This is a genomic window from Pseudomonas sp. TAE6080 (assembly GCF_018732265.1).
In the GTDB taxonomy this organism is placed as follows: domain Bacteria; phylum Pseudomonadota; class Gammaproteobacteria; order Pseudomonadales; family Pseudomonadaceae; genus Aquipseudomonas; species Aquipseudomonas brenneri.
In genome coordinates this window covers 155797-211746 of sequence record NZ_JAHIDY010000003.1, presented here as the reverse complement: position 1 = coordinate 211746, position 55950 = coordinate 155797, and the positions used below count along the sequence as shown (strand labels likewise).

Here is a 55950-nt window from a genome sequence, read left to right as displayed (position 1 = left end):
TATTTACGGCAGTCATTACCAGAAGGGATGGTTGAGCAACAAAGACCTTGACGGCTGGCTTGAAAACAACAAGAACCTGTAGTGCCCCGGGTCATCACACTCGCAGTATTTTCCCACTGATCGCTACGCCCAGCAGGAGCACGGCGATCAACACAAAGGCCACGCTCAAGCTGCTGCCGTGGGCGATAAAGCCGATCAGCGCGGGGCCTGCGAGAATACCCGCATAACCCAGTGTGGTAATGGCGGGCACCGCAATATGCTCCGGCATGACCTTTTGCTTGCCGACAGCGGTGTACAGCACCGGCACGATATTCGAGCAGCCGGCACCTACCAGTGCATAGCCCAGCAGTGCGGTTTCCCACGCGGGAAGCAGCGTGGCCAGCAGCATGCCGGCGGTGGCCAGCGCACCACCGATCACGATCACCCGGGTGGCACCCAGGCGACGAACAATGGCATCACCGGTCAGGCGTCCGATGGTCATGGTCAAGGCAAACGCCGCATAACCCAGGCCCGCATAGGCTTCATCGAGGCCGCGTTCGTCACTGAGGAACACGGCGCTCCAGTCGAGCACGGCACCTTCTGCCAGGAACACGATAAAACACAGGCAGCCGATAAACAGCACCACCCCGTGGGGGATGGCGAAGGCTGGGCCGCGGCTTTCACTGCCGTAGGGCAGCAAGTGCGGGGCTGCCTTGAGCAGTGCGGCCAGCGTAATCACGATGACCACCAGGGTGGCTGAAAGCGGTGAGAGCCCCAAACCCAGCAACGCGCTGACACCCGCCGCCCCGACAATCCCTCCCAGGCTGAACAGCCCGTGGAAGCCCGACATCATGGTTTTGCCACTGGCTCGTTCAACGATCACCGCCTGCAGGTTGACGGTGGAGTCCACCGTGCCAAGGCCTGCACCAAACAGAAACAATCCCGCCATCAGCAACGGAATCGAACTGACCGTGGCCAGCATTGGCAAGGCCACGCAAAGCAGGATCGTCCCGGCGCTGAGCACGCGTCGGCAGCCATAGCGTGACGCCAGCGCGCCGGCTACCGGCATGGCGATTATGGACCCCACGCCCAGGCACAACAGCAACAGGCCCAGCGTACCTTCGTTGAGTTGTGCGCGAGCCTTGGCATAGGGGACCAAGGGGGCCCAGGCAGCAATACCGAAGCCTGCAATAAAAAACGCGATCCGGGTCGACATTTGTTCCAGGCGTCCTGGAACCACAGGCGTAGGGGTGGGAATGGCAGTCATGAAAATCCTTGGTTTTGCGTTCAGCGAACGATGTCCGGCGCGACATCCTTGCACATCAGGCCTTATCGAGCGAGCCAGGTTCCCTTGGGCGCCATGAACTTTCTTTTTACAACACGGAACACTTTTGCCAATGACCGCCACATAGAGGCTATCGGACCTGCTTGAGGTGGCCTGGATGGTGCGTAATCCGTGTGAATGGCGTTGAACCCCGGGCTGTTTGCACAGGATTACCACCTTCCAGGCCACTTCTGCATGCGGGTCAGGTGGCTACCGGGACGTACCCTGACTTGCACGACCTCGGCACGAGTGACCCAGGTGTTTTTGCCATGGTCATGCTCAGCACTCCCGTAAGTGGTGTCCTACGCCGACATCCCCCACAATCGCCATGCGCTTTTCCCATTGCCGACAATCGGCGGATGTTGAGGTGGACCACACAATGACCTTGTTCTACGACGCTCGCGGCAATATCTACGGAGTGGTCAGCCCGGCCCTGTTACGTCGCCGGGGCATTGCCGTGCCCACTAGCGCCGCGCTGGCCGCCAGTACCCGCCAGGCGTGGGCGGCGTCGGCGATAGCGTCTGAATGTGGCTGGGGGACGTCGCCGCGGCCAGCCGAGGCCAAGGCCTATCGCTGCGATGGTTTGCTGGTCGGGCCGTTTCAGGCTGCGCCGCCGTATGACCTGCTGATCATCAATACCGATGGTTCCCTGGCCGAGCGCAGCGGCAATGGCTTGACGATCTTTGCCCAGGCCCTGACGGATGCGGGGTTGATGACCCAGGCCTGCGAACTGCTGGTACACCATGACAAACCTGATGCGCTATCGCCGGTGGCGACCTGGGTTGAGCTGGCGGTCCATGAGCAGGTTCCAGGGTTCTGGTTGGCGCTGGGGCAGCCGGCATTCGGGCCGCAGGCGGTGGGTGCGCAGGGGGTGGGGAGTGCCGAACCGGGCCCTGTGAGTGCGCTGGCCGCGATTAACTCGCAATGGGCGCGCAGTCAATTTGTGCGTATTGGCAACCCCCATTGTGTGACCTTGGTCGAGCAAGTATCGGACTTGCCGGACAATCGGCAAATGCACCAGCCTGAGCTGTTCGATGCGTTGAAAGCGATTGCCTTTGCCCCTCCAGCAGGTGATGGCCGGCCCTGTGCGGCCGGGGTCAACCTGCAATGGGTCGCGCGCGAGGCTGGCAACCGGCTGATCGCCCGGGTATTCGAGCGTGGCGAGGGGCCTACGGCGTCCTCCGGGACCAGTGCCAGCGCGGTTGCCTGTGCGGCATGGCGGGCTGGCTGGGTCGAGGCGGGAGAAGTTGCCGTGGTGATGCCGGGTGGCACGGCGCCGGTACGTCTGCAGGTTCAGGCGGATACGCTGCTGAGTGTCAGTCTGTTCGGGGCCGCGACGCACCAAGGCTTAGGGGTATATGGACTTGATTGTTTATAGAAACGTCACCTGCGCCGGTTGGCGCTTCATCAACACCTTGCCGTTGCGGATCGAATACAACGCCAGGCCCTGGCTGCGAATGACTTCGTAGTCGCTGTCTGCCGACAGGATCAACAGGTTGGCCGGCCGCCCGGGCTCCAGGCCGTAGCGATCGCCCAGGGCCATGGCTTTGGCGCTGTTGTCGGTGACCAGGTCCAGGGCCCTCTGCAGGTTGCTGTAGCCGAGCATATGGCAGATATGCAAACCGGCTTCGAGCACTCGCAGGATGTTGCCGTTGCCCAGTGGGTACCAGGGGTCGACGATGGAGTCCTGGCCGAAGCAGACGTTCATGCCGGCCTCCAGCAGTTCGTTGACCCGGGTCACGCCCCGGCGTTTGGGGAAGCTATCGAAACGGCCCTGCAAGTGAATGCTTTCGGTGGGGCAGGACACAAAGCTGATGCCGGAGTGTCCCAGCAGGCGAAACAGCTTGGCGCAGTAGGCATTGTCGTAGGAGCCCATGGCCGTGGTGTGGCTGGCGGTGACGCGGCTACCCATGTCACGGCTGCGTGCCTCTTCGGCCAGCACTTCGAGAAACCGCGAGTGGGGGTCGTCGGTTTCATCGCAATGCACGTCGACCAGGCAGCCCGTGCGTTCGGCCAGGTCCATGAGGAACTTGACCGAGCTGACCCCTTGGTCGCGGGTGTACTCGAAATGGGGAATGCCGCCCACCACATCGGCGCCGAGGCGAATGGCTTCCTCCATCAGCTCGCGGCCATTGCGGTAGGACTCGATGCCCTCCTGGGGAAATGCGACGATCTGCAGGTCGATCAGGTGGCTGCTCTCCTGGCGCACTTCGAGCATGGCCTTGAGCGCCGTCAAGTCGGGATCGGTGACGTCCACGTGGGTGCGCACATGCTGGATGCCATGGGCCGCCAGGGCCTGGATGGTCTGTTTGGCGCGGGTCTTGGTGTCTTCCTGGGTGATGCTGGCCTTGCGTTCGCCCCAGCATTCGATCCCTTCAAACAGCGTCCCGCTCATATTCCAGCGCGGCTCGCCGGCGGTGAGGGTGGCGTCGAGGTGGATATGGGGTTCGACGAAAGGCGGTACCACCAGGTTGCCAGCGGCGTCCAGGTCGTCCGGCCCCAGGGGCGGTACGGCCGTTTGTAGGGTAATGCTGGCGATCCGGCCATGTTCCAGGTGCAGATCATGCAGGCCTTCACGGTTGCGCAGGCGGGCGTTGATGATATGCATGGGCAAGTTCCTCTTGGGCAAAAAGCAATCAGGCAGACAGCCGCCAGATCATCAGCGCGACGCCGATGTCCAGACGGTCATTGGGATTGTCCAGCGATAGCCCGCACAGGGCCTCGATGCGCTGGACGCGGTGGGTCAGGGTATTGCGGTGGACCGCCAACCGCAGGGCCGCAGCCACAAGGTTACCATTGTCGAGGAACCAGGCTTGCAGGGTCGGCATCAGGCTGGGGCCGTGGCGTTGGTCATGGCGCAGCAGCGGCCCCAGGCGCTCATGGAGAAACTGGTCGAGTAGCCCGCGATCGCGCACCGCACTCAGTAGCTTGAGCACCCCGAGTTCATCGTAGACACAGACACCGGCATGTTCGCCAAAGCGCCGGGCGACCACCAGCGCCTGGCGAGCTTCGTCCAGGGCCTGGGCCAGGCCGGAGGCCGGGTGTTGGGCCGCGCTCAAGCCGACACTCAGCTTTAGCGGGGCCAGGCGCAGATTCAATGGTTTGAGCCAGTTCGCCAGGCGTTGCCGGTGGTCCTGATGGGTGGCCGCAAGCAGCAGGGTCCATTGTCCAGCCCTGCCGAGCACGGGCAGGCGCGAGGGATGCTCGGCGGCGAACTGGCGCAATCGACGGGTAATGCCATCGTGCTGGCGGGCCAACTGGGCCTCGGCATCCCCCGCCAGGTTTTGCGCAAATAACGCGTCGCCGCCGTCCAGTTGCAACTGCACGACTTGCCAGTGCCCGGTCAGTGGCATGCCCAGTTGGCTAGCGCGGTGCAGGAGCAGGTCGAGGGATTGATAGTCTCCGGCCAACAGGCGCTCCAGCACCTCATGCCGTGAACGTCCCAACTGCTCGGACTCAATCAGCGCGGAGCCGATGGCCTGGGTCACCAGGACCATTTTCAGTGAATAAGGTTGTTCGATCAGCGGCATCCCGGCGGCGTCGGCGGCTTCCAGCAATCCCGGGGCAATCCCCTGGATGTAATCCGGCCCGGTCAGGATCACCAGGCCAGCGACGCGCCGCGAGCAGGCTTCGTCCAGCAGGCGCAGGAGATTGGTCTCATCCCGTGGATGGTTGATGCCGGTGACGAACACCAGTTCACCCCCCAGCACCCACTCGGCAATGCCGTTGTTCTCGGCCACATAAGGCCAGCGCACGCCATTATCCAGGCCTGCGCTACCCGCGCGCAGGCTCATGGACTCCAGCCCCGGCAGGGCCAGCACATCCGCCACGGTCAGGCTCATGCCTGAACGTCAGCCAATGGCACGCGTATGCGCAGGACGGCCGTGAGCAGAATGTAAGTGGCGGCCGCAGCGACAATCCCGACCAGGGGCGCAACCCACGGCGAGCTGAATGCCAGCACCGTCCCGACGGCATAGGCAATCAGCCCCGGCCAATTGAACGCCGGCAAGCGCACGTCTGCCAACCGAGGATACTGGCCGCGATAGCGATAGAAGAAGTCGGCCATGATCACCCCGCCAATCGGTGGAATCACGGTGCCCAGCAAAATCAGGTAGGGCACCAGCATGTCGTACATGCCCAGCAAGGCCAGCAGGGTACCGATCACGGCGCCGGCCAGGGTCACGGTCTTGCGCCGTTTGGTACGCAGCAGGTTGCAGCCGGCGACGGCGAAGTTGTAGATGGTGTTGTCCTGGGTACTCCAGATATTGAGCAGCAACATGGCCATTGCGGCCATGGCGAAACCTTGCAGCAGCAACACTTCCACCACATCCGGCTGTTGATAGACGATGGCGCCGTAGGCACCGATCAGCACCATCAGGCCGTTGCCGATAAAAAAGCCGATCAGGCTGGCCAGTACCGCGACCTTGGCCGAGCGGGAAAACCGTGTCCAGTTGGTCGCCTGGGTGGCGCCACTGACAAAGGTGCCGAATACCAGGGTAATGGCCGTGGACAGATCCAGCGCGCCACTCGGCACGACCGCGAGCAAGCCTTCAAGCCCGCCGACTTTTACGGTGGCCACCCACATCGACAGCAACAGCAGCAGGCCCATGGCTGGGACGGCAATGTAAGAGAGGATTTCCAGGCCTCGATAACCCACGTAGGCCGTGGCGCAGAACACCAGTCCGAACAGCACCATCAGCGCCAGCACGCTGCCCTGGCTCAATTCGAAATATTTGCCCAGCACCACCGCCGCCGTGGCGGTGCCCCAGGCGTACCAGCCAATCTGGGTGAAGCCCAGGATCAGGTCGCTCAACTTGCTACCCACTTCACCGAAGCAGAAACGCCCCATCAACACTGAGTTCAAGCCGCTCTTGAAGGCGATGTAACCCAGGCCTGCGGCGTAGATACCCAACAGCAGGTTACCCAGGGCCACGACACCGAGCATCTGGGTAAAACTGAAGGCCACCCCCAGCTTGCCGCCGGCGAACATGGTCGCGGTAAAAAAGGTAAAGCCCAGCAACACCATGGCCGTGGAGCCAAGGCCCTTGCGTGCATGCATGGGCACTTCGCTGAGAGGGTAATCGTTGCCCGGTTCGTTCTGCGTCATGTGCCGTTCCCCTGTGAGTGACACAGGGTCTGTTGCAGCGCGCGTGCCAACTGCGTGGCAGTGATGGGTGCACGGTGGACGCTGTGCAGGTTGCACAGTATTCAGGGCTGGGCAGGCCCGGAAGGCGAAATTGCTTGTGGGTGTTGCCCTGCCGGGCACGAATGCGGTGCAGGGGTGATACAAATTGGATCACTGCGCCTGGGTGTCAGTCGAACAGGGTTTGGGTGATGTCCCCGCGGTGAAAGGCGAAGGCCGCTTCAAGATCACTCTCGATGGTGCGCCCGCGTGACAGGGGCGGCAGTTCGTCGAGGCGGAAGAAGCCGACGTCGGTGGTTTCAAAACCCGCCATGGGCGCGGCCTGGTCGGTGCGCTCGCAGAGAAAATACAACTTGTAGAAGTCCCGCACGTCGGGCCGGTACAGGCCCTTGGCTTTGTGGGTCACGCTGTACAGCGCCCGTGCGGTGACACTCAGTCCAGCCTCTTCGTGAAGCTCCTTGACGATGTTTTCGGCGGCCGACAACCCGATATCGGCATAGCCCCCCGGCAATGCCCAGCAGCCATCAGTCGCTTCGCGCACCAGCAGGATCCGATCGCCTTCAATCAGCGCGCCACGGACATCGATCATTGGTGTTGAATAACGTTGGGCGAAGTCCGAGACCAGTCCGGTAATGCGCTCCAGCGGCACGTGCCCCAACTGCGCGAGCATGTTGTGGGCAATCTGGGCGATCTCTTCCAGGCGTTCGCGCTCGAAGTCATCGGTGCAAAAGTGCAGCCCGGTGGAGGCCAATGCCTGCAGGCGCTTGGCCTGGGCCAGCCAGGTGGATTCCATGGTTCGGTCCCTCGGTTGGCTATTCGCCGCGATAAATGCAACCGCTGGTGCAGGTTTCATGAATACGGATGGCGCTCAGCTCTGGCAGCAACGGCTTCAACTCGTTCCAGATCCACTTGGCCAGCACTTCGCTGGTAGGGTTTTCCAGACCGGGGATGTCGTTGAGGTAGTTATGGTCGAGGCGCTCGTAGAGCGGCTTGAAAATCGCCTTGATCTCCGAAAAGTCACGGATCCAGCCGGTATGCGGATCGAGGTCGCCGCTCAGGTGGATGGCCACCTTGAACGAGTGACCGTGCAGGCGCCCGCATTTGTGGCCTTCGGGGACGTGAGGCAAGCGGTGGGCGGACTCGAATGTGAACTCTTTGAAAATTTCCACGGTATGACCTGTAAGGCAGGAGTTTCTAGGACGATGTGCGATTGTCAGTATCGGGTGGGCGCTTGATGGGCCCGGGCGAGCGACGTGGTGCGCATTCTAACCTGTTTTATCAAGTGATCTGGCGGTGTGTATAAAGTCCGGTTATTCCTGGGACCATACCGTTGTACTGACCTTGACCCCATCACCGCACGGCAGTGTGCGCTGCGACCCTCGGCGCCCCAGTTCTGCATACGCGCGTGCGCACTGCTCCTGCCCTTGGGCGGCGGCGTTATCAATGCTGATATTGCCGGTGGTTTCGGATACCAGATCGCCATTTTTCTCCACTCTGATCAATGGCCGTTCGGGCTGAATCGCAAAGCGGCTTTTCGTCGGCTCGGGGTTCAGTACCGGGGCGGCGGGGGCTGCTGGCAATTGATCCTCGGTGACGCCATATCGAGTGAGAAGCGATTGATTGGGCAGGTCTTGCGCGCTTGCATGGCCTAGCGCCAGAAGCAGCAACAAGCCAAGGCTACGGGATGTTTTGCTGTTAAAACCCATGATGAGTGTTTTCCATGGTTGACTCGGGTTGGGCTGGATTAAAGAACAACTTGTTGTTGTCGCAGCCACGTTTACGGCAAGGAGTTTCCAGCCAGGCAGAAGAACCGTAGCGGTTGCCAAACTGTGTGCCAGGTTCATAAACCTTGAACGAGGACGGGTTGAAACTGGTGTTGCTGCATCCGCCAGTCATCAGGACGATAGTGAAGAGGCCCAGGAACTTCATGGGTTTCATAGGAAAAGGTCCGCTTTAAGTTGGTCAGTGTTTTTACAAGGCTGCCCAAGAGCCAGGCAGTACAGTCCAGGGCCTAGGGCTCTTCAGGCTCGAATTCCAGCAAGTCGCCGGGCTGGCAATCCAGGGCGATACAGAGCTTGTTCAGGGTTTCGAGTTTAAAGCCTTTGATTTTTCCGTTTTTCAATAGCGACAGATTGGCTTCCGTAATCCCAATGGCTTCTGCAAGCTGGTTGGAGCGGACCTTTTTCTTCGCCATCATGACGTCCAAACGAATAATGATGGTCATGGTTTAGATGATGCTTTTGTTTTCATCGTTGATAACTTTTGATTCGGCCACTATGAGTGAGAATGCACAAAGGAAGATGCCTTGCAGTATTCCATAGATGGCTTGGGATGAAATACCAATGCCGATGCTGATGCTTCGCTCATTGGGTGGCATGTCGATAGCAAAGGCCAACCCTTGGAGCGTATGAATAATGGGGGCCAGCAGGGGGTTGATAATAAACAGTAACCCCATCCACCACAGCATCTTGATGTTTGACTCGGTCCAGATACGGCCCTTGGAAATACCCATGAAAAATAGTCCGGTGAGCACCAGTGCAACAATCGTCAGGCTGATGGGCAGCATTTCCAATGCCAGGGCCAGGCCCATGGCCAGCGAAGATGGCTGATAGCCGGGCGCCAGCAACAAAGGCATTTGTTCGCCGTAGGTCTTCATGTAGTCCGCCAGGGTGCTGGGATAGTCGAAGACCCAGAACAAAATGGGCACACCGAATTCGATCAATGCGACACACCATGCCAGCAGCGCGGCAAATGCCCCGATGAATCGCAATCGGGTGTTGGTGGAGACGGAATCGAGATGATTGTTCATGGACAGATCCATACGGGGTTGATGGAAGCATAATCCATGAATAATTATCTAATTACAATAATTTTTTCGAAATTATTAACCGTGTCCACGGCAGGCAATTCAGAGCGCAATCAGTCGCTCGCCCAATCGGCCGCTATCGACCAATTCTAGGAATTCATCACCCAAGCGCTGGCTTTCACTCATTGCGGTTTGCCAGTACTGATTGCGGCGGGTGTCGTCCCCCAGAAAGCGCTTGAAGTCGCTACGATCCGGCAATTTGCCGTGGGGCAGGCGGGCCAGATAGTCCCGTGACGGGGCCACTAGCAACACATCCTGCAAACCCTGCGGGTTGCTGCGCCGCCAGGGCAGGCTCTTGTCGAACCAGCCGGGGATGACCCGATCGGTGAAGTGCGGGTACAGCACAATGTCATCGCCGTGGTAGGGCAGGTCGAGGTGGTAGTCCAGCAGGCCGCCATCGCGATAGGTGCCGGCACCGGCGCCCGGCAAGTCGCGCACGCCTTGCATGACCATCGGGATCGAACCGGACGCCAGCAATGCCTGGCGCAGGTTGCCCAGTTCCAGGTCGAGAAAGCGCGAAGGGAAATCCTTGAGCGGATGCAGGGGTGGCGCCTGGCGCGGATCGTGGATGATCAGCCGCTCAAAATGCCGGGACAGCCGCGCACGCCCGCGCAGGTTGTCGGCGATCACCGAGGACAGGCCCAGGCCCAGGCGCCCACGGTGGTCGTCGGCCAGCAGGCCATGGCTTTTGACGACAACGATGTTCAGGCGATAGTGCGGGTTGGCCAGAAGCATCGCATCGCGGCCGGCCAGCAGGTCATCGAGCATGCGCTGGCAGCTCTGGCTGACCTCGGCCATGGTCACGCCCTTGGCAAAGCGTTGCTCGTTGTACAGGCGACCGAGGTCGAGCAGACCCTGCACCGGGTCGGGCAGGCAGGCGCTGGCAAAGCGCCAGGAACCGATGGACGCACCAATCAGCGAGCGCTCGCGGGGCGCGCGTGCCAGCCAGTCACCGAACAGCGCCAAGTCCAGGCCCTGGATCCCCAAGGCCTTGGGGCCACCGGCCGCGCCGGGCAGGATGCCCACGTCTTGAGGTTTGAGGCCTTGCTCGCGAATGCGTGAAAAGGCGCGCTGGCCAGCCTTGATCGTCAGGGCTGGGAACTTGATGTGGATGGCCGTCATACCGATCTCTGTGCAGGCGAGCGGGGCAGTATAGGAAATCTTCCCCAGGGCCTGGCAAGGTGTTGTGGGATAATTGCCATGATGGCAATTCAGTTTCAGTTAAGTTGCGATCCGTACTGTGGGGGCCGTAGGCAAAACATCCTGAAATGGAGAATCATCATGAAAATCCTCACGGCAACTATTGTCGCCAGTATCATCGCCCTCACCACCGGCCTGGCTCAGGCGCGGGACTTGGGGCCGGATGAAGCACTCAAATTGCGTGACGCTGGTACCATCCTGTCGTTCGAGAAGCTCAATGCCGCCGCCCTGGCCAAACATCCTGGCGGCACCGTGCATGAGACCGAGCTGGAACAGGAGTACGGCAAGTACATTTACCAGGTTGACCTGCGCGATGCCCAAGGTGTGGAGTGGGATGTGGAATTGGACGCGGTCACCGGGCAAGTCCTCAAGGATCATCAGGATACGTAATGAAGGTAAATCTACGCACCGGCAGTCGACTGGCGCTGGTGCTCCTGGCCTTTTGCTCGGTGGTGGCTGCCCGGGACCTCAATCAGGACGAAGCCCTGGCACTGCGCCAGCAAGGGGTGATCCTGCCCCTTGAGCAACTGTTGCAGCAGGCCATGGCACGACATACCGGCTCGCGGTTGCTGGAGGCCGAGCTTGAGAGTAAACACGGCAGTTACGTCTATGAAGTGGAGCTGGTGACCACCGACGGCGTGGTTCGGGAAATCAAACTGGACGCGACCACCGGCGTACTGCTTAAAGACGAGGAAGATGACTGATGCGCCTGCTTCTGGTGGAAGACCACGTGCCCCTGGCCGATGAGTTGATGGCCGGGCTCAAAACCCAGGGCTATGCGGTGGATTGGCTGGCGGACGGTCGCGATGCGGTGTATCAGGGGCGCAGCGAGCCTTACGACCTGATCATCCTTGACCTCGGCCTGCCCGGGCTGCCGGGGCTTGAGGTACTGAGCCAATGGCGCGCCGCTGCCCTGGCGACCCCGGTATTGATCCTCACCGCCCGCGACTCCTGGGCCGAGCGCATCGAAGGGCTCAAGGCCGGGGCCGACGATTACCTGAGCAAGCCGTTTCACCCCGAGGAGTTGCACTTGCGCATCCAGGCCCTGTTGCGCCGCTCCCATGGCCAGGCCAACCAGCCGACGCTACAGGCGGCCGGCCTGCATCTGGATGAAGGCCGCCAGTGCGTGATACGCGACGGTGCCGAGGTGCAACTGACCGCTGCCGAGTTTCGCCTGCTGCGCTACTTCATGCTGCATCCCGAGCAGATCCTGTCGAAAAGCCATCTGGCCGAGCATTTGTATGATGGTGAAACCGAACGTGACTCCAACGTCCTCGAAGTCCATGTCAACCACCTGCGGCGCAAGCTCGGCCGTAGTGTGATTGAAACCCGGCGCGGCCAGGGTTATCGCTTTGGCGCCAGCCCCACGTGAGGTCGATCCAGCGGCGGCTGAGCCTGGGGCTGATCAGCGTGATGGTGATCGTCGGCCTGGTGCTGGCGCAAACCAGCCTGTGGTTGTTCGAAATGGGTTTGCAACGCTACTTGGAGTCCGGCCTGCGCAACGACAGCGAAAACCTGCTGGTGGCCCTGGTGCGCGGCCCAGGTGGCGTGCAACTGGATGAGCAACGCTTGTCGCCGGCCTATCAGCGGCCGTTCTCCGGGCATTATTTCCGTATCGACTTCGGCGACAACCACTGGCGCTCCCGCTCACTGTGGGATCAGGAGCTGCCACAACTGCCCCAGGCGGGTTTGAAGGGCAACCTGCAGTTGGGGCCCGAAGGCCAGCAATTGTTGATATTGCGCTCGGACTACAAACGGTTTGGCCAGGCGATTTCGATCAGCGTGGCCCAGGACTACACACCGGTCAGGGAAAGCTTTCGCCTGATGCGCCAGGTTGGCCTGGTCCTCGGGTTGGCGGCGTTGCTGCTGATCCTGGTCCTGCAGCGTGTCACTGTGCGCCGGGCACTGCGCCCACTGGAAACCGCCCGCGAGCAGATTGCGCAGTTGCAGCAAGGCCAGCGTTCACAACTGGATACCCAGGTGCCAGTGGAGCTGGAACCGCTGGTGGCGCAGATCAATCACCTGTTGGCCCATACCGAAGACAGCCTCAAGCGTTCACGCAACGCGCTGGGCAACCTCGGCCATGCCCTGAAAACCCCATTGGCGGTGTTACTGAGCGTGGCGTCCAGCGAGCAGCTCAAGGACCGGCCACAGCTGGCCAAGCTCCTTCGCGAACAATTGACGCAAGTGCAGCAGCGGCTCAACCGTGAACTCAACCGCGCGCGCCTGGCCGGTGAAACCCTGCCTGGTGCATTGTTCGACTGCGACAGTGAACTGCCGGGCCTGCTGGCGACCTTGAACATGATCCACGGCGAGCACCTGGACTTGAGCTACCACGTGCGCCCTGGCCTGCAACTGCCGTGGGACCGCGAAGACTTGCTGGAGCTGCTGGGCAACCTGCTGGACAACGCCTGCAAATGGGCGGATGCCGAAGTGCGCCTGAGCATTGAGCAGACTGCGCACAACTACCAACTGATCGTCGAGGATGACGGCCCGGGCATTCCCGAGAGTCAGCGTGACCAGGTTTTCAGCCGTGGTACCCGCCTGGACGAACAAACCCATGGCCACGGCCTGGGGTTAGGCATCGTGCGCGATATCGTCGAGGTGTGGGGTGGTGCATTGCAGTTGCACGAGAGTGAACTGGGTGGCCTCAAGGTGCTGATCGAGTTGCCTCGACGCCCAACCTGATTGGCCGACAGCTGAAAATGTCGGGCGCCGATTTGCAACAAGACTTTTCTTACAGAGCCTGGCTGACTCAATTTCGCTTATAACTGCCACCTGGTTAGCCGTGCCGGGCAAGTTTCCCAGGCTTGCAGGCACGGCATCTGCCATAGCGCTCGTCAGCCAGCACTTGGCTGCTCGGCACCTAATAAGAAAGATAAAAGGTGAATCCATGCGAATGACCAAACGCTTCAGTCTGTTTGCTGCTGCCGCAGCCCTTGCCGCCAGTTCCTCGGCACTCGCCGCCCCGACCTTTATCAACGTACTGACCGGTGGCACCAGTGGCGTGTATTACCCGATTGGCGTGGCCTTGTCGCAGTTGTACAGCAACGGTATCGAGGGCTCGAAGACCTCGGTACAGGCCACCAAGGCGTCGGTGGAAAACCTCAACCTGCTGCAAGCCGGTCGCGGTGAGCTGGCCTTTGCCCTCGGCGACTCGGTCGCCGATGCCTGGAATGGCGTGGAAGACGCCGGCTTCAAGACACCACTGAAAAAACTGCGGGCGATTGCCGGTACCTATCCGAACTACATCCAGGTTGTCGCCAGCAAGGAGTCGGGCATCACCACCCTGGCCGACCTGAAAAACAAGCGCATCTCCGTCGGCGCGCCGAAGTCCGGTACCGAACTGAATGCCCGCGCCATCTTCAAGGCCGCCGGCCTGAGCTACGAAGACATGGGCAAGGTCGAGTTCCTGCCATACGCCGAGTCGGTCGAGCTGATCAAGAACCGTCAGTTGGACGCGACCTTGCAGTCTTCGGGCCTGGGCATGGCGGCGATCCGCGACCTGGCCGCGACTATGCCGATCACCTTCGTGGCCATTCCAGCGGATGTCACTGCAAAGATCGACAACAAGGCCTACCAGGCGGCCTCGATCCCGGCGGGCACCTATGACGGCCAGGACAGCGATGTACCGACCGTGGCCATCACCAACCTGCTGGTCAGCCATGATGGCGTGTCTGATGACGTCGCCTACCAGATGACCAAACTCATGTTCAACAACCTCGATCGCCTGGGTAACGCCCACTCGGCCGCCAAGGACATCAAGCTCGAAGGCGCGGCCAAGGGCCTGCCGATCCCGCTGCACCCCGGCGCCGAGCGGTTCTACAAGGAAGCGGGCGCGCTGTAAGTGACGGGACAGTAGGGCGCTTTGCCCGCGTCATCCGCTCCGGCCATGTGCTGGCACTGCGAACAAAACCGGCGCCCATCGCGCGCGGGTCTTGTTCGCACATCGACGTTGTAACCAGGGAGTGACCCCATGAGCGAGCAGGACCAAGGCCTCGCCGCCAATCCCGGCAGTTGGCCGAGAGCGCTGTTCTATGTCGCGCTGCTGTTTTCCATCTTTCAGATCATCACCGCAGCCTTTCACCCGGTATCCAGCCAGATTCTGCGTGCCGTGCATGTGGGCTTTCTGCTGTTGGTGGTGTTTCTGTGCTTTCCGGCGCGTGGCAAGGAGCAGCCCTGGCAGCCAATGGCCTGGCTACTGGGCCTTGCGGGGATGGCGACGGCGTTCTACCAGTGGTATTTCGAGGCCGACCTGATTCAACGCTCCGGCGACCTGACCCGTAGCGACATGGTCGCAGGCCTGGTACTGATCGTGCTGGTATTCGAAGCCGCGCGACGGGTGATGGGCATTGCCTTGCCGCTGATCTGTGCGTTGTTTCTGGCCTATGGCCTGTTCGGCCAGTACCTGCCGGGCGAGCTGATGCACCGTGGCTATGCCATTGACCAGATCGTCAACCAACTGGCCTTTGGCACCGAAGGGCTGTACGGCACTCCGACCTACGTATCGGCCACGTATATCTTCCTGTTCATCCTGTTCGGTGCGTTTCTCGAACAGGCAGGGATGATCAGGCTGTTCACCGACTTCGCCATGGGCCTGTTCGGCCACAAGCTCGGCGGCCCGGCCAAGGTTTCGGTGGTGTCCTCGGCGCTGATGGGCACGATCACCGGTTCAGGTGTGGCCAACGTGGTCACCACCGGCCAATTCACCATCCCGTTGATGAAGCGTTTCGGCTATAAATCGGCGTTTGCCGGTGGCGTGGAGGCGACCGCGTCGATGGGCAGCCAGATCATGCCGCCGATCATGGGTGCTGTGGCCTTTATCATGGCCGAGACGATCAACGTGCCGTTTTTCGAGGTGGCCAAGGCCGCGCTGATTCCGGCCCTGTTGTACTTCGGCTCGGTATTCTGGATGGTTCACCTGGAAGCCAAGCGCTCCAACTTGTGTGGCCTGCCCAAGGATGAGTGCCCGAACCCCTGGGCGGCGGTGAAGCAGCGCTGGTACCTGCTGATTCCGCTGTTTGTGCTGATCTACCTGCTGTTTTCCGGGCGCACCCCTTTGTTCTCGGGCATGGTCGGCCTGGCCCTCACGTCCATAGTGATTCTTGGCTCGGCGATCATCCTGCGGGTGTCGTCCACGGCCATGCGCTTTGTCTTCTGGATCGTCCTGGGCGTGCTGTGCGCGGGCTTCTTCCGACTGGGTATCGGCATGGTATTCGGGGTAGTGGCGCTGTTGGTGGCGGTGTGCTGGTTCATCAAGGGCGGCCGCGACACCCTGACAATCTGCCTGCATGCCTTGGTTGAAGGCGCCCGCCATGCAGTACCGGTAGGGATCGCCTGCGCGCTGGTGGGGGTGATCATCGGCGTGGTGTCGCTGACCGGGGTGGCCTCGACCTTTGCCGGCTACATCCTCGCCATCGGCCAGGACAATCTGTTCCTCTCGCTGGTGCTCACCATGCTGACCTGCCTGGTGCTGGGCATGGGCATACCGACGATTCCCAACTACATCATCACCAGCTCGATTGCCGCCCCGGCACTGTTGGACCTGGGCGTGCCGCTGATTGTGTCGCATATGTTCGTGTTCTATTTCGGCATCATGGCCGACCTCACGCCGCCGGTGGCGCTGGCCTGTTTCGCGGCGGCACCGATTGCCAGGGAGAGCGGCCTGAAGATCAGCTTCTGGGCGGTGCGCATCGCCGTTGCCGGGTTTGTCGTGCCGTTTATGGCGGTGTACGAACCGGCACTGATGCTGCAGGGCGATAGCCTGCTGGCCACTTTTTATGTGGTGGCCAAGGCGTTGCTGGCCATTGGTATCTGGGGCGCTGCGTTTACCGGTTACTTGCAGGCCAGGCTGAGCTGGTGGGAGCGCTTGCTGGGCTTTGCCGCCGGCACCAGCCTGATTCTGGCAACGCCGTTAAGCGATGAGATCGGCTTTGTCCTGGCGGCGCTGTTGATTGCGCAGCACTGCTGGCGTGCCCATCGTGCCCAGGTGGCTACGGTGTGATCGGCCTGTGTCTGGGCTTGGCGGGCACGGTGTGGGCACAGGTGCCCACGCCGGCCTTCACCCTGGCCTGGACGCATACGATTGAGCAAGTGCGCTGGGAGGAGGATTACCGCGTGAGACCCGAGGGGCTGGTGTTGGGCGAGGCACGGGTCAAGGGTTCCGGGGCCGGTATGGAGATTCCGCACGGCGCCGAACTGCGCGAGGGCAGTTGGCATTACCAGCGTCAATTGCCCCCGCTGCAACCCCTACGCCTGGGGCGAACCCCCGAGGCCGGGGATTATCAACTGTGTTTCAACCAGCGTTGCCAGTGGATGAGCACCTGGCTCGGCCCGCCACAGGCGAGCCAGCCGGCGGTGGAGCTCTGGAGTTGTGAGCTGGCGCCGTACAGCGCCAGTTAAATCACCATCAAACCCGGAACTGGTCCATCAAGCCTTGCTGTTGATTGGCCAGGCTGTTGAGCGTCTGGCTGACCCGCGCCGATTCATTGGCCTGGCCCGACAGCGACTCGGTCACGTCGCGAATAGTCGCCACGTTGCTGTTGATCTCCTCGGCCACCGCGCTTTGTTGCTCGGCGGCGCTGGCGATCTGCAGGTTCATGTCGCTGATCACCGTCACCGCATCACCGATCTGGCGCAATGCTGTAACGGCCTGGCCCACCTGCTCGACACTGCCCTGGGCCTGGCGATGGCTGTTGTTCATGGAGCCCACCACTTCCCGGGTGCCGCTCTGCAACTGCTCGATCACCTGGCGGGTTTCCTCCACCGACTCCTGGGTGCGTCGGGCGAGGTTGCGCACCTCATCCGCCACCACCGCAAAGCCACGGCCAGCCTCACCGGCGCGGGCCGCCTCAATGGCGGCGTTGAGCGCCAGCAAGTTGGTTTGCTCGGCAATTGCGCGGATCACTTCCAGGACGGAACCGATTTGTTCGCTATTGGCTGCCAGGCCTTCGACCTGGGTCATGGCCGTGCTCATATCTGCCGCCAGGGCGCCGATGCTGGCGGTGGTGCGGTCGATCACGGTCAGGCCTTCGCGGGTGGCCTGATCGGCATCGCGGGCGGCCTGTGCGGCCTGTGCGGCGCTGCGGGCCACATCCTGGGCGGTGGCGCTCATTTCGTGGGAGGCGGTGGCTACCTGGTCGACCTGGCGGTATTGCTGGTCCATGCCGGCGCTGGTCTGGCTGGCAATTGCCGCTGATTGGTCGGCGGTGCTGCGCGCGTCCTGCACCGAGCGTTTGACCTCGGCAATGATCGGTTGCAGCTTGTCGAGGAAGCGGTTGAACCAACTGGCCAGTTCACCGAGTTCGTCGCGCTTGTCGTAGGCCAGGCGTCGGGTCAGGTCGCCTTCGCCGCTGGCGATATCTTCCAGCATATGGGCCACACCGAGGATTGGCCGGGTGACGCTGCGGGCCATCAGCCACACCAGCAACAGGCCGACAATCGCGGCCAGCAAACCCAGGCCCAGTTCCAGCAGGGTGCCTTTGGTGTTGTCGGCATCCAGTTCGGCCTTGAGCGCTTGCGCGGGGCCGATCAGGACTTTTTCCGGGACATCCAGCAACACACCCCACGACTTGCCGTCGGGAATCGGCTGAAACGGTGCCAGCACCTTGAGCTGATGATCGGTGCGCAGGCTAAAGGTTTGGGTGCTGTTGGCCATGGCGCTGATCAATTGCGCACCGCTGGTGGTGTCGACGCTGTCCAGGCGCTGGCTGAGCTTGCTTGCATCCGGGCTATAGCCGGCAAGCAAACCCACCGGGCTGATGATGCTGACATGGGTCTGGCCGTCATAGAGCTTGCGGCTGGCGTTCTGGCTGACGGCCTGCAAGCTGTTGAGGTTGATGTCCACCGACAGCGAGGCGATGACTTTGCCATTGACCGTGAGCGGGAACACGATGCTGGTCAGCAATACGTTTTGCCCGTCGATCACATAGAAGTACGGTTCGATCACACACGGTTTGAGCGTGGTACGCGGGCAGGTGAACCACGTGTTGGCCTTTTCGCCGCTGGGGCCGATGCTGGTGTCGGACATGTCGCTTTCCGGCAGCGCCATCGAAGTCAGTGTGCCGGGTGTCGGTTGTGACCAGTACAGGGCGAAGCGGCCTTTTTCGTTGCTGCCCAGCTCCTGTTGACCGGCGAACAGCTCATCCTTGCCATCCAGGGCATTGGCTTCGAAGACCAGGGACAGGCCCAGCAGGTCCGGGTTGGCTTGCAGGGCGGCCTTGACCTGGCGGGTCAGGTCTTCACGCAGGTCGAAGGCATCGAGGAAACGTTTCTCGGCCTGTTCGCGCAAAAACAGCACCTGGCGCGAAAAGCCATGGCCGTACTGGTAGGCGTCCATGAACTGCTGGCGAATACCCAGGGCCTGGACTTCACCTTGGGCTTCGATGCGCGATTGGGCCGCGACGTTGAGCATCTCGGTGCTGGAGGCCTGGACGCGTTGCGAGCTCTGGTCCATCCGATACAGCGAAAGGCCCACCAGCAGGGTCACGATGCCCAACAGACAAAGGCCGGCGAGGAGGGTGATTTTCCATTGAATGGACAGCTGCCTGAGCGACATGGAGATCCTTAACCTTTCGTTACGACAGAGATGATCCGTTGTATCGGCCGCCCGGTTTTTTTCTTTATTCATACGCTCAATTGAATTCTGTCTGCGACGTCGCGCTTTGACATGGCGCGCCTGCTGCTGCAAAGTGCGCGCCCTCTAATAAAACTCCTTTTCTGCTGGCGTCCACGCTGCCGTTACCTCGGCGGGCTAGGCTCTGGCGTGTGTTTTTTTGTAGGGGCGAGCTTGCTCGCGAAGATCGTGAACGATCATGCTGGTTTGCCGGTTGATCGCGGCGTTCTTGGGTTATTCGCGAGCAAGCTCGCTCCTGCATTACGTTTCTGTCTTGAGGTAACCATGATTAACGCAGTAATCGCCGCGGTCGGTACCATGCTGGTGCTCAGCCTGTCCCGCGTGCATGTGGTCATCGCGATCATCGTCGGCGCCCTGGTCGGTGGCTTGACCGGCGGTCTTGGCATCGACGCAACGCTCAGCGCATTCAACAGCGGCCTGGGCGGCGGTGCCACGGTGGCGCTGTCCTACGCATTGCTCGGGGCTTTCGCCGTGGCGATTGCCAAGTCCGGCCTGGCCCATGCCCTGGCGGACAAGGCCCTGCTGCTGGTGGGGCGCCAGGAGGCGAGCGGCGGCAATCACGTCAAATGGCTGCTGATCTGCCTGCTGGGGGCGGTGGCGATTGCCTCGCAGAACATCCTGCCGATCCATATCGCCTTTATTCCGCTGTTGGTGCCGCCGCTGCTGTATGTGCTGACCAAGTTGCAGATTGACCGGCGCCTGATCGCCTGCGTCATGACCTTTGGCCTGATCACCCCGTACATGTTCCTGCCGGTAGGGTTTGGCAATATTTTCCTCAACCAGATCCTGCTGGCCAATGTCGCCAAGAGCGGCGTGGATATCAGCCAGGTCAACGTCACCCACGCCATGGGCATTCCGGCGCTGGGCATGGTGTTCGGCCTGTTGGTAGCGGTGTTTATCAGCTACCGCAAAAAGCGCATCTACGACCTGGAGAAGATCGAGCGGGTCGAACAAGTAGCGGTGCAATACAACCCGCTGACCCTGTTGGTGGCCGGGGTGGCCATTGCCTCGGCGTTTATCATCCAGTTGTGGCTGGACTCGATGATCGTCGGTGCCCTGGCCGGTTTCCTGATCTTCTCGGTATCGGGCATCGTGCGCTGGCGCGACACTGATGATCTGTTCACCGAAGGCATGAAGATGATGGCGATGATCGGCTTCATCATGATCGCCGCCTCGGGGTTTGCCGAAGTGCTCAAGGCCACCGGCCAGGTGCAGACCCTGGTGGAGTCCTCCGCCGCCTTCATCGGCCACAGCCGTGGCGTGGGTGCGCTGTTGATGTTGCTGGTGGGCTTGCTGGTGACCATGGGCATTGGCTCGTCGTTCTCCACGGTGCCGATCCTCGCAGCGATTTTTGTGCCGTTGTGTGTGCAACTGGGCTTCAGCCCGCTGGCCATTGTGTGCATCGTCGGTACCGCCGGGGCCCTCGGTGACGCCGGTTCGCCAGCTTCGGACTCGACCCTGGGACCGACCTCGGGTTTGAATATCGACGGCCAGCATCACCACATCTGGGACACCGTGGTCCCGACCTTCCTGCACTACAACCTGCCGTTGCTGGTGTTCGGCTGGTTTGCCGCGATGACTCTCTGACCTCTCTTGTAGGAGCGAGCTTGCTCGCGAAGGACTCAAGGGCACCGCGTCCATCCGGGATGCCCGTGTGATTGCCGACGATTTTCGCGAGCAAGCTCGCTCCTACAGTTTTCTCTCACAGGGCCGTTAACCTCTTAACATTGCCCGAGAAGAGAGAAGATCCATGCGTCTGAGTCTGAAGGCCAAAGTCCTGTCCCTCGCCGTCCTGCCGGTGTTGTTGTTTGCCGTGGTCATCAGCCTGACCACGGTGTGGATCCTCAAGGAGCAGGCGCGCACCGAGGTGGCCGAAACCCGCCAGCGCCTGCTCAACAACGCCAAGGCCACCCTGCAAAGTTATGTAGAAGTGGCGATCACCACCATCAAACCGCTGTACGACGCCGCCGCCCCTGGTGATACGCAGGCGCGGGCGCAAGTGGTCAAGCTGTTATCCAACACGACCTACGGCAAGGACGGCTACTTCTTCGGCTACGACTCGCAAACCATCCGCCTGTTCAAGGGCAATAGCCCCGATGGCGTAGGCAAAAGCTTCAAGGACAATCGCGACCCTAACGGCGTCTACGTCAACCGCGACCTGGTGAAGGTCGGCAAGGATGGCACCCATTATCTGCAATACAGCTCCACGCAACCGGGGCAAACCGAACTGGTGCCCAAGCTCGGCTATACCGAATACCTGCCCAAGTGGGACATGGTGATTGGTACGTCGGTCAACCTGGACGGTATCGATGCCTTGGTCAGCGAGGTAGAAGCCAAGGTCAACGAACGTATGGAAGGGGTGCTGTTGAGCATCATCGGGATCGCCGTGGTCCTGCTGTTGCTGATCGCTGCGGTGGGCATGGTGCTGGCCAATACCATCCTGCGGCCGTTGCACCTGATGAAGGCCAACCTCGATGACATCGCTGCCGGCGAAGGTGATTTGACCCGACGCCTGGCGATCACCAGCCAAGATGAGCTGGGCGAACTGGCAGGTTCGTTCAACCGGTTTGTCGACAAGATCCATGGTCTGGTGCGCCAGATCACCGACATGACGTCGCAACTGACCGGCCTGGTCAGCCAGGTGTCCGAGCAAGCCCAGCGTTCGGAACAGGCCATGGAGCGTCAGCGCCAGGAGACCGATCAGGTGGCGACGGCGATCAATGAAATGTCCTCAGCGGCCCATGAAGTGGCCCGCAGCGCCCAGGGCGCCGCGGTGGCGGCGCAACAAACCGACGTCGAAGGCCAGAGCGCCAAGCGCGTGGTGGATGGCAGCATTGCGCAGATTCATGCGTTGGTGAGTGACATCCGCAGCAGTGGCGTATCCCTCGATAGCCTGCAACAGGACGTGTCATCGATTGTCAGCGTGCTTGGGGTGATCCGTTCGATTGCCGAGCAGACCAACCTGCTAGCCCTCAACGCGGCCATTGAAGCGGCGCGTGCCGGTGAAGCCGGGCGTGGGTTTGCGGTAGTGGCCGATGAGGTGCGTGCGCTGGCCAGCCGCACCCAGCAAAGTACCCAGGAAATCCAGGGCATGATCGACCGCCTGCAAAAGGGCACCGAGGCCGCCGTGGAGTCCATGCGCCGTTCCAGCGATGCCGGTGAGGGCACCTCGGCTCAGGCCAACGAAGCCGGGGCGTCCCTTGATACCATGGCGCAACTGATCGGCACCATCAACACGATGAACGCGCAGATTGCCAGTGCCGCCGAAGAACAAACCGCCGTGGCCGAAGAGATCAACCGCAGCGTGCATCAGATTGCCGTAGCGGTGGACAGTGTGGCGGATGAGACCCAGCAGGGCGCACAGACCTCCCGCAGCCTGGCGGACCTGGGGCAGCGGTTGGGGCAGTTGGTGGGGCAGTTCAGGATCTGACCTGGCAATTGCGGTGCTTGTTCTGGCCTCATCGCGGGCAAGCCCGCTCCCACATTTTGAATGTATTTGCAGTTCAGAATGTGGGCTTGCTAACAGTCGCTACACATCCCGCATCAACAACCCAAACCCGATATCCATTTCCAGCGGCACCGGCACATACACCGTATGCCCATCCCCCGGCGCCACCTCGATGGCCTCACCCTTGGCGTTGTGCATCAGCCCCAGGTCAAAATGGAAATTCCCCGCCGGGGTCATCAATTCCAGATGATTGCCCACGGCAAAGCGGTTCTTCACCTTGACCTCGGCCAACTCCCCGCGCCGCTCGCCGGTCAATTCGCCGACAAACTGCTGGCGCTCGGAGACTGAGCTGCCGTTCTGGTAGTTCTGGTATTCGTCATGCACATGGCGGCGCAGGAAGCCTTCGGTGTAGCCGCGCTGGGCCAGGGATTCAAGGTTGGTCATCAAGCCACGGTCGAACGCGCGACCGGCCGCCGCGTCATCGATGGCCTGGCGGTACACCTGGGTGGTGCGCGCCACATAGAAGTGGGATTTGGTGCGGCCCTCGATCTTCAGCGAATGCACGCCCATCTGTGTCAGGCGTTCGACATGCTGCACTGCCCGCAAGTCCTTGGCGTTCATGATGTAGGTGCCGTGCTCGTCCTCGAAGGCCGGCATCTGTTCGTCCGGGCGGTTGGCTTCCTGGAGCAGGAACACCTGGTCGGTGGGCGTGCCGAGGCCCAGGGTCGGCTCGGGCTGATACTGCTGGACGATATCGCCCACGGTGTTTTCAGCGGCGGGCGTGGCCTGGTATTTCCAGCGGCAAGCGTTGGTGCAGGTGCCCTGGTTGGCGTCGCGCTTGTTCATATAGCCGGACAACAGGCAGCGCCCGGAGTAGGCCATGCACAGCGCGCCATGCACAAACACTTCCAGTTCCATGGCCGGTACCTGTTGGCGGATCTCGGCGATTTCTTCCAGGGACAGTTCCCGCGACAGGATGATCCGGCAGATGCCTTGCTGTTGCCAGAACTCGACACTGGCCCAGTTCACCGTGTTGGCCTGCACCGACAGGTGGATCGGCATCTGCGGGAAGTGCCGGCGCACCAGCATGATCAAGCCTGGGTCGGACATGATCAGCGCGTCCGGGCCCATGGCGATCACCGGTTCCAGGTCCTTGAGGAAGGTTTTCAGCTTGGCGTTGTGCGGCGCGATATTGACCACCACATAAAAGCGCTTGCCTCGCGATTGCGCCTCGGCGATGCCCAGGGCCAGGTTGGCGTGGTCGAACTCGTTGTTGCGCACCCGCAAGCTGTAGCGCGGCTGGCCGGCGTAGACCGCATCGGCACCGTAGGCAAAGGCGTAGCGCATGTTTTTCAGGGTGCCGGCAGGGGCGAGCAATTCGGGAGCGAGAACAGGGGGCATGGGGATTCAGGTCGCAAAAGGGCGGCAGGGTAGCCGAGCCGGACCTGGCGGTTATTGATCTGGGTCTACGCTGTAGAAATAAAGATGGCACTCGTGCGATGTGCGGTGGACTAAGCAACAGGGCGCGCTGGGCGCCTGGCGTTTTTCTGGCACGGATCGGACATGAACCAAACGAATCTGCAATTCAAAACCTTGCTGTTGCTGCTGGTCATGGTGACCGTCGCGTTTTTCTGGATCCTGCTGCCGTTCTATGGCGCGGTGTTCTGGGCGGTGATCCTCGGGATCATCTTTGCGCCCATGCAGCGGCGCCTGCAGCTCAAGTTTGGCTGGAACCGCAACCTGACGTCGCTCTGTACCTTGATGGTGTGCCTGGTGATCGCGATTTTGCCGGTGATCATCACCAGCGCCTTGCTGGTGCAGGAGGGCGCGACGCTGTACCGGAACGTCGAAAGTGGCAGGCTGGATATCGCCGGTTACATCGAACAGTTCAAGAACTTCCTGCCACCTTACTTCCAGCATCTGCTGGACCGCTTCGGCATGGGCAACCTGGAGGGGCTGCGCGAGAAGATCGTCAAGGCCGCGATGCAGGGCAGCCAGTTCTTTGCCAGCCAGGCGTTCAGCTTTGGCCAGGGCACCTTTGATTTCCTGGTGAGCTTTTTCATCATGCTGTACTTGCTGTTCTTCCTGCTGCGCGACGGCCCCGAACTGGTGCGCAAAGTGCGTACGGCGGTGCCGCTGGCCGAGCCGCAGAAACGTCGCTTGCAGCTCAAGTTCAACCGCGTGGTGCGCGCGACCGTCAAAGGTAACGTGCTGGTGGCGGTGACCCAGGGAGCGTTGGGCGGTTTGATTTTCTGGTTCCTGGATATTCCCAGTGCATTGCTCTGGGCGGTGCTGATGGCGTTTCTGTCGCTGCTGCCGGCGGTGGGCGCGGGGATTGTCTGGGGGCCGGTAGCCGCGTACTTCCTGCTCAGTGGTTCAATCTGGCAAGGGGTGGTGCTGGCCTTGTTCGGGGTGTTTGTGATCGGCCTGGTGGACAACGTGCTGCGTCCGATCCTGGTGGGCAAGGACACCAAGATGCCGGATTACCTGATCCTGATCTCGACCCTGGGCGGCCTGTCGATCTTCGGCCTCAATGGTTTTGTCATCGGCCCATTGATTGCCGCGCTGTTCATGTCCAGCTGGGCGCTGTTTGTCGAGACCAAACGGCAAGTACGGTTGCCTTAAGCTTCAAGCTTGCGGCTTTGCGCTTGTGCAGCCGACAACGAAGTCAGCGGGCCACTGATGGCTTCACCGTCGCGTACCAAGTACCAGCAGGCCAGCAAACCCAACTCCCGAAGAGGGACGGGGACGGCGCTGCCGACGACGGACATGATCTGGATAGTGGGCATATCTACCTCCATTGCTGATGGAGGTTACCTTACGGCGGCCAGCGCTTGAGGGAAAATCACCCTGCTCGATAGTCAACATCATTGCTATCGAGACTGCGCCCGCAGGCGCTCAGTCCACGACCTGATCCAGCATGTTCAGCACTTCCTGCTCGTTGAGCAGGCCCTTGTGGACCAGGTTTTCGGCCAGCAACGAGAGAAACTTGGCGCTGCGATGGCCTTCCAGGTGCTTGAGTTCGGTCAAGGCGCTATAGACCTTGCTCGACGTGCAGAGACCGGCGGTACGGTGCGGATTTTGTGTGGGCATGCTGGATCGTCCTTGTTGTTATGGCCTGTTAGGGATGGACAGTTTCGATAGTGAGAGTGCCGTGTGACACAAACATGACAGCGCACACCCCGATTGGGCAAGCGCACATTGGCCTTGATAATGTCGGATTTAACAGCCAGCGTTGTCCCCATAGCGACCTTGGCAAGATTTATTCAGACCGGCAACCCATAAAAAGCCCCGCCTGGCGTGCGGGGCTTTTTCCGTTGTGTTTACCAACCGCGCCTGTAATAGCCGCGGGGTGGGCCGTAGTAGCCACGTGGTGGCCCGTAATACACGGGCGCCGGGCGGTAATACACCGGCTGCTGCACATACACCGGCGCTGGCTGGTAATAGACCGGCGGCGGGGCGGCATACACCGGTTGGGGCTGGTAATACACCGGTTGCTGCTGCACATACACCGGCCGATCATGGCTGGCGATCACTGAGCCCACTACGGCTGCGCCGACAACCGCACCCAATACGGCCGGGCCACCCCAACCGCCGCCATGGGCGGAAGCTTGGCCGGCTACAGCGAGCGCACCGATCAGCAAGGCGATCCTGGGGATTTTACGCATCATGGTCTTTCCTCGGTTGGCCCCTGCGCTTGTGGTCTGTAATCAATAGACTCAAGGATTGTCGCGGGGATACTTTTAAGACAACGTATTTCAGGAAAACAGCACCGCCACTAGGTAAAGGTTGTGTAAGGTCTGTACCGGTTTGCTTACTTGATGAAGGAGTCATTGGATGTTGATGAACCCCAACAAAGATACCCAACTGTGCATGTCGCTGTCGGCCCGCCCAGGCAATTTCGGCCTACGGTTTCATAACCATTTGTATGAGCAGTTGGGGCTCAATTTCTATTACAAGGCTTTCAGCAGCCAGGATTTAAACGGCGCCGTGGCCGGTATCCGCGCCCTGGGTATTCGCGGCTGCGGCGTGTCGATGCCGTTCAAGGAGGCCTGCATCGAGCTGGTCGATGAACTGGACGACTCGGCCCGTGCTATCGCCTCGATCAACACCATCGTTAACACCGCCGGCCATCTCAAGGCCTACAACACCGATTACATTGCCATTGAGCAGTTGCTGAAAAAGCATGCCGTGCCCAAGGATTCGACCTTCGCCCTGCACGGCAGTGGCGGCATGGCCAAGGCCGTGGCCAGTGCCTTGCGCGATGGTGGCTACGCCAATGGCCTGATCGTTGCCCGCAACGAAGCCGCCGGCCGGGCCCTGGCGCACAACCTGGGGTATACGTGGCAGGCGTCATTGGGCGAGACGCGCCCGCAGATGCTGGTCAATGTGACGCCGATCGGCATGACCGGCGGCGCTCAGGCCGAGGATCTGGCGTTTGAGGCAGCTGCGATTGACTCGGCGGACACGGTGTTCGATGTGGTGGCGATTCCCGCTGAAACACCGCTGATCGTGCGTGGCCGGGCCCAGGGCAAGCGGGTGATTACTGGCCTGGAAGTGATTGCGATCCAGGCGCTGGAGCAGTTCGTGCTGTACACCGGCATCCGACCGACGGATGAGCAGTTTCAGAAAGCGGTGGCGTTCGCCCGACAGTAATCGCTCTGAAAAAACACAGTTGATCCATGTGGGCTTGCCCTGATGCCAGTCAGTCAAGCGGATTCTGCTTTCTGTAGGAGCTAGGCGTCCCCCTCGCTCCTACAAGGGACAAGGTGTTATTCGAGACGCGACAGGCGCTCTTCCAGCGCCGCAATCCGCGCCTCCAGCTCTTCGATGCGCTCCACGGAAACTGCGCTGGCGCTGCTGCGCTCCACCGGGCTGCCACGGGCGGCAAGGATCGCCTCGATATCCGCCGGGTCGCCCAGGGAATGGGTGTAGCGATCTTCGCGCTGCCCGGCCTGCTTGGGCACCAACACCGCGAGGTCACGGGCGATCAGGCGTTCGAGTTGGTGTACCACCTGTTCGGCATCTTCAAAGTCATGCATGCGCCCGCTGCGGGTCAGCAGTTCATTGACCGTCTGTGGGCCGCGCAGAAACATCAGGCCCGTGAGGATCACCTGTGCCGGCACCAGTTCCAGGGCCTTGTCCACGCGGTGTTCCCAGCGATCGGCGCGGCTGCCCATCACAAGCTTGGTAAAACCACGTCCTTCCAGGGCGCGCAGGCTTTGGCCGACCTGGCCCTGGCTGAGGTTGGTCACAGGCTCCCGGCTGGTTTTCTGGTTGCAGGCCAGCACCAGGGCATTGAGGGTCAGCGGGTAGGTTTCCGGGTTGGTCGCCTGCTTTTCGATCAGGCTGCCCAGGACGCGGATTTCCGTGCTGTTCAGGCGCGGTTCGGAGGAAGTGGTGTCGTGCTCGGTGGTCATCGCGCTTTCCCTATGCTGTGAGCCCACTAGCCTAATCCCGAAAAAATAAAAGACAAGCGACGCGCATGGCTATAATCGCCGCTGTCCAACCCCGCCACTATTGTCGAGACTGTCATGACTATTTCCCTGTACGCCGCTTCCCTCCCAGTCTTCAAGCAAATGCTCAACGCCCTGAGCGACGTGCTGAACAAGGCCGAGGCCCACGCCACTGCCAAGAACATCGACCCCAATGCCTTGCTGCAGGCGCGCCTGTTCCCGGATATGTTCCCGCTGGTACGTCAGGTGCAGATCGCCGTGGACTTTGCCAAGGGCGTTTCCGCGCGCCTGGCCGAGATCGAAGTACCGAAATACGAAGACAGCGAAGTCACTTTCGCTGACCTGCAAGCGCTGATCGCCAAGGTCCTGGCCTTTATCGACACCATCACCCCGGCGCAGATCGACGGCAAGGAAGGTATCGAGATCGTCACCCGCCCAGGCACCCCGAAAGAAAAACGCTTCAGCGGCCAGTCCTACCTGCTGACCTACGGCCTGCCGCAGTTCTTCTTCCACGTCACCACCGCTTACGCTTTGCTGCGTCATAACGGTGTGGAAGTGGGCAAGCGCGACTACATGGGCGCGTTCTAAGTACCGAGTAACACCCCAAAACAAATGTGGGCGCTGGCTCTGTAGGAGCTGGCTTGCCTGCGATGCAGGCACCTCGGTCTATCAGTTGCACCGAGGTGATGCTATCGCAGGCAAGCCAGCTCCTACAGAAGTCAGCGCCCACTGTTGTATCAGGCTGGGTTCTTGTCTTCCTGGCCCAGGCACGCCGCTGCGGTGAACAACACGTCAGTGGACGAGTTCAGCGCAGTCTCCGCCGAATCCTGTAACACCCCGATGATGAAGCCCACGGCTACCACTTGCATGGCGATTTCACTTGGAATGCCGAACAGGCTGCACGCCAGTGGAATCAACAGCAACGAGCCACCGGCCACGCCGGATGCGCCACAGGCACACACCGCAGCCACCACGCTGAGCAGCACGGCAGTCGGCAGGTCAACGGCAATGCCCAAGGTATGCACGGCCGCCAGGGTCAGCACGGTGATGGTGATGGCGGCGCCGGCCATGTTGATGGTTGCGCCCAACGGGATCGATACCGAATAGGTGTCTTCATGCAGGCCCAGGCGCTCACTCAACGCCAGGTTGACCGGGATATTGGCCGCCGAACTGCGGGTGAAGAATGCAGTGATACCGCTCTCGCGCAGGCACAGCAGCACCAGCGGGTAGGGGTTGCGACGCAGTTTCCAGAACACGATGGCCGGGTTGACCACCAGGGCCACGAACAGCATGCAGCCGATCAGTACCAGCAACAGGTGCGCATAGCCCAGCAACGCGTCGAAGCCAGAAGCGGCGAGGGTCGAAGCCACCAGGCCGAAAATGCCCAGCGGCGCAAAACGAATCACTACGCGCACGATCAGCGTGACACCGTTGGACAGGTCGTCCAGCACCGTGCGCGTGGTTTGCCCGGCATGGCGAATCGCAATGCCCATGCCGATGGCCCAGGCCAGGATGCCGATGAAGTTGGCGTTCATCAGGGCGCTGACCGGGTTGTCCACCACGCTGAGCAGCAGGCTCTGCAGCACTTCACCGATACCGCCCGGCGCGCTGACGGCCACGTCATGGGTGGCCAGGACCAGGTTCGACGGGAACAGGGTGCTGGCAATCACCGCCACGACCGCTGCCGAAAAGGTACCCAGCAAGTACAGGAACAGGATCGGGCGGATATGGGTTTCCTGGCCATGCTTGTGGTTGGCAATCGAGGCCATCACCAGCACAAACACCAGGATCGGCGCGACGGCCTTGAGCGCCGAGACAAATACCTTGCCGATAAACGCGGTGGACAGGGCGGTACTGGGCGACAGCAGGGCCAGTAGGATGCCGGCGATCAGGCCGATGACAATTTGAGTCACCAGGCTCAGGCGCATGAGTCGTTGAAGCAGCGAAGGGGCAGCAGTCATAAAGAGTTGTCTCTAGTTTTTTTAATGTGTGCAGCGCGATGCAGGGCGCGAAGTCTAACATGCTGTAGGAAATATCCGGTTTGCTGCGGCATTCAGTCGCCAGCGCCGTGCGGGGCTTGGTCACATTCTGTTAAGATTCCCCATCCTCTTCTTATCTCTCTGTCAGCGGGCCCTTGGGCTAACGCTGGCGTCGCCGTTTCTGGAGTTGTTCATGTTGTTGCCCATCCTGCTGCTGTCGGCGGCCGGTTTTACGGTGTTGACCACCGAATTTGTCATCGTCGGCCTGTTGCCGTCCATCGCCCGCGACCTGGATGTGAGCGTGTCCCAGGCCGGTTTGCTGGTAACCCTGTTTGCCTTCACCGTGGCCGCGTTCGGGCCATTCCTGACCGCGTATTTCGCGCGTTTCGAGCGCAAGCGCCTGTTTATCAGCATTCTGTTGATGTTCGGTGCGGCCAATACCCTGGCGGCCCTGGCGCCGAATATCTGGGTGATGGCCGTGGCACGGCTGATTCCGGCGCTGGGGTTGCCGGTGTTCTGGGCCCTGGCCAGTGAAACGGCGGTGGATATCGTCGGCCCGGACTACGCCGGCCGGGCGATTGCCAAGATCGGCTTTGGCATCGTCTGCGCCACCGTATTCGGGATTCCGGTCGGTACCCTGATCTCCGATATGTTCGGCTGGCGCACCGCGTTTGGCATTCTGGCCGGCGTGGCGGTGCTCAAGGCATTGCTGTTGTTGATTTACCTGCCGGCGACCACAGTGAAGAAAGACGTCGTAACCCTGCGCTCGCAGTTCAAGATCCTGCGCAACCCCTTGATGCAGGGCCACGTTTTACTGTCGATCCTGGTATTTAGCGGCATGTTCACCGCTTATACCTACCTGGCGGACATTCTTGAGCGTCTGGCCGGCTTCGACGGCACGCTGGTCGGATGGTGCCTGATGGGCTTTGGCGCCGTGGGCCTGATCGGCAACTCGTTGGGTGGGCGCATGGTCGACAAGCATCCGCTGATCGCGTCCATGGTGTTCTGCGGTTTTATGATCGCCGGCATGGTGGCACTGGTGCCGGCGATTCACTCCACCCTCGGCCTGGCAGCGGCCATGGGCATTTGGGGCGTGACCCAGGCGGCGCTGTTCCTGGTCAGCCATGTGCGGTTGATGAAGGCCGCGCCCCATGCCCCGGCATTCGCGGCGTCGCTGAACATTGCCGGGGCCAACCTGGGTATCGGCCTGGGGGCGATGGTCGGCGGGCGGGTGATCGACACTCTGGGGCTGGGCAGCCTGGGGTTCGCGGCGTCCGGCTTTATCCTGCTGTCGATCCTGCTGGCCCTGTGGTTGATGACCGCCAAGACTCGGGTTGCCTGCGCCTAGGCCGGCAGTGAGGTGAACAACTCGCGCCGCGCACCTTCGGTAATCGCCACGATGCCGGGGTGCTTGACCTTGCGCTCCACCGAGATCGCGTAGAACGACTCGGTGACGGCGTCCGTCTGCCCGATCAGTGCCACGCCGTATTGGCGCAGCACTTCATCGGCAATCACGCTGGGGGCGATGAAAATCCCGCTGCCGGATTGACCAAAGGCCTGCATCAAGGCGCTGTCGTCGAATTCGCCGATGATCCTGGGTTGGATTTGCTGCTCGGCAAACCAGCGCTGCAAACGGCTGCGCACCACGGTTTCCGCGCCGGGAATCAGCAGCGGTGCGCCGTGCAGGCACTGTGGGAAATCACCTCCGTGCTGGTCAGCTAATACCTGGGTGGCGAAAAAACTGATGCCACATTCCCCCAGTTTCTGGCTGTAGCCCTTGATGTCCAGGTGGCTGGGCATGGGGCTGTCGGAGATCACCAGGTCCAGGCGCTGGATCGCCAGGTCGGCCAACAGGCGTTCCAGTTTGTCTTCACGGCAGGTAATGCGCAGCGGCTCGCTCAACTCCATGGTCGGTGCGATCAGGCGATAGACGATGGACTTGGGCACCACATCCGCCACGCCGACGCGAAACACAATCTGCTGTTCATTGGGCTGGGCGCGCAGCATCGCTTCCAGCTCATTGCCGGTCTGGAACATCTGCTCGGCATAGGGCAGGGCCCGGCGCCCGGCTTCGGTGAGTTCCAGCTGGCGCCCGACCCGTTGAAACAGGGCGATGCCGAATGTCTGTTCGAGCAGGCTGATTTGCCCGCTGATGGTCTGCGGGGTGAGGTTCAACTGCTCACAGGCACGCACGATGCTGCCAGTCTTGGCCACCACCCAGAAGTAATGCAGTTGTCGGTAATTGAGCATGGCGGCCATCACTTCGTAAAAATCGAAGTATACGCGAGAAAAATACGAATTTTACTGAAGTGTTCACCTGCATAGAATGCCTCGCTATCGCGGGGCCACTACTTGGACCCAATGGTTCTAACGAGGAATACATCATGAAACTCAATTCTTTCGGCGCGGCATCGTTGCTTGCGCTTTCATTGGTGATGATCAGCGGCTGCGATCAGGTCGAAAAAAGCACGCAGCAGGTCCTGGACAAAGCCAGTGAATCGGCCAAGCAAGCGATCGACGACACCCAGAAGGCTGCCGAGCAGGCATTGAGTGAAGCGACACAAGGCTTGATCAGTCCAGAAAAAAAGGACGATCAGGAAACTAAAGAGTCTGAATCGAACACCAAAGAAACCTAATCTCCCAGCACAACGTCAGGACTGACCTATGGATTACCTTTTACAACTGGCCGCCAGCCCCACCGCCTGGGTGGCGCTGGCAACCCTGATCGTCATGGAAATCGTGCTGGGCATCGATAACCTGATTTTCATCTCGATCCTTACCAACAAATTGCCGGAGAAGCACCGGGCCAAGGCGCGGCGCATCGGTATCAGCATGGCGTTGGTCTTGCGCTTGGGTCTGTTGAGCACCATCGCGTTCATCGTGCAGTTGACCGCACCGGTGTTCGAAGTGTTCGGCCAGGCGTTTTCGTGGAAGGACATGATCCTGATCGCTGGCGGCCTGTTCCTGGTGTGGAAGGCAACCACCGAGATCCATCACAGCATGGACCCGGAACCCGAAGAGAAAACCAGCACTGGCAATGTCGTGGCCATCGGCTTCGCGGCAGCGATCGGGCAGATCCTGTTGCTCGACCTGGTGTTCTCCATCGACAGCATCATTACCGCCGTGGGCATGACCGAGCACTTGCCGATCATGATCATTGCCGTGGTGACCTCGGTGATCGTGATGCTGGTGGCGGCTGAACCCCTGGCCAAGTTCATCAACGACAACCCGACCGTGGTCATGCTGGCCCTGGGCTTTTTGATCATGATCGGCATGACGCTGATCGCCGAAGGCTTCGGTGCCCATGTGCCTAAAGGCTACGTGTACGCGGCCATGGCGTTCTCGGCTGCGATCGAGTGCCTGAACATTGCACGGCGCAATCGGCATAAGCGTTTGCTCGCTACCCGTCAGTAACCGCTGAGCCCCAAAGGCCGGCTGCGCTCTCAAGAGCCCAGCCGGCTTTTTGCTGTCTGGTAGACTCCCCGCACTTGATAGCTTGAGGTCCACCATGAACGAGCCGATTCGCCTGACCCAGTACAGCCACGGTGCCGGTTGCGGCTGCAAGATTTCGCCACAGGTGCTGGAAGTGATCCTCGCCGGCAGCGGCGCGCAGAACCTCGACCCCAAGCTCTGGGTAGGCAATGCCTCGCGGGACGATGCGGCGGTGTACGCCATCGATGAAGAGCGCGGCGTGGTCTCCACCACTGACTTTTTCATGCCTATCGTCGACGATCCCTTCGACTTTGGGCGCATTGCCGCCACCAATGCCATCAGTGATATCTACGCGATGGGTGGCGACCCGTTGATGGCCATTGCCATTCTCGGCTGGCCGGTCAATGTACTGGCCCCGGAAATCGCCCGGGAAGTGATTCGTGGTGGGCGCTCGGTGTGCGACGCGGCGGGTATTCCCCTGGCCGGCGGGCATTCCATCGACGCCCCAGAGCCGATCTTCGGCCTGGCCGTCACCGGTCTGGTGGACAAGCGCCATATGAAGCGCAACGACACGGCCACCGCCGGCTGCCGCTTGTACCTGACCAAACCCCTGGGCATCGGCATCCTCACCACGGCCGAGAAGAAGGGCAAACTGCGTGAAGCCGATATCGGCCTGGCGCGGGACTGGATGTGTACCCTCAACAAGCCTGGCAGCCGCTTTGGCAAGCTGGCTGGCGTGACCGCGATGACCGACGTCACCGGTTTCGGCCTGCTCGGGCATCTGGTGGAAATGTCCGACGGCAGCGGTTTGACAGCCCTGATCGAATACGAAAAAGTCCCACGCCTGCCGGGGGTCGAGTACTACCTGGAGCAGGGCTGTGTGCCCGGCGGTACTTTGCGCAATTTCGACAGCTATGCCAGCCAGTTGGGACGCATCCAGGAGTTGCACAAGCGCGTGCTGTGCGACCCGCAGACCAGCGGCGGACTGCTGGTGGCGGTCACGCCTGAGGGTGAAGCCGAGTTTCTGGCCGCAGCCACTGAGTTGGGGCTGAACCTTGCGCCTATCGGTCAGTTGGTCGAGCGACAGAGCAACGCGGTAGAGGTGTCTTGATGCCCATCGACATCACCGATTACCGCGATATTTTTCTCAACGACCGCCCGATGATGGATACCCGCGCCCCGGTTGAGTTCGTCAAGGGCGCGTTCCCCGGCGTGGTCAACCTGCCGTTGATGACCGACGACGAGCGCCAGCGGGTGGGTACTTGCTACAAGCAGCAGGGGCAGCAGGCGGCGATTGTGCTGGGGCATGAGTTGGTGTCCGGTGCGATCAAGGCCGAGCGTGTTGAGCAGTGGGCACAGTTCGCCCGTGCCAACCCGGACGGCTACCTGTACTGCTTTCGCGGCGGCCTGCGTTCGCAGATTGTCCAGCAGTGGTTGCACGAGGCGGGACTCGACTATTCGCGAGTGGGTGGTGGCTACAAGGCCATGCGTACCTTTTTGCTCAATACGCTGGAGCAGGCCACGGCCGAGTGCGATTTCGTTCTGCTGGGTGGCATGACAGGTACCGGCAAGACCGAAGTGCTCGGCCAACTGCGCAATGCCCTGGACCTGGAAGGGCATGCCAATCACCGGGGCTCCAGCTTCGGCAAGCGGGCCACCGGGCAACCGTCGAATATAGATTTTGAGAACCGTCTGGCGGTCGACTTGCTGAAAAAACGCGCCCTTGCAATCGAACAGTTTGTGCTTGAGGACGAGAGCCGCATGATCGGCAGTTGCGCCTTGCCGCTGGCCTTGCACAAAGGCATGCAAACCATGCCTATGGTGTGGCTGGAAGACAGCCTGGCGGGGCGGGTTGAGCGCATCCTCAAGGACTATGTCGTCGATCTGTGTGCCGAGTTCGTTGAGCTCTTTGGCGAAAACGGCTACACATTGTTTGCCGAGCGCCTGACCCAGAGCCTGGACAATATTCACAAGCGCCTGGGGGGCGAACGGTTCCAGCGTTTGCAGCAAATCTTGCAGGAGGCCCTACAAGAGCAGGCTCGTAGCGGCTCGGTGGACCTGCATCGGGGCTGGATCGAGGGGCTGCTGCGCGAGTACTACGACCCGATGTACGCCTTCCAGCGTGAGAAGAAGGGCGCGCGGATCGAGTTTGCCGGGGAGCAGGCTGCGGTGCTGGAGTATTTGCGCGAGCGCGGTGCCCGACGCGGGTGATTGGGTGGTTTTTGGGCCCTCATCGCGAGCAAGCCCACTCCCACATTTGATTCGTGTTGTTGGTAACTCAGGCGCCAGGCAACGCCAACTGCGGATTGACGAAGTCAAACGCCGCCAACTGGAAACCTTGCTCATCCGCCTGCAACGCCCAACCTTGCTTGTCCCAGTCCCCCAGCACAATGCGCTTGGCCGCCTGCTCGCCAATCTGCAATTTGTGAATAGCCGGGCGGTGGGTGTGGCCGTGGACCAGGGTGCGCACGCCGAACTGCTGCATCACCCGTGGTACTTCCTCGGGTGTCACATCGACAATATCGTTGGCCTTCATCCGCGTCTGCGCACGGCTTTCACTGCGCAGCTTGCGCGCCAGTTTATGGCGGGTGCGCAAGGGCAGGTGGCGCAGGATAAACAGCACGATGGGGTTACGCAGGATGCGCCGCAGCTTCATATAGCCGAGGTCGCGGGTACACAGGCTGTCGCCGTGCATTAACAGCACGGGCTCGCCGTACAGTTGCACGACAGTGGGGTCCTTGAGCAAGGTCACGCCTGCTGCTTTGCAGAACGCCTTGCCAATCAGGAAATCCCGGTTGCCATGCATCAAAAATAGCTGGGTGCCGCTGTCGCTCAGCTCACGCAGAGCCTCGCAAATGGAGCGCTGGAATGGGGTCATCGCATCGTCGCCAATCCAGGCTTCGAAAAAATCTCCCAGAATGTACAACGCTTGCGCGCCACGGGCGCGGCCGTTGAGTAAATCCAGAAACGCCCGGGTAATATCCGGGCGCTCCTCTTCCAGATGTAAGTCTGAAATCAGCAATATCACGCAATGATCTCGGCTTTCTCGATGATCACGTCTTCTGCTGGTACGTCCTGGTGGCCGGATTTCATGGTGGTGGAAACACCCTTGATCTTGTCCACGACGTCGGTGCCTTCGGTGACTTTACCGAATACCGCATAGCCCCAACCCTGCACGTTCTTGCCGCTGTGGTTGAGGAAGCTGTTGTCGGCCACGTTGATGAAGAACTGCGCGGAGGCCGAATGTGGCTCCATGGTACGGGCCATGGCGACGGTGTACTTGTCGTTGGAAAGACCGTTGTCCGCTTCGTTCTGGATGCTTGGACGCTTGTCTTTCTTTTCTTTCATGCCAGGCTCGAAACCACCGCCCTGGACCATGAAGTTGCCGATGACACGGTGGAAAACGGTGTTTTCGTAGTGGCCGGCTTTGACGTACTCGATGAAGTTGGCGACGGTGATCGGCGCTTTCTCGGCGTTCAGCTCGATGACGATGTCACCGTGGTTGGTGCTCAGTTTGACTTGAGTCATGTTCACTACTCTTTCAAGGAATTCGTGGGGTTGGGCGTATTCAACGCCTGCATCCGTTCAGCAATACACTGCCAAGGCGCGCAGTTTAGCGTGCCCTGCAAGAATTTCGAGGTGGTTTTTTACCGCCCATGCAATAAATGCAGCAGTTTTTGAGCCTGCTCTGTCAGCGGCTTGACAGCTTCGGCTATGATAAGCCCTTTGTTTTATCTGGCCCCAACCGGCCACGAACCTGTCTGTTCAAGGATCTTATGAGCAAGCCCACTGTCGACCCTACCTCGAATTCCAAGACCGGACCTGCCGTCCCGGTCAATTTCCTGCGCCCGATCATCCAGGCGGACCTGGATTCGGGCAAGCACACGCAGATCGTCACCCGCTTCCCGCCAGAGCCCAACGGCTACCTGCACATTGGTCACGCCAAGTCGATCTGTGTGAACTTCGGCCTGGCCCAGGAGTTCGGTGGCGTCACGCACCTGCGTTTCGACGACACCAACCCGGCCAAGGAAGACCAGGAATACATCGACGCCATCGAAAGCGACATCAAGTGGCTGGGCTTCGAATGGTCCGGTGAAGTGCGCTACGCCTCCAAGTACTTCGACCAGTTGTTTGACTGGGCCGTGGAACTGATCAAGGCCGGCAAGGCCTACGTCGACGACCTGACGCCTGCACAGGCCAAGGAATACCGTGGCACCCTGACCGAGCCTGGCAAGAACAGCCCGTTTCGCGACCGTTCGGTAGAAGAGAACCTGGACTGGTTCACCCGCATGCGCGACGGTGAGTTCGCCGACGGTGCACGTGTGCTGCGCGCCAAGATCGACATGGCCTCGCCGAACATGAACCTGCGCGACCCGATCATGTACCGCATTCGCCATGCCCATCACCACCAGACCGGTGACAAGTGGTGCATCTACCCCAACTACGACTTCACCCACGGTCAATCGGACGCCATCGAAGGCATCACTCACTCGATCTGCACCCTGGAGTTCGAAAGTCACCGTCCGCTGTACGAATGGTTCCTCGACAGCCTGCCAGTACCGGCGCATCCGCGTCAGTACGAATTCAGCCGCCTGAACCTGAACTACACCATCACCAGCAAGCGCAAGCTCAAGCAACTGGTCGATGAAAAGCACGTGTTTGGCTGGGACGACCCACGCATGTCGACGCTGTCGGGCTTCCGCCGTCGCGGCTACACCCCGGCGTCGATCCGTAACTTCTGCGACATGGTCGGCACCAACCGTTCCGACGGCGTGGTCGACTTCGGCATGCTGGAATTCAGCATTCGCCAGGACCTGGACCACAACGCCCCGCGCGCCATGTGCGTGCTGCGTCCGTTGAAAGTCGTGATCACCAACTACCCGGAAGGCCAGGTCGAGAACCTCGAACTGCCGCGTCATCCGCAGAAAGAAGAGCTGGGTGTGCGCAAGTTGCCGTTCGCCCGTGAAATCTATATTGACCGTGATGACTTCATGGAAGAGCCGCCAAAAGGCTACAAGCGCCTGGAGCCAAACGGCGAAGTGCGCCTGCGCGGCAGCTACGTGATCCGTGCTGACGAAGCGATCAAGGACGCCGATGGCAACATCGTCGAACTGCGTTGCTCCTACGATCCGGACACCCTGGGCAAGAACCCTGAAGGCCGCAAGGTCAAGGGCGTGGTGCACTGGGTGCCGGCAGCGGCCAGCGTCGAGTGCGAAGTGCGCCTGTACGATCGCCTGTTCCGTTCGGCCAACCCTGAGAAGGCCGAAGACAGCGCCAGTTTCCTTGACAACATCAACCCTGATTCCCTGCAAGTACTCACTGGTTGTCGTGCCGAGCCATCGTTGGGCGAAGCACAGCCGGAAGACCGTTTCCAGTTCGAGCGCGAAGGATACTTCTGCGCGGATATCAAGGACTCGAAACCAGGCGCTCCGGTATTCAACCGTACCGTGACCTTGCGTGATTCGTGGGGTCAGTGATTCAGTCTTAAGGGATTCATCGTGCTAACGATCTACAACACGCTCAGCAAGACCAAAGAAGTCTTCAAGCCGCTGGATGGCAACAAGGTGCGCATGTACGTGTGCGGCATGACCGTGTACGACTACTGCCACATCGGCCACGGCCGCAGCATGGTTGCCTTTGACCTGGTGACCCGCTGGTTGCGTTTCAGCGGCTACGATTTGACGTATGTGCGCAACATTACCGACATCGACGACAAGATCATCAATCGCGCCAATGAAAACGGCGAGTCGTTCGACGCGCTGACCGAGCGCATGATTGCTGCCATGCACGAGGACGAGGCGCGCCTCAACATCCTCAAGCCGGACATGGAACCGCGTGCCACGGACCACATCCCTGGCATGCACGCGATGATCCAGACCTTGATCGACAAGGGCTACGCCTACGCCCCGGGCAATGGCGACGTGTACTACCGCGTCGCCAAGTTCATGGGCTACGGCAAGCTGTCGCGCAAGAAGATCGAAGACCTGCGCATCGGTGCCCGCATCGAAGTCGACGAAGCCAAGCAGGATCCGCTGGACTTCGTGCTGTGGAAAGGCACCAAGCCGGGCGAGCCGAGCTGGGAATCACCGTGGGGCGCCGGGCGTCCGGGTTGGCACATCGAATGCTCGGTGATGTCCACCTGCTGCCTGGGCGAGACCTTCGACATTCATGGCGGCGGCAGCGACCTTGAGTTCCCGCACCACGAAAACGAAATCGCCCAGAGCGAAGCGGCCACCGGCAAGACCTACGCCAACGCGTGGATGCATTGCGGCATGATTCGCATCAATGGCGAGAAGATGTCCAAGTCCTTGAACAACTTCTTCACCATTCGCGACGTGCTGGAAAAGTACCACCCGGAAGTCGTGCGTTACCTGCTGGTATCGAGCCACTACCGCAGCGCCATCAACTACTCGGAAGACAACCTCAAGGACGCCAAAGGCGCCCTGGAACGTTTCTACCACGCGTTGAAAGGCCTGCCAGTGGTGGCGCCGGCCGGTGGCGAAGCATTTGTTGAACGCTTCACCAGCGTGATGAACGACGACTTCGGTACCCCCGAAGCCTGCGCCGTACTGTTCGAAATGGTCCGCGAGATCAACCGCCTGCGCGAGAGCGATCTGCATGCAGCAGCGGGTTTGGCAGCCCGTTTGAAAGAACTGGCCAGCGTACTGGGCGTTCTGCAAATGGAAGCCGACGACTTCCTGCAAGCCGGCGCCGAAGGGCGTGTGGATGCCGCTGAGGTCGACGCACTGATCCAGGCGCGCCTGAATGCCCGTGCCAACAAGGACTGGGCAGAATCCGACCGCATCCGCGACCAACTCACCGCCATGGGCGTGGTGTTGGAAGACGGGAAGGGCGGGACGACGTGGCGGTTGGCTGACTGACGGCTGATGGTTATATGCTGAATAAAAACGCCCCGACTGGTTCGGGGCGTTTTTGTGTGTGCTGGTTTATCAGTCAACGCTGCTCAACCGCATACCGGCTCTGGACAAAGCCATTGTCTGAGGCACAGGTATCGATGTGGCGAAGGTCATACTCACGACCGGTTTGACTGAACAAGGGAACCCCCTGACCCAGCAGAATCGGGATGCGGGTGATGATCAACTCATTGAGCAGGCCTGCGTCAAGAAATGCCTGGATGGTCTGGCCGCCATCGATATAAAGATGCTTCATGCCGCGTTCGGCAAGCAGTTTGACGAGTGTGCTCACATCGGCGGCCAGCACCTCCACCTTGCCCTGTAAATGCACCGGAATCTCTAGGGTCTTGTGAGAAAGGGCTATGACCGGGGTGCCCTCGTAGGGCCACTCTGGAAAGGACAGTACTTTCTCCAGGGTCTTACGCCCCATGACCAACGCGTCAACCGTTGCGATGAAGTTTTCATACGTGATGCCGTTCAAGCCCGAGCTTTCATATTCCGGTCGATGCAGCCACTCAATATCCCCATCTGGACGGGCAATAAAACCGTCAATGCTTGCTGCGATGAAGACCGAACATTTAATCCCCATTGGCGGTAACACTCCTTTTTTATCAAGTGGAATCAAGACGGTATCACTTTAACGCCTGCAAACTGGCGCCGAATAGCGGAACGCCATGGCGGTTGGCTGACTGATGGTTGCACAAATAAAAACGCCCCGACTGGCTTGGGGCGTTTTTATTTGTGCAGGTTTTGCCAATCAACACCGCTCAACTGTAGGAGCTGGCTTGCCAGCGATGGCGGACGGGCTATCGCAGACTCATCTGGATGGCGAAAGCCACCTAGAGTTATGGAGCTGGAGTTATGGCGCTGCTATCCATCGCTGCGAAACGATACCCGGGTGGCAGCTGTACGCAGGTTCGCAGACCGGGACTCTAGGAACCCGGCATACCCGAAGGTATCCCGCGCACAGCCGCCATAACATCAGGCATAAAAAAGCGCCCGTTATCTTGTGGTGGACGCTGTGCGTCTAGCGTTTAAACGGGCTGCGAAACCCGGTCGCTGAATTTGCAGCGACTGCCGAAGATTATTGGGGCATCTTCCGAGCAGCAACCTAAAACGCTGTCGGATAAATCTGAGGCTGGCTGCCCGTAGGGGCGGTTACCGTTACGTAGCGGCGCGTAACCGCTTGTATAAGGTATTACGGCTAACCCCCAGCTCCCGCGCCAGGTGGGAGATATTTCCGCCGACTGCTGCCAGTCTTTGCTGAAGGTTCTGGATATCGTCCAGATCGCCTATTACCAATGGCGCAGCAGGCGAGGCTTGGCCCAGGTCGACAAAGAAATCATCCGGCAGATGCTCCGGGCGGATCGGCTGGTCTTCGGCCATGGCCAGCGCGACCTGCATCACACTGCTGACCTGGCGCAAGTTGCCGGGCCAAGGGTGTTGCTCGAATAACGCTAGCACTTCAGCACTCAGCCCGGCCCATTGCGTCGGTTCGCGATGCTGTTGCCACAGTTGCTTGAACAGCGCCTGTTTATCGCTGCGCTCACGCAGGGGCGGCAGTTCCAGGGTCAGGCCGCCGATGCGGTAGTACAAATCCTCACGAAACCGTCCGATCTGCACCTGTTCGCGCAGCGAACGGTTGGTGGCCGAGATAATACGCAGGTCCACCGGGAACAGTTCGCTGCTGCCCACCGGTTGCACGCAGCGCTCTTGCAATACCCGCAGCAGCCGGGCCTGGGTCGGGAGGGGCATGTCACCGATCTCATCGAGAAACAGCGTGCCTTTGTCCGCCTTGCGGATCAGGCCGATGCTGCCTTTTTGGTTGGCACCGGTGAACGCGCCTTTTTCGTAGCCAAACAGCTCAGATTCCACCAACTCGGCCGGAATTGCCGCACAGTTGACTGCGATAAAAGCCTGTTGGCTGCGGGAGCTGGCCTGGTGAAGGGCTTTGACGAAGACTTCCTTGCCGACACCGGTTTCGCCGTGGATCAGCAGCGGGATATCTTTTTCCAGCAGGCGTTCGGCTTGGCGCACGGCCTTTTCCACGCGGCTGTCGCCAAAGTGCAGGGTCTTCAGGCCAATGGCTACAGGGGCGGGCTCGCTAAAGATCCGGGCCTGTACCGGCGTTTGTTTGGGCCGTTTGAGCAAGCACTGGAAACGGTTGCGCCCCGCAGCCTGTAGGGCAAAGGGCTGGCCTTCGGGCTGATTGAGCAACTCCAGCAGCGAGACCTTGAACAGGCTGTCGATCATCACCCGTGACAGGCTGATACCCAGCAGATTGTCGGCACGGCGGTTGGCTGACAGCACCTGGCCGCTTTCATCGAAGATCAGCAGGCCGGCCCACTGGCTGTCGAGGTTGTTCAGGCCGGTGTTGAAGGTCAGTTGGAAGTGCTCGCCGCCAAACAGGTTGAGGATCAGCCGGTTTTCCACAGTCTGGCTCATCATCTTGACCATGCCCAGGGTGTGGGAGGGCGGCAGGTAGCTGTCGCTGGACACATCCAGCACCGCGATGATCTCGCGGTTGGCATCAAAGATCGGCGCCGCTGAGCCGGTCATGAAGCGGTTGGCCTTGAGGAAGTGTTCGTCATGCTCGATATGCACCGCCTGGGCACAGGCCAGTGCGGTACCGATGGCGTTGGTGCCGGTGGCGCGCTCCAGCCAACTGGCCCCGGCATTGAAGCCCCGTGCCAGCTTGGGCTCGATAAAGCGTTGGGTGCCCCAGGAGGTGAGGACCTGGCCGTGGTTGTCAGCGAGCATGATCAGGCAATTGGAGTTGCTGAGGATGTTCTCGTAGTAGGGCAGGACTTCCTGGTGGGTGGTCTGCACCAGGGAATGTTGGCTTTCCAGCAATTGGCTGATGCCCGCGGCGGGCAGTTGGTCGAAGCTGGGGGCGCTTTGGTGATCGAGGCCAAAGGCACGGCAGCGGCGCCAGGAGTCCTGGATGATGGTGTCGTGGGGCAAGGATTCGGCCATGGAGACCTTCTTTTTATTGTTATTTGGGCTTGTGCAATTTAACGGTGTAAACGGATCGAAATGTGGGAGCGAGCAAGCCCGCTCCCACATTTTGATCCGTGTCGTTGGTGAGGCTTATTCAGTGTTGTTCAGAACTGTTCATTGTCAACCCGCTGGTTGTTCAATTGTTCAGTTGCGAATGTTCATTTTTGTTCAGGGCTGAACGGCGGTTTTCCTCAAGTCCTTGAACCATTGGCGCTTTTTATTTCTGGCACGAAACTCGCTCTGGCCTTGGAAGAACAATTCCAATAATAAAAAGGTCGTGTCATGTCATTGACCCTGGAACATGTCACCCGCGTTGTCGAAGGCCAGACCTGGATCGATGACGCCAACCTGCGCTTCGAAGCAGGCTCCTTCAATGTCCTGCTCGGCCGTACGCTGTCCGGCAAGACCAGTCTGATGCGTCTGATGGCCGGCCTGGATAAGCCTGACAACGGGCGCATCCTGATGAACGGTGTGGACGTTACCCACAAGCCCGTGCGTTTGCGCAATGTGTCGATGGTCTACCAGCAGTTCATCAACTACCCGACCATGACTGTGTTCGAAAACATCGCCTCGCCCTTGCGCCAGGCCGGGGTGTCCAACGAACTGATCCAGAGCAAAGTGCTGGAAACCGCGCAGATGCTGCGCATCGACAAGTTCCTGCAACGCCATCCCCTGGAGCTGTCCGGTGGCCAGCAGCAACGGACGGCCATGGCCCGGGCGCTGGTCAAGGACGCCGAATTGATCCTGTTCGATGAGCCGCTGGTGAACCTGGACTACAAATTACGCGAAGAGCTGCGTCAGGAAATGCGCGAGCTGTTCAAGGCGCGCAACACCATCGCCATCTACGCCACCACCGAGCCCAATGAAGCCCTGGCCCTGGGCGGCACCACCACGATCCTTCATGAAGGCCGGGTGATCCAGAGCGGCAAGGCCGCCGAGGTCTATCACCAGCCGCAAACGGTGCTGGCCGCCGAGCTGTTTTCCGAACCGCCAATCAACCTGATGCCGGGGCGGATCAGCGGCAACGAGGTGAGTTTCGCCAACGATGTGCACTTCCCGTTGAACGTGGACCTGCGGCCGATTGGTGAAGGCGAGTTCCGTTTTGGCGTGCGCCCCAGTCATATCAGCCTGGTACCTAGCAACGATGATGACTTGGAGCTGGCCGTGACCGTGGAAGTGGCGGAGATCAGTGGTTCGGAAACCTTTCTGCATGTACGCAGTGACCATTTCCTGCTGGTGTTGCACCTGCCAGGGGTGCACGAATACGACGTCGATGCGCCGATCCGGATCTATATCCCCACCCATAAACTGTTTGTGTTCGATGGCCAGGGCCGTTTGGTCCAGGCACCCGGGCGCCGTGTCGCGAGGGTTGCCTGATGGCCGAGATCCATTTGCAGAACCTGGCGCATAGCTACAGCCCTACACCTGCTGGTCCTGAGGACTACGCCATTCGCGAAATGAACCACGTCTGGGAGCAGGGTGGCGCCTACGCGTTGCTCGGCCCGTCGGGCTGTGGCAAGTCGACGCTGCTCAATATCATCTCCGGCCTGCTTAGCCCTTCAGAAGGCCAGGTACTGTTCGACAGCAAGGTGGTGAACGACCTGACCCCGGAAAAGCGCAACATTGCCCAGGTGTTCCAGTTCCCAGTGGTCTACGACACCATGACGGTGTTCGACAACCTGGCATTCCCCCTGCGTAACCAGGGCATGGCCGAGGCGAAAGTGCACAGCAAGGTGCAGGAAATTGCCGAGGTGCTCGACCTGCAGAACCTGCTGGGCAAAAAAGCCCGCAACCTCAGCGCCGATGAAAAGCAGAAGGTCTCAATGGGGCGTGGCCTGGTGCGCGATGACGTCTCGGCGATCCTGTTTGATGAGCCGCTGACAGTGATCGATCCGCATCTGAAGTGGAAACTGCGGCGCAAGCTCAAGCAGATCCATGAGCAGTTCAACATCACCATGGTCTACGTCACCCACGATCAGTTGGAGGCCTCGACCTTTGCCGACAAGATTGCGGTGATGTACGGCGGGCAGATTGTGCAGTTCGGCACACCGCGGGAGTTGTTCGAGCGCCCCAGCCATACCTTTGTCGGCTACTTCATCGGTAGCCCCGGGATGAATCTGATTGAAGTGCAGGCCGATGTCGGTGGTGTGCGTTTTGCCGGTACTCACCTGGCGTTGTCCGAGCTGCAGCAACGTCAGATCTCGGAAAAAGCCTACAAGAAACTTCAGGTCGGGATTCGTCCCGAGTTTATCCATGTGTGGGACGAGCCTAATCCCGACGCGTTGCAGGCCGACGTCATGCATGTCGAAGACCTGGGCACCTACAAGATCATGACGCTCAACCTCGACGGTGCGCCGTTGAAAGTACGCCTGGCCGAAGACAAGCCGGTGCCCGTGGGGCGGGCCTCGATCAGTTTTCCGGCGCAATGGCTGATGGTGTATGCCGACGATTACCTGCTGGAGGTGCGGCCATGAACAAGGTGCAGAACAACAAGGCCTGGTGGCTGGTATTGCCGGTGTTCCTGCTGGTGGCGTTCAGCGCGGTGATCCCGATGATGACCGTGGTCAACTACTCGGTGCAGGACATCTTCGACCAGTCCAGCCGCTATTTCGTCGGGGCTGACTGGTACAAACAGGTGCTGCTGGACCCGCGCCTGCATGACTCGCTGCTGCGCCAGTTCATCTATTCGGCCTGTGTGCTGCTGATCGAAATCCCGCTGGGTATCGCGATTGCCCTGACCATGCCGACCAAGGGCCGCTGGTCGTCCCTGGTATTGATTGTGATGGCCATCCCGCTACTGATCCCGTGGAACGTGGTCGGCACCATCTGGCAGATTTTTGGGCGTGCCGATATCGGCTTGTTGGGCTCGACCCTGAATGCCATGGGCATCAACTACAACTATGCCGCCAACACCATGGATGCCTGGGTCACGGTACTGGTGATGGATGTCTGGCATTGGACGTCCCTGGTGGCGCTGCTGTGCTACTCGGGGCTGCGGGCAATCCCGGATGTGTACTACCAGGCTGCGCGGATTGATCGGGCATCGGCCTGGGCCGTATTCCGACATATCCAATTGCCGAAGATGAAGAGCGTGCTGTTGATCGCGGTGATGCTGCGGTTCATGGACAGTTTCATGATCTACACCGAGCCGTTTGTGCTGACCGGCGGTGGACCGGGTAATGCCACTACCTTCTTGAGTCAGACCTTGACCCAGATGGCGATAGGACAATTCGACCTGGGCCCGGCTGCTGCGTTTTCCCTGGTGTATTTCCTGATCATCCTGTTGGTGTCCTGGCTGTTCTACACCGCCATGACCCACTCCGACGCCAACCGCTGAGGCCGCCAACATGAGCAAGCGCAAGGTCATCCCGCTGCTGATCTACATCCTGTTCCTGCTGGTGCCGATCTACTGGCTGTTGAACATGTCCTTCAAGAGCAACACCGAAATCCTCGGAGGGCTGACGCTGTTTCCCCAGGACTTCACCTTCGCCAACTACAAGGTGATTTTCACCGACCCCAGTTGGTACACCGGCTACCTCAACTCGTTGTATTACGTAAGCCTGAACACGGTTATTTCCCTGACAGTAGCGCTACCGGCGGCCTACGCGTTTTCGCGCTATCGCTTCCTGGGCGACAAGCACCTGTTCTTCTGGTTGCTGACCAACCGCATGGCGCCGCCGGCGGTGTTTCTGCTGCCGTTTTTCCAGCTGTATTCGTCGATTGGCCTGTTCGACACCCATATCGCGGTGGCTCTGGCTCACTGCCTGTTCAACGTACCGCTGGCGGTGTGGATTCTGGAGGGATTCATGTCGGGGGTGCCCAAAGAGATTGACGAAACTGCCTACATCGACGGTTACAGCTTTCCGAAGTTCTTCGTGAAGATATTTATCCCATTGATTGGCTCTGGGATCGGGGTCACAGCGTTTTTCTGCTTCATGTTCTCCTGGGTCGAACTGCTGCTGGCGCGCACGCTGACTTCGGTGAACGCCAAGCCGATTGCCGCCGTGATGACGCGTACGGTATCGGCCTCGGGCATTGATTGGGGCGTGCTCGCGGCGGCCGGGGTGTTGACCATTTTGCCGGGCATGCTGGTGATCTGGTTTGTTCGCAACCATGTGGCCAAGGGCTTTGCCCTGGGCCGGGTTTGAGGAAACGATGATGGAATGGATGGCCTGGACCACCCCGACGGCACTGTTTTTTGCGGCGATTGCCCTGCTGCTGGCGGGCATGACCACGTGGGAGCTGCGTTCGCCGAGTATTCCCCGGCGCGGTTTGTTACCGATCAGCACGACGCGTGGTGATCGCTTGTTTATCGGTCTTCTCGGGAGCGCCTACCTGCACCTGCTGGTGATTGGCGTAACCGGCTGGAGCATCTGGGTGGCGTCCGCGCTGTCTGTGGTGTGGCTGTTGTCTGTGATGCGCTGGGGCTGATGCGATGGCCTGTTCCCTTGTAGGAGCGAGCTTGCTCGCGAAGATCGTCAACGATAACGCGGGCAGCCTGGATGCACGCGGTGTCTTGGGGTTTTTCGCGAGCAAGCTCGCTCCTACACGGGGCGGGGCATCTGTCGGTCCCGTCTGAAATCAACCAGGAGGTCTCTATGTTCGATAAAAACAATAAGCTGCGACATAGCATTTCATTGGCCGCCGTCTTGGCCCTCAGCGGCTTGAGTGCTGCGGCCTGGGCTGATGCCTATGAAGATGCCGCGAAAAAATGGATCGGCAGCGAGTTCAAACCGTCCACCCTGACGGAAGCCCAGCAGCTTGAAGAGTTGAAGTGGTTTATCAAGGCGGCCGAGCCGTTTCGTGGGATGAAGATCAATGTGGTGTCGGAAACCCTCACCACCCACGAGTACGAATCCAAGGTACTGGCCAAGGCCTTCAGTGAAATCACCGGGATCAAGCTGACCCACGACCTGCTGCAGGAAGGCGACGTGGTGGAGAAACTGCAAACCCAGATGCAGTCGGACAAGAATATCTATGACGGCTGGGTCAATGACTCCGACTTGATCGGTACGCACTTTCGTTATGGCAAGACCGAATCCATCACCGACCTGATGGCCAATGAAGGCAAGGACTTCACCTCGCCGACCCTGGACCTCAAGGACTTTATCGGCATCTCGTTTACCACCGCACCAGACGGCAAGATCTATCAGTTGCCCGACCAGCAGTTCGCCAACCTCTATTGGTTCCGCGCCGACTGGTTCGAGCGTGCTGACCTGAAAGCCAAGTTCAAGGAAAAGTACGGTTATGAACTGGGCGTACCGGTGAACTGGTCGGCCTATGAAGACATCGCCAAGTTCTTCAGCGAAGACGTCAAGGAAATCGACGGCAAGCGCGTCTACGGGCATATGGACTACGGCAAGAAAGACCCGTCCCTGGGCTGGCGCTTTACCGATGCCTGGTTCTCCATGGCGGGTGGCGGCGACAAGGGCTTGCCCAATGGCTTGCCGGTGGACGAGTGGGGGATCCGGGTCGAGGACTGCCATCCGGTGGGTTCCAGCGTGACCCGTGGCGGCGACACCAACGGCCCGGCCGCGGTGTTTGCCACGCAGAAGTATGTCGACTGGATGCGCGCCTATGCGCCACCGGAAGCGGCGGGCATGACCTTCTCCGAGTCCGGGCCGGTGCCGTCCCAGGGCAACATCGCCCAGCAGATCTTCTGGTATACCGCTTTTACCGCCGACATGACCAAACCCGGGCTGCCGGTGATGAATGCCGATGGTACGCCGAAGTGGCGCATGGCGCCGTCGCCACGCGGGCCGTATTGGGAGGAGGGCATGAAGCTGGGTTATCAGGACGTGGGTTCCTGGACGTTCCTCAAGTCCACGCCTGAGAAACAAAAACTCGCGGCTTGGCTCTATGCGCAGTTCGTGACGTCGAAAACTGTCTCCCTGAAGAAAACCATTGTCGGCCTGACGCCAATCCGTGAGTCGGACATCAACTCCCAGGCCATGACCGACCTGGCACCCAAACTCGGCGGCCTGGTGGAGTTCTACCGCAGCCCGGCGCGGGTGCAGTGGACGCCGACCGGTACTAACGTGCCGGATTATCCACGCCTGGCTCAACTGTGGTGGAGCCATATCTCGGAAGCCGCCAGCGGCGAGAAAACCCCGCAACAGGCACTGGATGGCCTGGCCAAGGACCAGGACGCGATCATGACGCGTCTGGAGCGCTCCAAGGTACAGCCGATCTGCGGACCGAAGATGAACCCCGAGCGTGATGCGCAGTACTGGTTCGACCAGCCGGGCGCACCGAAGCCGAAACTGGCGAACGAGAAACCCAAGGGTGAAACCGTGAACTATGCCGACTTGCTCAAGTCGTGGGAGGCGGCGCGCAAGTGAAGTAGGGCGGATAGTAAAACGGCACCGTGAGGTGCCGTTTTTGTTGATGTGTGAAAGACCGCTTCAGCAGTCTTTAAGGCAGACAATTAGCTTAGCAATGCCAATCGTTCCACCGTATCCGGAAACTTTGATACCAGGCGAATCAGTATGGCCGCCTGGGCATTAGGTCGCGCGCGGCCTTGCTCCCAGTTTTCCAGGGTGCGTGTATTGGTGCGTAGGTACATGGCAAATACAGCACGGGAAAGATTGAGTTGTTGTCGTACTGCAATGACGTCTTCAGCGGTGAGAGGGGCCAGTTTGTTTTGCTGCACCGTATGAGTACGCAGTGTGACCTTGCCTTGGCGCTCATTGGCCAATGCATCGAAGCCTTCGACCAGTTCGGAAAAAATGTCACGGTTCATGTGAATCCTCTCGCTTTGATTTCCCTGTCCAGCATGTGTTTGAGGGCTTGTTTGTGTTGTGGGCTCAAGTCGCTCTGCTCGTGCTTGCCGTACAGCGTGAACAGCCAAAATTGAGTGCCGCCTGACCACCAGTAGTAGATGACGCGCAATCCACCTCGCTTGCCTTTGTTTCGTCGTTCATCGACGAAGCGCAGCTTGCGTAACCCACCGGTGCCTTCCATCACGGCTCCCGCTTCGGGGTTCTTCATTAACTCTTGTTGAAAACCGTGAAACAGTTCGTCAGTCAGATAGTCCTTGCGGTACCGCTCAAAAGGCGGCAGTTCGATAAATAGAGCATCCATGTTCTGTACGTAGCCTGCGTATAGTTTGGTGGCCCATCTGCCAGGGGTCAAGTGAGCCTGACGTGGGATTCTTCCTAAAGCGCATACACCATACGAGCGGCTCTGGCAGGTAGATGCCAGACACGGAGGCATTTCAGTAAGGAATATTCCTTGAGCTGGGCAGGGAGCTTGAACCTATCCCAGAAACGCAAAACGGCACCCAAAGGTGCCGTTCTGTTTACTGCTTGAGCTTAAGCAATCAGCCCGCCATCACCGCATGCTGCACCAGGGTGAGCAACGGTTGTGGGTAAACACCCAGGAAGAATGCCAGCAGGGCGATAGCCAGCAGCATCACGCCGCCCGCTTTCTGTTCCCAGTGCAACTCGGCATCCACACGGCGCAGGTTTGGCTCGATCAGGTACAGGGTGACCATCACGCGCAGGTAGTAGAACACGCCGATGGCACTGCCCAGCACCAGGGAGGCAACCAGCCACCACTCGTGGGCTTCGACACCGGTCGCGACGATGTAGAACTTGCCGATGAAGCCTGCGGTCAGCGGGATGCCGGCCAGGGACAGCATCATCACGGTCAGCACGGCAGTCAGGTACGGACGGCGCCAGAACAGGCCGCGATACTCGTACAGGGCGTCGGCGTCACGGCCTTTGTACGGCGAGGACATCAGGGTGATCACACCGAAAGCGCCGAGGCTGGTGATCACGTAGGTGACCAGGTACACGCCGATGGCTTCCACGGCCAGGCCTTTGCTCGCCACCAGGGCGATCAGCAGGTAGCCGAAGTGGGCGATGGACGAGTAACCCAGCAGACGCTTGAGGTTGTTCTGGGTCAGGGCCAGCAGGTTACCGAACAGGATCGACGCGATGGCGATCACGGTCAGCACGTCGCTCAGTACGCCCGTGTTGGCGGCAGGGGAGGTCTGGAACAGACGCACCATCACCGCAAACACTGCAACCTTCGACGCAGTGGCCAGGAACGCGGCGACCGGCGCCGGGGCGCCTTCGTACACGTCCGGGGTCCACAGGTGGAAGGGTACCAGCGACAGCTTGAACGCCAGGCCGATCAGCATCATGGCCAGGCCCAGTTGGGCGATGGGCGCAGGCATGCTGGTGGCGGCCAGGGCGTGGCCGATACCGCTGAAGCTCAGGCTGCCGGCTTCGGCGTAGAGCAGGGCCATACCGAACAACAGGAACGCGGAACCGGCGGCCGACAGCACCATGTACTTGATGCCGGCTTCCAGGGAGCGCTTGTTGAAGAAGGCGTACGCCACCAGGCCGTAGGTCGGGATCGACAGCAGTTCCAGGCCGATGAACAAGCCGGCCAGGTGCTGCGCGCTGACCAGCACGATACCGCCGGCCGCAGCCAGCAGGATCAGCAGGTACAGCTCTTCGCGGTTGCCCGGGTAGCCGGTGCCGCCTTCGCCGAGGTAGGCGTGGGCGAGGGTGACGCAGGCCAGTGTCGCAACGAGGATCAACGCGGTGTACAGCAGCGCGAAGTCATCGATCATGACCAGCGGGGTCACCGCCAGCGGGGCGACCTTGAGGGCCGGGATAATCGACAGCAGGGCCAGGTTCAGGCCTGCGCTGGACAGCAGGAACGTCTGCGAGTGATTGCGGCGCCAGGCGATCGCCAGCATCACCACCACAATGGTGAGGCTGGTAATCAGCAGCGGCGCAAGCGCGATAAAGTGTTGGATCGTGAATTCCATAGCGCTCTTACCGGGCCGAAGCGAGTTGAGTGAAGGCGGTGCTCAACCACTGCTGCACGCCATGCATCGTGGCGGCAGAGGTGTCGAGGAACGGTTGCGGATACACGCCGATGTACACCAGCAGTACCGCAAGGCCGAGCACCATGATCAGTTCGCGAGCATCCATCCCTTTGAGGACGGCGTCCGACTTGGTCGGGCCGAAGTAGGCGCGGTGGATCATGATCAGCGAGTAGACCGAACCGAACACCAGGCCGGAAGTGGCAATCGCAGTAATCCATGGCGCACTGACGAAGCTGCCCATCAGGATCAGGAACTCACCGACAAAGTTACCCGTACCCGGCAAGCCCAGGGACGCGGCGGCAAAGAACAGGCTGATCGCCGGCAGGTAGGCGATACGCGACCAGATGCCGCCCATCTCACGCATGTCACGGGTGTGCAGGCGCTCGTACAGCTGGCCACTGAGGATAAACAGCGCGGCTGCCGAAACACCGTGGGCCAACATCTGGATCACTGCGCCTTGCAACGCCAGCTGGCTGCCGGAGTAGATGCCGATCAGGACGAAACCCATGTGGGAAACGGACGAGAAGGCAATCAGACGCTTGATGTCGGTTTGCGCGAAGGCCAGGAATGCGCCGTAGAAGATCCCGATCAGACCCAGGGTCATGGCGATCGGCGCAAACTCGGCCGAAGCATTCGGGAACAGCGGCAGGGCGAAACGCAGCAGGCCGTAGGCCGCCGTCTTCAACAGGATACCGGCCAGGTCCACGGAACCTGCGGTTGGCGCCTGGGCGTGAGCGTCAGGCAGCCAGGAGTGGAACGGCACCACCGGCAGCTTCACCGCGAAGGCGATGAAGAACCCGAGCATGAGGATGTACTCGGTGGTCATCGACATCTTGGTTTTCAACAGGTCGGCGTAGTTGAAGGTAATCACGCCGGTGTTGTTGAAGTTGACCAGGACCAGGCCGAGGATCGCCACCAACATGATCAGGCCGGAAGCCTGGGTGAAGATGAAGAACTTGGTTGCCGCGTAGATCCGGGTTTTCTTGCCGTCCGAAGAACTGTGACCCCAGAGCGCGATGAGGAAGTACATCGGCACCAGCATCATTTCCCAGAAGAAGAAGAACATGAACAGGTCGAGGGCGAGGAATACGCCGACCACGCCGCCCAGGATCCACATCAGGTTCAGGTGGAAGAAGCCCACGTGACGCTCGATTTCTTTCCAGGAGCAAAGTACCGAGAGGATACCCAGCAGGCCGGTCAGCAGGATCATCAACAGCGACAGGCCGTCGAGGGCCAGGTGCACGTTGATGCCGAAGCGTTCGATCCAGACGTGCTTGAATTCAAGCGCGAAGGTTGGATCGACACCCGGTGCCGGAGCAAATGAATAGTCGCCATGGGCCCACAGCCAGAGGCCGAGTGCGAGTTCCAGGGACATGGTCAGCAACGCAATCCAGCGGGGCAGGGTGGCGCCGAAGCGTTCACCCATCCAGCAGAGCAGGCCGCCGATAAAGGGGATCAGGATTAGCCAGGGCAGAATCATGACGGGCTCGTTTCCTTTCGCAAGTTCGCAAAGTTCATATCAGACTGCTACCACTACGATGGCGCCGATCACCAGCACGGCACCGGCCGCCATGGAAGCTGCATACCAACGCAATTGGCCGGTCTCGGTGCGGCTCAGGGCGGTGTGACCGGCCTTGGCAGCACGCGGGATCAAACCAATGGTCTGGTCGAGCGGGTCTTTGCGCAGTACATGGCTGATCGCAAGGTAAGGCTTGACGAACAGTTTGTCGTAGATCCAGTCGAAGCCCCAGGCGGCGAACCACCAGGCCGAAAGGAAGCGGCCAATACCACTGTTGGCCACGGCAGTGACGAAGCGACGCTTACCGAGGAACAGCATGGCCGCCAGCAGGATACCGGCGATGGCGATGGCGCCCGAGGCGATTTCCAGGCTGTGCTTGGCGTCACCGCCAGCATGTCCAACGCTTTGTGGCAGTACGCCAGCCAGTGGCGGGGTGATCATGGCGCCGACGAAGGTCGACAGGATGATCAGCACCGACAGCGGCAGCCAGTGGGAGATGCCGTGGCCTGCGTGGGCTTCAGTCTTGGCTTCACCGTGGAAGGTGATGAAGATCAGGCGGAAGGTGTACAGCGAGGTCATGAATGCACCCACCAGACCGGCGTACAGCAGGCCTTGGTTACCGCTGGCAAAGGCTTCCCAGAGGATTTCGTCTTTGGAGTAGAAACCTGCGGTCACCAGTGGCAGGGCTGCGAGTGCGGCACCACCGACGATGAAGCTGGCGTAGGCCAACGGCAGTTTTTTCCACAGACCGCCCATCTTGAAGATGTTCTGCTCGTGGTGGCAGGCAACGATCACCGCACCAGAAGCCAGGAACAGCAGGGCCTTGAAGAAGGCGTGGGTCATCAGGTGGAAGATCGCGCCGTCCCAGGCGCCGACGCCCAGGGCCAGGAACATGTAGCCGATCTGGCTCATGGTCGAGTAGGCGAGGATGCGCTTGATGTCGGTCTGCACCAGCGCGGCGAAGCCGGCCAGCACCAGGGTCACGCCGCCAACCAGGCCCACCAGGTGCAGGATTTCCGGCGCCAGGGTGAACAGGCCGTGGGTACGGGCGATCAGGTAGACACCGGCGGTCACCATGGTAGCGGCGTGGATCAGTGCCGACACCGGGGTAGGACCAGCCATGGCGTCTGCCAGCCAGGTTTGCAGTGGCAGTTGCGCCGATTTACCGACAGCGCCACCCAGCAGCATCAGGGTCGCCAGGGTGATCCAGAAGTCGCCGACCTGGAATTTCTGCGGTGCCAGCACCAGCAGTTCCTGGATATTCAGCGTGCCCACCTGTTGGAACAGGATGAACAGGCCGATGGCCATGAACACGTCGCCGATCCGGGTCACGACAAAGGCCTTGAGTGCCGCATTACCGTTGTTGCGGTTGCTGTAGTAGAAACCGATCAACAGGTACGAGCACAGGCCCACGCCTTCCCAGCCGAAGTACAGGAACAACAGGTTATCGCCCAGCACCAGGAACAGCATGCTGGCGATAAACAGGTTGGTGTAGGCGAAGAAGCGCGAGTAGCCGGCTTCACCGCGCATGTACCAGGACGCGAACAGGTGGATCAGGAAACCCACGCCCACCACCACGCCGAGCATGGTGATCGACAGGCCGTCGACGTAGAGGGCGAAGTCAGGCTTGAAGCCCTCGACCGCCATCCATTGCCACAGCACCAGGGTGTAGTGACCGGCTTCGGGTGGTGCCACGTTGAATTGCCAGATGACGTAGGCAGCAACAATCGCCGACAGGCCAATGGAACCCACGCCGACCAGGGCCGAGAGGTTTTCCGACCAGCGTCCACGGGAGAACGACAGCAGCAGGAAACCGATCAGGGGAAATACGAAAGTCAGAAAGATCATGTTCATCCGCGCATCTCACTGGCAGCGTCGATATCAAGCGTGTGGAAGCGACGATACAGTTGCAGCAGGATCGCCAGGCCAATACTGGCCTCGGCGGCTGCCAGGCTGATCACCAGGATGAACATCACTTGTCCATCCGGCTGGCCCCAACGCGCACCCGCCACGATGAAGGCCAGTGCAGCAGCGTTCATCATGATTTCCAGGCTCATCAACACAAACAGGATGTTACGGCGAACCATCAGGCCGACCAGGCCAAGGCAGAACAGGATGCCGGCGACCGCCAGACCATGCTCCAAAGGGATAGCAGGCATCGTCATTGCTCCTTGGCTTCGTTGCGGCCCAAGTGGAAGGCAGTGATGGCT

57 protein-coding genes (2 of these 57 cut by a window edge) are annotated in these 55950 nt (G+C 60.3%); 27 read left to right on the top strand and 30 right to left on the bottom strand.

The features are described 5' to 3' along the window. Positions 1-82, top strand: the final stretch of a protein-coding gene (locus KL786_RS04565; protein ID WP_215516897.1) for a type III secretion effector protein. Its footprint begins 533 nt before the window's first position; 82 of the gene's 615 nt are visible here — the last part of the coding sequence; its start codon lies beyond the left edge, outside the window; its stop codon occupies positions 80-82. 12 nt (positions 83-94) lie between these two features. Here KL786_RS04565 and KL786_RS04560 read toward each other — a convergent pair whose 3' ends face one another. Beyond that, positions 95-1246, bottom strand: a complete 1152-nt coding sequence (locus KL786_RS04560) for an MFS transporter (protein ID WP_215516896.1) — start codon at positions 1244-1246, stop codon at positions 95-97. Positions 1247-1682: 436 nt separating this feature from the next. Here KL786_RS04560 and KL786_RS04555 point away from each other — a divergent pair, with 436 nt between their 5' ends. After that, the gene (locus KL786_RS04555) at positions 1683-2681 is read left to right on the top strand and encodes a diaminopimelate epimerase (RefSeq protein ID WP_215516895.1); all 999 of its coding nucleotides are present in this window, start codon (positions 1683-1685) and stop codon (positions 2679-2681) included. On the opposite strand, the gene codA is transcribed toward KL786_RS04555, so the two are convergent. The 10 genes from codA to KL786_RS04505 form a co-directional block, all read right to left on the bottom strand. Beyond that, entirely contained in the window at positions 2676-3911 is a 1236-nt protein-coding gene (gene codA / locus KL786_RS04550) for a cytosine deaminase (RefSeq protein WP_215516894.1), read from the bottom strand. The two genes, KL786_RS04555 and codA, sit on opposite strands and share 6 nt — an antisense overlap. 28 nt (positions 3912-3939) lie before the next feature. Next, positions 3940-5145 (bottom strand): PucR family transcriptional regulator, encoded by a 1206-nt coding sequence (locus KL786_RS04545; protein ID WP_215516893.1) that lies wholly within the window; start codon positions 5143-5145, stop codon positions 3940-3942. Further along, on the bottom strand, positions 5142-6410 hold the full coding sequence (gene codB, locus KL786_RS04540) for a cytosine permease (protein WP_215516892.1): 1269 nt from the start codon (positions 6408-6410) through the stop codon (positions 5142-5144). The genes KL786_RS04545 and codB overlap by 4 nt, the downstream gene beginning before the upstream one ends. 205 nt (positions 6411-6615) lie before the next feature. Beyond that, positions 6616-7239, bottom strand: a complete 624-nt coding sequence (locus KL786_RS04535; protein ID WP_032857471.1) for an NUDIX hydrolase — start codon at positions 7237-7239, stop codon at positions 6616-6618. Positions 7240-7258: 19 nt separating this feature from the next. Beyond that, positions 7259-7615, bottom strand: a complete 357-nt coding sequence (gene queD / locus KL786_RS04530; protein ID WP_003190259.1) for a 6-carboxytetrahydropterin synthase QueD — start codon at positions 7613-7615, stop codon at positions 7259-7261. A gap of 141 nt (positions 7616-7756) precedes the next feature. Then, complete coding sequence (locus KL786_RS04525; RefSeq protein WP_215516891.1) at positions 7757-8152, bottom strand: hypothetical protein; 396 nt, start codon at positions 8150-8152, stop codon at positions 7757-7759. After that, complete coding sequence (locus KL786_RS04520) at positions 8142-8384, bottom strand: hypothetical protein (protein ID WP_215516890.1); 243 nt, start codon at positions 8382-8384, stop codon at positions 8142-8144. Before KL786_RS04520 ends, KL786_RS04525 begins: the two co-directional genes overlap by 11 nt. 73 nt (positions 8385-8457) lie before the next feature. After that, entirely contained in the window at positions 8458-8670 is a 213-nt protein-coding gene (locus KL786_RS04515; RefSeq protein WP_215516889.1) for a helix-turn-helix domain-containing protein, read from the bottom strand. A gap of 3 nt (positions 8671-8673) precedes the next feature. Next, positions 8674-9255 carry a hypothetical protein gene (locus tag KL786_RS04510; protein ID WP_215516888.1) on the bottom strand — a complete coding sequence of 194 codons (582 nt, stop codon included), beginning with the start codon at positions 9253-9255 and terminating at the stop codon, positions 8674-8676. Between the two features lie 99 nt (positions 9256-9354). Beyond that, positions 9355-10434, bottom strand: coding sequence for a patatin-like phospholipase domain-containing protein (locus KL786_RS04505; RefSeq protein WP_215516887.1), 1080 nt, complete (start codon positions 10432-10434; stop codon positions 9355-9357). A 159-nt stretch (positions 10435-10593) separates the two neighbouring features. Between KL786_RS04505 and KL786_RS04500 the strand changes: the two genes are divergently transcribed. The 7 genes from KL786_RS04500 to KL786_RS04470 all read left to right on the top strand — a co-directional run bounded on the left by KL786_RS04500 (position 10594) and on the right by KL786_RS04470 (position 16914). Next, complete coding sequence (locus KL786_RS04500; protein WP_215516886.1) at positions 10594-10902, top strand: PepSY domain-containing protein; 309 nt, start codon at positions 10594-10596, stop codon at positions 10900-10902. Further along, positions 10902-11216 (top strand): PepSY domain-containing protein, encoded by a 315-nt coding sequence (locus KL786_RS04495; RefSeq protein WP_215516885.1) that lies wholly within the window; start codon positions 10902-10904, stop codon positions 11214-11216. Before KL786_RS04500 ends, KL786_RS04495 begins: the two co-directional genes overlap by 1 nt. Then, positions 11216-11884 (top strand): response regulator transcription factor, encoded by a 669-nt coding sequence (locus KL786_RS04490; protein ID WP_032857454.1) that lies wholly within the window; start codon positions 11216-11218, stop codon positions 11882-11884. Before KL786_RS04495 ends, KL786_RS04490 begins: the two co-directional genes overlap by 1 nt. After that, positions 11881-13200 (top strand): sensor histidine kinase, encoded by a 1320-nt coding sequence (locus KL786_RS04485; RefSeq protein ID WP_215516884.1) that lies wholly within the window; start codon positions 11881-11883, stop codon positions 13198-13200. Before KL786_RS04490 ends, KL786_RS04485 begins: the two co-directional genes overlap by 4 nt. A gap of 205 nt (positions 13201-13405) precedes the next feature. Continuing rightward, the gene (locus KL786_RS04480; protein WP_215516883.1) at positions 13406-14359 is read left to right on the top strand and encodes a TAXI family TRAP transporter solute-binding subunit; all 954 of its coding nucleotides are present in this window, start codon (positions 13406-13408) and stop codon (positions 14357-14359) included. A gap of 129 nt (positions 14360-14488) precedes the next feature. Further along, positions 14489-16516, top strand: coding sequence for a TRAP transporter permease (locus tag KL786_RS04475; RefSeq protein ID WP_215516882.1), 2028 nt, complete (start codon positions 14489-14491; stop codon positions 16514-16516). Next, positions 16513-16914 (top strand): DUF1850 domain-containing protein, encoded by a 402-nt coding sequence (locus KL786_RS04470; RefSeq protein ID WP_215516881.1) that lies wholly within the window; start codon positions 16513-16515, stop codon positions 16912-16914. The genes KL786_RS04475 and KL786_RS04470 overlap by 4 nt, the downstream gene beginning before the upstream one ends. A 7-nt stretch (positions 16915-16921) precedes the next feature. Here KL786_RS04470 and KL786_RS04465 read toward each other — a convergent pair whose 3' ends face one another. Beyond that, positions 16922-19069: a methyl-accepting chemotaxis protein gene (locus tag KL786_RS04465; protein WP_215516880.1), complete on the bottom strand. Its 2148-nt coding sequence runs from the start codon at positions 19067-19069 to the stop codon at positions 16922-16924. Positions 19070-19414: 345 nt separating this feature from the next. Here KL786_RS04465 and KL786_RS04460 point away from each other — a divergent pair, with 345 nt between their 5' ends. Beyond that, a complete protein-coding gene (locus tag KL786_RS04460) occupies positions 19415-20734 on the top strand; it encodes a Na+/H+ antiporter family protein (RefSeq protein ID WP_215516915.1) in 1320 nt (439 codons plus the stop codon). 163 nt (positions 20735-20897) lie between these two features. Further along, positions 20898-22577, top strand: a complete 1680-nt coding sequence (gene ctpM, locus KL786_RS04455; protein WP_215516879.1) for a methyl-accepting chemotaxis protein CtpM — start codon at positions 20898-20900, stop codon at positions 22575-22577. A gap of 99 nt (positions 22578-22676) precedes the next feature. Here the strand turns inward: ctpM and trhP are convergent, their stop codons facing one another. Beyond that, positions 22677-23996, bottom strand: coding sequence for a prephenate-dependent tRNA uridine(34) hydroxylase TrhP (trhP, locus tag KL786_RS04450; RefSeq protein ID WP_215516878.1), 1320 nt, complete (start codon positions 23994-23996; stop codon positions 22677-22679). A 162-nt stretch (positions 23997-24158) separates the two neighbouring features. On the opposite strand from trhP, the gene KL786_RS04445 reads away from it, so the two are divergent. Continuing rightward, positions 24159-25220 carry an AI-2E family transporter gene (locus KL786_RS04445; protein WP_215516877.1) on the top strand — a complete coding sequence of 354 codons (1062 nt, stop codon included), beginning with the start codon at positions 24159-24161 and terminating at the stop codon, positions 25218-25220. Here KL786_RS04445 and KL786_RS04440 read toward each other — a convergent pair. The 3 genes from KL786_RS04440 to KL786_RS04430 all read right to left on the bottom strand — a co-directional run bounded on the left by KL786_RS04440 (position 25217) and on the right by KL786_RS04430 (position 26266). Further along, the gene (locus KL786_RS04440; protein ID WP_032857432.1) at positions 25217-25384 is read right to left on the bottom strand and encodes a hypothetical protein; all 168 of its coding nucleotides are present in this window, start codon (positions 25382-25384) and stop codon (positions 25217-25219) included. The genes KL786_RS04445 and KL786_RS04440 overlap by 4 nt on opposite strands. A 109-nt stretch (positions 25385-25493) precedes the next feature. Next, positions 25494-25688 (bottom strand): hypothetical protein, encoded by a 195-nt coding sequence (locus KL786_RS04435; protein ID WP_032857430.1) that lies wholly within the window; start codon positions 25686-25688, stop codon positions 25494-25496. Between the two features lie 230 nt (positions 25689-25918). After that, positions 25919-26266 (bottom strand): hypothetical protein, encoded by a 348-nt coding sequence (locus KL786_RS04430; protein ID WP_215516876.1) that lies wholly within the window; start codon positions 26264-26266, stop codon positions 25919-25921. Positions 26267-26432: 166 nt separating this feature from the next. On the opposite strand from KL786_RS04430, the gene KL786_RS04425 reads away from it, so the two are divergent. After that, a complete protein-coding gene (locus tag KL786_RS04425) occupies positions 26433-27251 on the top strand; it encodes a shikimate 5-dehydrogenase (RefSeq protein WP_215516875.1) in 819 nt (272 codons plus the stop codon). Between the two features lie 116 nt (positions 27252-27367). On the opposite strand, the gene KL786_RS04420 is transcribed toward KL786_RS04425, so the two are convergent. Next, positions 27368-28015, bottom strand: coding sequence for a YceH family protein (locus KL786_RS04420; RefSeq protein ID WP_215516874.1), 648 nt, complete (start codon positions 28013-28015; stop codon positions 27368-27370). 114 nt (positions 28016-28129) lie between these two features. On the opposite strand from KL786_RS04420, the gene KL786_RS04415 reads away from it, so the two are divergent. After that, positions 28130-28639 carry a DUF1993 domain-containing protein gene (locus tag KL786_RS04415; protein WP_032857425.1) on the top strand — a complete coding sequence of 170 codons (510 nt, stop codon included), beginning with the start codon at positions 28130-28132 and terminating at the stop codon, positions 28637-28639. Positions 28640-28788: 149 nt separating this feature from the next. Here the strand turns inward: KL786_RS04415 and sstT are convergent, their stop codons facing one another. Beyond that, complete coding sequence (sstT, locus tag KL786_RS04410) at positions 28789-30012, bottom strand: serine/threonine transporter SstT (RefSeq protein WP_215516873.1); 1224 nt, start codon at positions 30010-30012, stop codon at positions 28789-28791. A gap of 211 nt (positions 30013-30223) precedes the next feature. On the opposite strand from sstT, the gene KL786_RS04405 reads away from it, so the two are divergent. Continuing rightward, positions 30224-31378, top strand: a complete 1155-nt coding sequence (locus KL786_RS04405; RefSeq protein WP_215516872.1) for an MFS transporter — start codon at positions 30224-30226, stop codon at positions 31376-31378. Here KL786_RS04405 and nhaR read toward each other — a convergent pair. Further along, positions 31375-32280 carry a transcriptional activator NhaR gene (gene nhaR, locus KL786_RS04400; protein ID WP_215516871.1) on the bottom strand — a complete coding sequence of 302 codons (906 nt, stop codon included), beginning with the start codon at positions 32278-32280 and terminating at the stop codon, positions 31375-31377. The genes KL786_RS04405 and nhaR overlap by 4 nt on opposite strands. Before the next feature lie 134 nt (positions 32281-32414). Here nhaR and KL786_RS04395 point away from each other — a divergent pair, with 134 nt between their 5' ends. The 4 genes from KL786_RS04395 (at position 32415) to mnmH (ending at position 35673) form a co-directional block, all read left to right on the top strand. Beyond that, the gene (locus KL786_RS04395) at positions 32415-32666 is read left to right on the top strand and encodes a hypothetical protein (RefSeq protein WP_032857417.1); all 252 of its coding nucleotides are present in this window, start codon (positions 32415-32417) and stop codon (positions 32664-32666) included. 28 nt (positions 32667-32694) lie between these two features. Then, on the top strand, positions 32695-33444 hold the full coding sequence (locus tag KL786_RS04390) for a TerC family protein (protein ID WP_215516870.1): 750 nt from the start codon (positions 32695-32697) through the stop codon (positions 33442-33444). Between the two features lie 94 nt (positions 33445-33538). After that, entirely contained in the window at positions 33539-34573 is a 1035-nt protein-coding gene (selD, locus tag KL786_RS04385; RefSeq protein ID WP_215516869.1) for a selenide, water dikinase SelD, read from the top strand. Continuing rightward, positions 34573-35673: a tRNA 2-selenouridine(34) synthase MnmH gene (mnmH, locus tag KL786_RS04380; protein WP_215516868.1), complete on the top strand. Its 1101-nt coding sequence runs from the start codon at positions 34573-34575 to the stop codon at positions 35671-35673. Before selD ends, mnmH begins: the two co-directional genes overlap by 1 nt. A gap of 67 nt (positions 35674-35740) precedes the next feature. Here mnmH and lpxH read toward each other — a convergent pair whose 3' ends face one another. Both lpxH and KL786_RS04370 read right to left on the bottom strand, forming a co-directional pair. Next, complete coding sequence (lpxH, locus tag KL786_RS04375; protein ID WP_215516867.1) at positions 35741-36490, bottom strand: UDP-2,3-diacylglucosamine diphosphatase; 750 nt, start codon at positions 36488-36490, stop codon at positions 35741-35743. Further along, positions 36487-36990 (bottom strand): peptidylprolyl isomerase, encoded by a 504-nt coding sequence (locus KL786_RS04370; protein ID WP_215516866.1) that lies wholly within the window; start codon positions 36988-36990, stop codon positions 36487-36489. Before KL786_RS04370 ends, lpxH begins: the two co-directional genes overlap by 4 nt. 248 nt (positions 36991-37238) lie before the next feature. Here KL786_RS04370 and KL786_RS04365 point away from each other — a divergent pair, with 248 nt between their 5' ends. Together KL786_RS04365 and cysS are read left to right on the top strand one after the other, a co-directional pair. Further along, complete coding sequence (locus tag KL786_RS04365) at positions 37239-38939, top strand: glutamine--tRNA ligase/YqeY domain fusion protein (RefSeq protein ID WP_032857408.1); 1701 nt, start codon at positions 37239-37241, stop codon at positions 38937-38939. A 21-nt stretch (positions 38940-38960) separates the two neighbouring features. Then, positions 38961-40343, top strand: coding sequence for a cysteine--tRNA ligase (gene cysS, locus KL786_RS04360; protein WP_032857406.1), 1383 nt, complete (start codon positions 38961-38963; stop codon positions 40341-40343). A 73-nt stretch (positions 40344-40416) separates the two neighbouring features. On the opposite strand, the gene KL786_RS04355 is transcribed toward cysS, so the two are convergent. Together KL786_RS04355 and KL786_RS04350 are read right to left on the bottom strand one after the other, a co-directional pair. Next, positions 40417-40965 (bottom strand): dihydrofolate reductase family protein, encoded by a 549-nt coding sequence (locus tag KL786_RS04355; RefSeq protein ID WP_215516914.1) that lies wholly within the window; start codon positions 40963-40965, stop codon positions 40417-40419. A 575-nt stretch (positions 40966-41540) separates the two neighbouring features. Beyond that, positions 41541-43352 (bottom strand): sigma-54-dependent Fis family transcriptional regulator, encoded by a 1812-nt coding sequence (locus KL786_RS04350; RefSeq protein WP_215516865.1) that lies wholly within the window; start codon positions 43350-43352, stop codon positions 41541-41543. 306 nt (positions 43353-43658) lie between these two features. On the opposite strand from KL786_RS04350, the gene KL786_RS04345 reads away from it, so the two are divergent. The 6 genes from KL786_RS04345 to KL786_RS04320 all read left to right on the top strand — a co-directional run bounded on the left by KL786_RS04345 (position 43659) and on the right by KL786_RS04320 (position 49717). Further along, positions 43659-44753: an ABC transporter ATP-binding protein gene (locus tag KL786_RS04345; RefSeq protein ID WP_215516864.1), complete on the top strand. Its 1095-nt coding sequence runs from the start codon at positions 43659-43661 to the stop codon at positions 44751-44753. Beyond that, complete coding sequence (locus KL786_RS04340) at positions 44753-45850, top strand: ABC transporter ATP-binding protein (protein ID WP_215516863.1); 1098 nt, start codon at positions 44753-44755, stop codon at positions 45848-45850. Before KL786_RS04345 ends, KL786_RS04340 begins: the two co-directional genes overlap by 1 nt. Next, entirely contained in the window at positions 45847-46713 is an 867-nt protein-coding gene (locus KL786_RS04335; protein WP_032857398.1) for a carbohydrate ABC transporter permease, read from the top strand. Before KL786_RS04340 ends, KL786_RS04335 begins: the two co-directional genes overlap by 4 nt. A gap of 10 nt (positions 46714-46723) precedes the next feature. After that, entirely contained in the window at positions 46724-47524 is an 801-nt protein-coding gene (locus tag KL786_RS04330; RefSeq protein WP_032857395.1) for a carbohydrate ABC transporter permease, read from the top strand. Positions 47525-47534: 10 nt separating this feature from the next. Next, on the top strand, positions 47535-47807 hold the full coding sequence (locus KL786_RS04325; RefSeq protein ID WP_029293327.1) for a DUF2160 domain-containing protein: 273 nt from the start codon (positions 47535-47537) through the stop codon (positions 47805-47807). Between the two features lie 167 nt (positions 47808-47974). Next, positions 47975-49717, top strand: a complete 1743-nt coding sequence (locus KL786_RS04320; RefSeq protein ID WP_029293329.1) for an ABC transporter substrate-binding protein — start codon at positions 47975-47977, stop codon at positions 49715-49717. An 86-nt stretch (positions 49718-49803) separates the two neighbouring features. On the opposite strand, the gene KL786_RS04315 is transcribed toward KL786_RS04320, so the two are convergent. The 7 genes from KL786_RS04315 to nuoJ all read right to left on the bottom strand — a co-directional run. Beyond that, positions 49804-50118, bottom strand: coding sequence for a helix-turn-helix domain-containing protein (locus tag KL786_RS04315; protein WP_032857393.1), 315 nt, complete (start codon positions 50116-50118; stop codon positions 49804-49806). Continuing rightward, on the bottom strand, positions 50115-50459 hold the full coding sequence (locus KL786_RS04310; protein WP_215516862.1) for a type II toxin-antitoxin system RelE/ParE family toxin: 345 nt from the start codon (positions 50457-50459) through the stop codon (positions 50115-50117). Before KL786_RS04310 ends, KL786_RS04315 begins: the two co-directional genes overlap by 4 nt. Positions 50460-50697: 238 nt before the next feature. Beyond that, positions 50698-52161 (bottom strand): NADH-quinone oxidoreductase subunit NuoN, encoded by a 1464-nt coding sequence (gene nuoN, locus KL786_RS04305; protein ID WP_215516861.1) that lies wholly within the window; start codon positions 52159-52161, stop codon positions 50698-50700. Positions 52162-52168: 7 nt separating this feature from the next. Further along, positions 52169-53701, bottom strand: coding sequence for an NADH-quinone oxidoreductase subunit M (nuoM, locus tag KL786_RS04300; RefSeq protein ID WP_029293337.1), 1533 nt, complete (start codon positions 53699-53701; stop codon positions 52169-52171). Positions 53702-53740: 39 nt separating this feature from the next. After that, entirely contained in the window at positions 53741-55594 is a 1854-nt protein-coding gene (nuoL, locus tag KL786_RS04295) for an NADH-quinone oxidoreductase subunit L (protein ID WP_029293339.1), read from the bottom strand. Further along, on the bottom strand, positions 55591-55899 hold the full coding sequence (gene nuoK / locus KL786_RS04290) for an NADH-quinone oxidoreductase subunit NuoK (RefSeq protein WP_003174727.1): 309 nt from the start codon (positions 55897-55899) through the stop codon (positions 55591-55593). Before nuoK ends, nuoL begins: the two co-directional genes overlap by 4 nt. Before the next feature lie 2 nt (positions 55900-55901). Next, a protein-coding gene (gene nuoJ / locus KL786_RS04285) for an NADH-quinone oxidoreductase subunit J (RefSeq protein ID WP_017476146.1) crosses the window boundary here: on the bottom strand, positions 55902-55950 show its 3' end. Its footprint extends 455 nt past the window's final position; the window shows 49 of its 504 coding nt (coding positions 456-504); its start codon lies off the right edge, out of view; its stop codon occupies positions 55902-55904.

Bases quoted from the DNA above. Each gene is read 5' to 3' on its own strand.
- KL786_RS04345 (WP_215516864.1), top strand. From the start codon at position 43,659: ATGTCATTGACCCTGGAACATGTCACCCGCGTTGTCGAAGGCCAGACC.
- sstT (WP_215516873.1), bottom strand. From the start codon at position 30,012: ATGACTGCTGCCCCTTCGCTGCTTCAACGACTCATGCGCCTGAGCCTG.
- nuoK (WP_003174727.1), bottom strand. From the start codon at position 55,899: ATGCCTGCTATCCCTTTGGAGCATGGTCTGGCGGTCGCCGGCATCCTG.
- nuoN (WP_215516861.1), bottom strand. From the start codon at position 52,161: ATGGAATTCACGATCCAACACTTTATCGCGCTTGCGCCGCTGCTGATT.
- KL786_RS04535 (WP_032857471.1), bottom strand. From the start codon at position 7,239: ATGGAATCCACCTGGCTGGCCCAGGCCAAGCGCCTGCAGGCATTGGCC.
- KL786_RS04330 (WP_032857395.1), top strand. From the start codon at position 46,724: ATGAGCAAGCGCAAGGTCATCCCGCTGCTGATCTACATCCTGTTCCTG.
- KL786_RS04310 (WP_215516862.1), bottom strand. From the start codon at position 50,459: ATGGATGCTCTATTTATCGAACTGCCGCCTTTTGAGCGGTACCGCAAG.
- KL786_RS04445 (WP_215516877.1), top strand. From the start codon at position 24,159: ATGAACCAAACGAATCTGCAATTCAAAACCTTGCTGTTGCTGCTGGTC.
- KL786_RS04490 (WP_032857454.1), top strand. From the start codon at position 11,216: ATGCGCCTGCTTCTGGTGGAAGACCACGTGCCCCTGGCCGATGAGTTG.
- KL786_RS04395 (WP_032857417.1), top strand. From the start codon at position 32,415: ATGAAACTCAATTCTTTCGGCGCGGCATCGTTGCTTGCGCTTTCATTG.
- KL786_RS04435 (WP_032857430.1), bottom strand. From the start codon at position 25,688: ATGCCCACACAAAATCCGCACCGTACCGCCGGTCTCTGCACGTCGAGC.
- ctpM (WP_215516879.1), top strand. From the start codon at position 20,898: ATGCGTCTGAGTCTGAAGGCCAAAGTCCTGTCCCTCGCCGTCCTGCCG.
- nuoL (WP_029293339.1), bottom strand. From the start codon at position 55,594: ATGAACATGATCTTTCTGACTTTCGTATTTCCCCTGATCGGTTTCCTG.
- KL786_RS04545 (WP_215516893.1), bottom strand. From the start codon at position 5,145: ATGAGCCTGACCGTGGCGGATGTGCTGGCCCTGCCGGGGCTGGAGTCC.
- KL786_RS04520 (WP_215516890.1), bottom strand. From the start codon at position 8,384: ATGAAACCCATGAAGTTCCTGGGCCTCTTCACTATCGTCCTGATGACT.
- KL786_RS04315 (WP_032857393.1), bottom strand. From the start codon at position 50,118: ATGAACCGTGACATTTTTTCCGAACTGGTCGAAGGCTTCGATGCATTG.
- KL786_RS04355 (WP_215516914.1), bottom strand. From the start codon at position 40,965: ATGGGGATTAAATGTTCGGTCTTCATCGCAGCAAGCATTGACGGTTTT.
- KL786_RS04365 (WP_032857408.1), top strand. From the start codon at position 37,239: ATGAGCAAGCCCACTGTCGACCCTACCTCGAATTCCAAGACCGGACCT.
- KL786_RS04335 (WP_032857398.1), top strand. From the start codon at position 45,847: ATGAACAAGGTGCAGAACAACAAGGCCTGGTGGCTGGTATTGCCGGTG.
- KL786_RS04420 (WP_215516874.1), bottom strand. From the start codon at position 28,015: ATGACCACCGAGCACGACACCACTTCCTCCGAACCGCGCCTGAACAGC.
- KL786_RS04440 (WP_032857432.1), bottom strand. From the start codon at position 25,384: ATGCCCACTATCCAGATCATGTCCGTCGTCGGCAGCGCCGTCCCCGTC.
- KL786_RS04480 (WP_215516883.1), top strand. From the start codon at position 13,406: ATGCGAATGACCAAACGCTTCAGTCTGTTTGCTGCTGCCGCAGCCCTT.
- KL786_RS04525 (WP_215516891.1), bottom strand. From the start codon at position 8,152: ATGGGTTTTAACAGCAAAACATCCCGTAGCCTTGGCTTGTTGCTGCTT.
- codB (WP_215516892.1), bottom strand. From the start codon at position 6,410: ATGACGCAGAACGAACCGGGCAACGATTACCCTCTCAGCGAAGTGCCC.
- nuoM (WP_029293337.1), bottom strand. From the start codon at position 53,701: ATGATTCTGCCCTGGCTAATCCTGATCCCCTTTATCGGCGGCCTGCTC.
- KL786_RS04510 (WP_215516888.1), bottom strand. From the start codon at position 9,255: ATGAACAATCATCTCGATTCCGTCTCCACCAACACCCGATTGCGATTC.
- codA (WP_215516894.1), bottom strand. From the start codon at position 3,911: ATGCATATCATCAACGCCCGCCTGCGCAACCGTGAAGGCCTGCATGAT.
- KL786_RS04405 (WP_215516872.1), top strand. From the start codon at position 30,224: ATGTTGTTGCCCATCCTGCTGCTGTCGGCGGCCGGTTTTACGGTGTTG.
- KL786_RS04465 (WP_215516880.1), bottom strand. From the start codon at position 19,069: ATGTCGCTCAGGCAGCTGTCCATTCAATGGAAAATCACCCTCCTCGCC.
- KL786_RS04325 (WP_029293327.1), top strand. From the start codon at position 47,535: ATGGAATGGATGGCCTGGACCACCCCGACGGCACTGTTTTTTGCGGCG.
- KL786_RS04515 (WP_215516889.1), bottom strand. From the start codon at position 8,670: ATGACCATCATTATTCGTTTGGACGTCATGATGGCGAAGAAAAAGGTC.
- KL786_RS04390 (WP_215516870.1), top strand. From the start codon at position 32,695: ATGGATTACCTTTTACAACTGGCCGCCAGCCCCACCGCCTGGGTGGCG.
- KL786_RS04500 (WP_215516886.1), top strand. From the start codon at position 10,594: ATGAAAATCCTCACGGCAACTATTGTCGCCAGTATCATCGCCCTCACC.
- KL786_RS04370 (WP_215516866.1), bottom strand. From the start codon at position 36,990: ATGACTCAAGTCAAACTGAGCACCAACCACGGTGACATCGTCATCGAG.
- KL786_RS04340 (WP_215516863.1), top strand. From the start codon at position 44,753: ATGGCCGAGATCCATTTGCAGAACCTGGCGCATAGCTACAGCCCTACA.
- KL786_RS04350 (WP_215516865.1), bottom strand. From the start codon at position 43,352: ATGGCCGAATCCTTGCCCCACGACACCATCATCCAGGACTCCTGGCGC.
- KL786_RS04495 (WP_215516885.1), top strand. From the start codon at position 10,902: ATGAAGGTAAATCTACGCACCGGCAGTCGACTGGCGCTGGTGCTCCTG.
- KL786_RS04430 (WP_215516876.1), bottom strand. From the start codon at position 26,266: ATGATGCGTAAAATCCCCAGGATCGCCTTGCTGATCGGTGCGCTCGCT.
- KL786_RS04320 (WP_029293329.1), top strand. From the start codon at position 47,975: ATGTTCGATAAAAACAATAAGCTGCGACATAGCATTTCATTGGCCGCC.
- trhP (WP_215516878.1), bottom strand. From the start codon at position 23,996: ATGCCCCCTGTTCTCGCTCCCGAATTGCTCGCCCCTGCCGGCACCCTG.
- mnmH (WP_215516868.1), top strand. From the start codon at position 34,573: ATGCCCATCGACATCACCGATTACCGCGATATTTTTCTCAACGACCGC.
- KL786_RS04475 (WP_215516882.1), top strand. From the start codon at position 14,489: ATGAGCGAGCAGGACCAAGGCCTCGCCGCCAATCCCGGCAGTTGGCCG.
- KL786_RS04560 (WP_215516896.1), bottom strand. From the start codon at position 1,246: ATGACTGCCATTCCCACCCCTACGCCTGTGGTTCCAGGACGCCTGGAA.
- KL786_RS04415 (WP_032857425.1), top strand. From the start codon at position 28,130: ATGACTATTTCCCTGTACGCCGCTTCCCTCCCAGTCTTCAAGCAAATG.
- selD (WP_215516869.1), top strand. From the start codon at position 33,539: ATGAACGAGCCGATTCGCCTGACCCAGTACAGCCACGGTGCCGGTTGC.
- KL786_RS04555 (WP_215516895.1), top strand. From the start codon at position 1,683: ATGACCTTGTTCTACGACGCTCGCGGCAATATCTACGGAGTGGTCAGC.
- nhaR (WP_215516871.1), bottom strand. From the start codon at position 32,280: ATGCTCAATTACCGACAACTGCATTACTTCTGGGTGGTGGCCAAGACT.
- KL786_RS04505 (WP_215516887.1), bottom strand. From the start codon at position 10,434: ATGACGGCCATCCACATCAAGTTCCCAGCCCTGACGATCAAGGCTGGC.
- KL786_RS04425 (WP_215516875.1), top strand. From the start codon at position 26,433: ATGTTGATGAACCCCAACAAAGATACCCAACTGTGCATGTCGCTGTCG.